The following is a 57671-nucleotide window of genomic DNA, read 5'->3' as shown; positions in this document are numbered from 1 at the left end:
GAGGCCGACGCCGGCCTCGGCCAGCCGGTCGGCGAGTTCGGCGAGCCGCTCGCCGGCCAGCTCGGGGACGCAGAAGGCGTGGCTGACCACGACCCGGCCGGCCAGGCCCGCGGCCTCGGTCCGGGCGATGATGTCGCGCAGCGGGTCGAGGCCGCGCCCGCCCCGGTCGTGCAGGTGGATGTCCAGCCGCAGGCCGTGGCGTTCGGCCAGGTCGAAGACGAGGTCCAGCTGGGCGGGGCCCTCGCCGTCCGGGCCCCCGTCGAAGCCGGCCGGGTCGATGCCGCCGACCGCGTCGATCAGTCCGCTCGCCGCCGCCTCGGCCATCAGCTCGCCCGCACCGGGGGTCCGGCGGACGCCGTGCTGGGGGAAGGCGACCAGCTGGACGTCCAGCGCCCCGGCCAGCCGCTCGCGCGCCTCGGCCAGCCCGGCCACCCCGGCCAGTCCGTAGGCGGGGGCGACGTCGACGTGCGCCCGCACGGCGCGGGTGCCGGACGCGACGGCGTGCGCCAGCAGCCGGTGGGCGCGCTCGGCGAGCGGGGTGCGCTGGTGGTGGTGGAGGTCGACGTCGCCCCGGACGTACTCGGGCAGCGAGCCCGCCGGGCGGCGGCTGCACCAGGGCTCGCCCCACGCGGTCTTGTCCGGGTGGATGTGCGCGTCCACCAGGGTGGGCAGCGCGATCCGGCCCCCGCCCTCCACGACGACCGGCTCGGCGCCCTCCGGCAGTCGCTCGACCAGGACGCCGTCGACGGCGAACAGGTCGGCGGGCCGCTCGGCGCCGTACGGGCGGACGTTGCGGAAGACGGTGGCGGCGGTTCCGGCCATGGGGAGTCAACCCTCTCTGCGGGCATGGTCGCTGGGGTGGTGCGGTCGCCGCCCGGGGCGCCGGTCCGTCCACGGAGTGTCCGACGACCGTCCAACTGGCGAAACATCCCACCATTTCTTGCAACAGTCTGTTTATCATCCCTGGGTCCCCCGTAGCCCACCCGGAGCCGTTCCCCCATGCCCACGCCGCCCACCGCCAAGGCCCCCCGGCCGCACCCGCTGCACGCCCTGCGGGCGTCCGTCTTCGCCATCGGGGCCCTGCTCCTGCTGGCCGCCATCGGCGTGGTCGTCCACCAGCCGCTGCTGATACCGCCGATCGCCGCCAGCGCGGCACTGGTGCACGGCGCGCCCGGACTGCCGATCTCCCAGCCGCGCAACGTGATCGGCGGCCAGCTGCTCTCCGCCGCGATCGGCTTCGGCACCCTCGCGGTCACCGGCAGCACCGCCTGGGGAGCGGCGATCGCGGCCGGCCTCGCGCTGGGCGCGATGATGCTCTGCCACCTGTCGCACTCCCCGGCCGTGGCCAGTGCGGTGGTGGTGGTCCTCCAGGCCCCGGACGCCTGGCCGTTCCTGCCGCTGCTCGCACTCTCCACCGTCCTGCTGGTGGCGATCGGCCTGCTGCCGGGCCGGATCGGCGGGCATCCCGTGCGCTACCCGCTCTCCTGGTGACGACGGGGCTGCTGGTGACGACGGGGCTGCGACGGCGGGGCTGCGGGGTCGTCCGATCGGATGACCCCGGCGTCCACCGAGCGGCTCCGGCGGACGGGCCGAGCCGCCGATGCGGCGGCGCGGCCCCGCGGCGCAGGCTGGGAGCCGGCCGCGGCACGCCCGCCCGGGCCGCCGCCCGTCCGTGGAGGAACCCCCGATGACCGACCGCACCCTGTCACCGGCCGACCGGGCCCTGCCGGCCGCCGCCCGCGCCGAACGCCGGGGCTTCACCGGGCTCGCCGGGGCCGCCGGCACGGCCGGGACCGCGCGGGTCGGCGGCTCCGTCCGGGGGCAGCGGTGAGCGCCCGGACCGCCCTCGGGCGGGCCGCCGCCGGCGCCGCGACCGCCCTGGCGCTGCTGGCCGCCTGCGGGGAGGCCTCGCCGACACCGACACCGACGCAGGCCACCACCGGGCCCGCGACCACCGCGGCCGCCGCCCCCGAACCCACCGAGCCCGCCACCGCACCACCGGCCGCTTCGGGTGCGCCCTCCCCCTCCCTCCTCGTGACCGACTTCGGCGCGGACACCGTCACCTTCGTCGACCCCGCCGCCACCGGCCGCGCCGCCGACCTCGGCTCGGTCCGCGTCGGCACCGCCCCGTACGGACTCGCCGTCGGCCCCGACGGCACCGCCTGGGTGGCCACCGCCGAGGGCGTCGCCGCCGTCGACACCGCCACCCGCACCCGCACCGCGCTGATCCCGTACCGGACCCGCACCGGCCCGGTGGCCACCGGCGAGTACCGGGGCGGCGGCATGGGCCTCGCCCTCTCCCCCGACGGCAGCCGGGTCTACGTCGGCGTCAACGTGCCGGAGGGCAACGGCACCCTGGAGGTCGTCGACACCGCCACCCGCACCGTCACCCGGGTCGTCCCGGTCGGCCGCCGCCCCTTCGACGTGGACGTCTCCGCCGACGGCCGCTCGGTCTACGTCACCGACCACGACTCCTTCGACGTCACCGTGGTCCCCACCGCCACCTGGGAGCCCCGCCGCATCGAGGTCGCCCCGTACGGCACCGAGGGCGGGCTCGGCTCCTGGCTCAAGCCGCACTACACCGCCGTCCGCCCGTCCGACGGCGCGCTGCTGGTGCCCTTCGAGGGCGAGCGCCTGGCCGTCGTCGACCCGGCCACCGGCCGGGTCGCCGTCGAGCCGATGACCGCCGACACCCACCAGCACGGCGTCACCGTCGCCCCCGACGGCACCCTCTACGTGGTCGGCACCGGTCCGATCGACCCCGCCGTCGACGCCGGCCCGTCCCTCACCGTCCGCCGCCCCGACGGCACCGAGCGCCTCGTCCCGCTCGACGGCCCGCACGAGACCGTCACCCTCTCCCCCGACGGCCGCACCGCCTACGTCTCCGGCGGCTACACCCGCGAGGGCGGCTGGAACGGCCTCACCCTCGTCGACACCGCCACCGGCCGCACCACCCGCCTGCCCGTCGGCCGCCTCCCGCTGGCCGTCGCCGTCCTCCCGTCCGCTCCCGGCCGCTGAGGCCGCTGAGGCCACTGGCGCCCACCGGACCGATGGGATTGGATGGCATCGGATGTCGCCGACGGCAACAGGGGGGCGGGACGGGTCCATGGAGTCCGAGCGCGAACTGGTGCGGCGGGTGCGGGAGGTGGCCGCCGCGAACGGGGGGTCGCCCCTGGAGACCGCACGGTGGCTGGGGGCCGAGCTGGGACTGCCCGGCACCACCGGGGAGGAGCCCCACGGCCCGCGCGCGGCCCTGAGATCCATCGTCTGGCAGGCGTTCCGGATCACCTATGGGCAGGCGCAGCTCGTCCTCGCCCGGTCCGGCCTGGACCGGGGCGGCCGGATCGACGAGGCCGGGCTGGACGCGGAGGTCGGGCGCCTGCTGCCGCGCACCGAGGACCTCGACGTCGGCGTCGTCGACCGGGCGCGGTACTCGGCCCGCCAGCCCCGGCGCATGGAGCTGAGGGCCACCCAGGACGACCTGCCCGTGCGCCTGCCCGGGGAGTTCCGGCTCCTGCGGTACGGGCCCTACCGGATGGTCGTCCTGCGCGGCCGGCCGGCCGGCCCGGACGGTGACGGCCCGTTCCTGGACGTCGAGTTCGAGTTCGTCCACGGGATGCGGATCCGGCCGGTGTACCAGGACCTCGTCATCGGGCACGCTCCCGCGTCCGCCGCGGAGGCCGCCGACGGGGCGGACGCCGAGGCGGTGGCCGCGATGGAGGCGCTCGTGCCCCCGGGAGCCTTCGGATCGCCCCCGCGGCTGCTCCTCAGGGACGGGGACGTGCGCGACTTCGTGGTCTGCCGCTCCGTCCAGGTCTACCGCTTCGACCCCCGGGAGGCCGCGGCATGACGCAGGACGGGAACACCCCGCAGCCCCCCGCCCGCCGGCGCAGGCCGACCCTCGACGAGATCGCCGAGGAGGACAGGCGGAGGGAGTACGCCGAGACCCTGGCGCTGCAGGAGTACGCCGCGCGGCACGGCGGTGCGGTCCACGAGACGCTCCGCTGGATCGCGGCCCGGCACGACTGCACGTGCGGCCCGGCGGAGAAGGCGCACGAGATCGCGGTCCAGCTGGGCATCGCCTTCGAGCTGGACCCGGTCGCCGCCGTGCGCGCCGCCGAGTGGAGCGGCCTCGGCCTCGGCGGCACCGTCTCGGACGCGCTCCTGGCCGAGGCGGTCGGCCCCCGGTTCGTCGCGCGGCCCGAGAGCGTCAGGCTGAACCCCTCGGACTTCTCCAGGATGGCCTCCCGGCAGGCCCGGACCAGGACGCCGCTCAGCGGCGAGGACGGCTTGACCGCCGCGGTGGGCGAACCGGTCGTCGTGCTGGAGCACGTCACCGTCCTCCACGCGTACGCGCCCGAGGACGCCCGGCTGGTCCTGCGGAGCCGGGACGACCGGCCCGGGTTCGGCCTGCTGGAGGTCGAGTTCCGGGGCGTCCGGGAGATGACGGTCCTCCCGCACTACGACGGCCCCCTCACGATCGCCGAAGCACCGGAGCCCGGACCGCTCCGGCGGCTGCTCCTCACGGCCGGCGGCGCGGCGCGGGGCAGCGTCCGCTGCTCCTCCGTGCACCTCTACCGCTCCGAGCCCGCCGGACCGGGCGTGGACGGGGACGAGCCGCCGGACCCCACCGGGGCCTGAGCGTCGCACCCGCGTGCGGGCCGGGGCCGTGGCTCCCGGCCCGCACGCGGGGCCGGTCAGCTGTGCGGCAGGGCGAAGTTGTAGCCCTGGGCACTGTGCGCGCCACCGGCCGGACAGACGCCGTCGGTCGGGTAACCCCAGAAGTACATCGAGAAGCACTTCTGACAGAACCGCCAATTACGCTGCTGGGTCGGGGTCTCCGGGACGTCGTGCGGCAGGGTGAAGTTGTAGCCCTGGGCACTGTGCGCGCCGCCCGCCGGACAGACGCCGTCCGTCGGGTAACCCCAGAAGTACATCGAGAAGCACTTCTGACAGAACCGCCAATTACGCTGCGCGGTGGGGGTTTCCGGGAGGTCGTAGGGCAGGATGAAGTTGTAGCCCTGGGCACTGTGCGCGCCACCGGCCGGACAGACGCCGTCCGTCGGATAGCCCCAGAAGTACATCACGAAGCACTTCTGACAGAAGCGCCAGTTGTTCTGCGTGGCGGCCAGTCTCGCCGGGCCGGGCGCCGGAGCGGCCCCGGCCCGGGCGGCGCCGGCGATCCCCGCCAGGCCCAGCGCGGTGGCGCCGACGGCGCCGCGCAGGAAGGTCCGCCGACCGGATCCGGCGGTCGAGCGCGGTGCGGACGTACCCGACTGATCCATTGTTCGTCCTCCGTTGAGCGTGCCGTGGGAGGTTCACCGCGATTCGGGCGCGGCCCGGGAAATAATCCCGTCAGGGGTATTGGGCCGTCAAGGACGATTTCCATGGGTTTACGGCGGCGGGAATTCCGCTGAGCCGCCGCGGGATCGGCCGCCGTCACGGCAGTGGCGGGTGGGGGAAATGATTCCGCTGAGCCGCGTGAATCCGCTCCGGGCGCGCCCCTTTTCCCCGTCTCGCGCGGGCGCGAATCCGACATCAGGGCGCGCACGGAGGAATTCGCCACCGAAGCGCCCCCACCGTCCGGCGGTGCCGACAGCCGGAGTGGGCCGCGCTCGGCCGCCGCTCAGCTCCGGAAGCCCGCGTGCACGTGGTCGCGGTGGGTGTCGTCGGAGAAGAACTGGTTGGCCGTCGCACCGCCCGACAGCTGCCGCGGTCCGCCGACGTTGTACGAGCCGGCCGCGGCGGCGGCCCGCATGAAGCCGTCGACCAGCTCGTGCGGTGTGGCCGGGTCGACCACGGGGTGGCCGTCGATCTGCCAGGTGTCGAAGGCCCGGCCGGCCGGGTGGTCGCTGGGCCGGTCGGTCCCGAACACGTCCAGCGGGTGGCCGGAGCGGACCACGCTCACCTGGAAGGAGTACGCACCGGCCAGGGTGAGCATGGCCTGCAGCACGCTGTCGCGGACCGAGCCGCTGCGCAGGTCCGCGACGGCCGCCGGGGGCAGCACGATCCGCGGTTGCGCCAGCACCCGGGCGGCGAGGGCGGGGAGCGCGGACGCGGCGGGCCCCGGATCGGCGGGGTGGAGCGCGGTGACCGTCCAGCGGGGGCTCGCGGCGCTCAGCCGGACGTCCACCGTCGTCCCACCGGCGGTGACGGTGGAGCCGGTGGAGCCGGACGCACCGGAGGCGGACCACTGCCGGCACACCACCAGGACGCTCGCCGAGTCCGCGAGGATGCCCCCGTACTGGGCGTCGACGACCTCCACCACCGCCTCGGGGGCTGCGGGCAGCAGCGGACCCGCCTGGTCGGCGAGCTGCGGCGGCAGGCCGAGCGCCGCCACCCGCCCCCGGGCCGCCTCCAGCCCCTGGCCACCCCGCCCCCAGGTGCCCAGCGCCTCGATCAGCTGCACCGCGCGCAGCTTGACGTCCGGCTGGACCTCGCCCGGGCCCGGGAGCCAGGGCGCGGCGGTCGGGAGCGCGAAGGTCGGCAGCGCGGCAGAGGCCTGCGGCGCGGCCGGGGTGGACGCGGCGACGGACACGGTGGCGGCCGGGGTGGACGCGGTGGCGCCGGGCGCGGGGGTCGGGGAGCCACCGCTCGCACACCCGCAGGCGGCACCGAGCACCGCGCCGAGCCCGCCGACCAGGACCGTCCGCCGCCTCACCGGGGGAGCTGGAACACGCACGTGGGCCAGTGTGCCCCGCCATCGGGCCCCGCCGCCGCCCGGCGCACCCACCGGAGGGACCGGCTCCGGTTCCATTGACGTTAATAATGCCCAGTATTAATCTTGGCCCCATGGCAAGGACGTCGGCGGGCCACGAGACCCGCGAGAGGCTGCTGCGGGCGGCGGAGGAACTCTTCGCGACCCGGGGCGTGGAGGCCTCGCTGACCAAGGACATCGTCCGGCTGGCCGGACAGGGCAACCCGTCCGCCGTGCAGTACCACTTCGGCTCGCGCGAGGGCCTGCTCGACGCGATCATGGCCGCCCGCCAGGAGCGCACCGAGCGGGCCCTCGCACCGCGCCTGGCCTCGCTCACGGACGCGGACCTGCCCGCACTGCTGGGCGCGCTGGTCGCCGCCGAGGCCACCGAGCTGCGCACCGACCAGGGCCGGCGCTGTCTGCGGATCTCCGCGCAGATCAGCCACAACAGCGGCGTCCGCACCCGGACCCCGCACCCCACCCTGGCGGGCGGCGGCTACTGGCGGCTGATCGAGCTGGCCGAGGAGCGGATCTCCGCACTGCCGGAGCCGATCCGGCTGGAGCGGCTCGACCTGGTCCTCACCCTGATCGGCGCGGCGCTCGCCGACCGCGCGCAGCAGTACCTCACCGGGGCCGAACCCCTGACCGGCGAGGAGACCTTCCTCGCCGACCTGGTGGCGGTGTCCGCCGCCATGCTCTCGGCCCCCGCCCCCGCCCTGTGAAGGAGCACGTCATGAACGACCTGACCGGCAAGACCGTCATCATCACCGGAGGCGCCCGCGGCCTGGGCGCCGAGGCCGCCCGCCTGGCCGTCGCGGCCGGCGGCAGCGTGGTGATCACCGACGTCCTGGAGGAGGACGGCAGGGCCACCGCCGCCGAACTCGGCGAGCGGGCCCGGTTCGTCCGGCACGACGTGACCTCCGAGGAGGGCTGGCAGCGCGTGGTGGACTTCGCGGTGGCGGAGTTCGGCGCGGTGCACGGCCTGGTCAACAACGCGGGCATCTCCACCGGCACCCCGCTGGTGGAGGAGAGCGTCGAGCACTTCCGCAGGGTCCTGGACGTCAACCTGACCGGGGTGTTCATCGGCATCAAGACCGTCGTCCCGGCGCTGCGCGCGGCCGGCGGCGGCTCGATCGTCAACATCTCCTCGGCCGCCGGCCTGATGGGCCTGGCGCTGACCGCCGGCTACGGCGCGTCCAAGTGGGGCGTGCGCGGCCTCAGCAAGATCGGCGCGGTCGAGCTGGGCACCGAGCGGATCCGCGTCAACTCGGTGCACCCGGGCATGACGTACACGCCGATGACGGCCTCGGTCGGCATCCAGCGGGGCGAGGGCAACTACCCCAACACCCCGATGGGCCGTGTCGGCGAGGCCCCCGAGATCGCCACCGCCGTGGTGTTCCTGCTCTCCGACGACTCCTCCTACGTCACCGGCGCCGAGCTGGCGGTGGACGGCGGCTGGACCACCGGACCGACCGTCAAGTACGTCATGGGGCAGTGAGCCCCGCGCGGCCGCGCCGTCCCGGAGGGTGCCCGGGGCGGCGCGGCCGCGTGCACACCGTCAGGCCCGCGGCCCGTGGAGCAGCACCGGGAGGGTGCGGTGGCCGTTGGAGATCAGCGACTCGACGGGCCGCAGGTCGGCGTCCGGGGCGAGGACGAGGTCCGGGAAGCGGTCGAAGAGCTTGCTCAGGGCGGTGCGGCCCTCCAGGCGGCCGAGCGGGGCGCCGAGGCAGAAGTGCACGCCGTGGCCGAAGGCGAGGTGGTCCTTGTCCACCCGGGCCAGGTCGAAGGCGGCGCCGTCGCGGTGCCGGGAGGGGTGGCGGCCGGCGGCGGCGTAGGAGGCGAGGATCGCCTCGCCGCGGCGGACGGTCACCCCGCCCGGCAGCTCGATGTCCTCCACCGCGTAGCGCAGCGGCAGGTGGGCGACGGGCGCGTCGCGGCGCAGCGTCTCCTCGACGACGTCCTCCCAGGAGACCTTGCCCGCGCGCACCAGCGCGAGCTGGTCCGGGTGGGTGAGCAGGTTGGCGATGCCGTTGTCGATCAGGTTCACGGTGGTCTCGTAGCCGGCCGAGACGACCAGCAGCAGGGTGTCGAGCAGTTCCTGCTCGCTCAGCCCGGCGTCGCCTCCCCCGCCGCCGGCCTCGGCACGGGGCTCGGCCTCGGCCGCGCAGGCGTCTATCAGCGCGGAGGTCAGGTCGTCGCCGGGCCCGCGGCGCTTGGCGGCGATCAGCTCGCCGACCATCGCGTAGAAGGCCACCGCGTTGGCCTCCGACTCCTCGGGGGTGAGCGTGGTGTCGAAGGCGCCGTCGACGTGGGCCCGGAAGCGGTCGATCAATTCGTCGGGCAGGCCGAGGAGTTGAGCGATGACCTGGATCGGCAGCGGGTAGGCGAGGCGCTCGCGGAGGTCGACCGGCGTGCCGGGCGGCGCGGCGGCGAGGCCGTCCAGCAGGGCGTCCGTCAACTCCTCGACGCGCCCGGCGAGCTCGTTGACCCGGCGGGCCGTGAAGGCGGTGCCGACCAGCCGGCGCAGCCGCCGGTGGTCCGCGCCGTGGGCGGTGAACATGCTGCGCACGCTCACCCACAGGGCCAGCGGCCAGGCGGTGGCGACCTCGGGCAGCTCGGGCCAGTGCTGATGGCCGTCCTTGGACACCCGGGGGTCCTTGAGCAGCTCCTCCAGCAGGTCCGGGTCGGCCACCGCCCAGGCCTTCACCCCCAGGATGTCGACGGGTGTCGCCGGTCCGCGGGCGTGCAGTTCGGCGGTCTCGGCGTCGCGGTCACGGCCGGTCGGGTCCAGCACGAGACGGTCCACGGGGGCTCCTTCGGTCGGACGGCGCAGGCGTGCGGCGCGGCACGGGCCGCGCCCGGGGATGAGCATGCCGCCGCGCGTGCGCCGCGTCGAGAGGGCCTTTCAGGTGCGGATGGCACCGTTCCGCGGGACCACCCGAACAGCCGTTTCAGGCGTCAACCGACCGGTGCGCCCGGCCGCTTCTCCCCCGGCAGCGGCCCGGGCCGGCCTCCGCGGCCGCACCACGGAGGGAACGAGCGTGATCGACGGGCGCACCTTCACCAAGGCGCTCGGGCTCGGCGCGAACGGCACGGCCCGTGCACCGCGGGCCGTGCTGCTAAGGTGGCGAGAACGCTGATCCTTCGTCGAGGAGACCGGACATGGTGGTGGACGACGACATCTCCGGGTGATACCCGGACCGACAGGCCGCTCGCCGGTGCGCTGAAGCACCGCTGCCGCGGCCCGGCTGTCGTCCCCTTCTCCCCCTTGTCCATCCAGGGGACAGGTGTGTCCTTCCCTGCCCCTGGAGCCTTCACCCCGTGAGGTCATCCCCATGTCCGGCGCTTCCGTCGTGTGCTCCAACCTGTCCTTCTCCTGGCCCGACGACACCCCCGTCTTCCAGGACCTCTCCTTCGCCGTCGGCTCCGGCCGCACCGGCCTGGTCGCCCCCAACGGCAGCGGCAAGAGCACGCTGCTGCGGCTGATCGCCGGCGACCTGCGGCCCACCGCCGGGTCGATCACCGTGGACGGCACCCTCGGGTACCTGCCGCAGACCCTCCCGCTGACCGCCGAGCTGAGCGTCGCCGAGGTGCTGGGCGTCGCCGAGGTGATCCGGGCCATCGACGCGGTGGAGTCCGAGGACGTCGACGAGCGGCACTTCACCACCATCGGCGACGACTGGGACATCGAGGAGCGCACCCGCGCCCAGCTGGACCGCCTCGGGCTGGGCGCGCTCACCCTCGACCGCACGCTGCGCACCCTCAGCGGCGGCCAGGTCGTCTCGCTGGGCCTGGCGGGCCAGTTGCTCAGGCGTCCCGACGTGCTGCTGCTCGACGAGCCCACCAACAACCTCGACCTGGACGCCCGGCACCGGCTGTACGACACCCTGGAGGACTTCCACGGCTGTCTGCTGCTGGTCAGCCACGACCGCGCGCTGCTCGACCGGATGGAGCGCGTCGCCGAACTCGACCGGGGCGAACTGCGCCTGTTCGGCGGCAACTTCACCGCCTACGAGGAGGCCGTGCGGGCCGAGCAGGAGGTCGCGGAGAAGAACGTCCGCAACGCCGAGCAGGAGCTCAAGCGGGAGAAGCGGGAGATGCAGCTGGCCCGTGAGCGGGCCGACCGCCGGCAGAGCAACGCCGCCCGCAACCTGAAGAACGCGGGCCTGCCGAAGATCTTCGCCGGGACCATGAAGCGCGGCGCGCAGGAGGCGGCGGGCCGGGCCGGCCAGGTGCACGCCGGCCGGGTCGGCGAGGCGAAGGCGCGGCTGGACGAGGCGGGGCGCGCGCTGCGCGAGGAGCAGCGGATCGTGCTGGACCTCCCGGACACCCAGGTGCCCGCCGGGCGCACCCTGTTCCTCGGCGAGGGCCTGCGGGTACGGCTCGGCGAGCGGGAGGTGTTCGCCGAGCCCGGTGTCGACCTGACCGTCCGGGGCCCCGAGCGGATCGCGCTGACCGGCCCCAACGGCGCGGGCAAGAGCACCCTGCTGCGGCTGCTCACCGGCGACCTCGTACCCGAGGGCGGCGAGCTGCGGCAGGCCGACGGGCGCGTCGCCCACCTCTCGCAGCGCCTGGACCTGCTCGACCCGGACCGCACGGTCGCGGAGAACTTCGCCGTGTACGCCCCGGAGCGGCCGGAGGCGGAGCGGCTGAACCTGCTCGCCCGCTTCCTGTTCCGCGGCGCCCGGGCCCACCTGCCGGTCGGGGTGCTGTCGGGCGGCGAGCGGCTGCGCGCCACGCTGGCCTGCGTGCTGTGCGCGGAGCCGGCCCCGCACCTGCTGCTGCTGGACGAGCCGACGAACAACCTGGACCTGGTCAGCGCGGGGCAGTTGGAGAACGCCCTGAACGCCTACCGGGGCGCCTTCGTGGTGGTCAGCCACGACGAGCGCTTCCTGAGCGGGATCGGCATCACCCGCTGGCTGCACCTGGCCGGGGGCGAGCTGCGGGAGACGGCCGCGCCGGTGCGCTGACGCCCGGGTCCTCCGCCCGGGGAGGGGCCGGCGGCCGACGGGCCGGTCCCTCCCCGGGCGTCCTCCGGCGGGGCGACTACCCGGCGGTAGCGGTGCTCGGCGGCGCCCGCCCGGGAACGCTGCGCCGGATCGGCGCACTGCCGTGCAGGAGACCCCGGGAGCCGTCCATGCCGCCGTCCATCCGCCGCTCCCCCTCGGCCACCGGGCCGACGACCGGGCGCTCGGGCCTGCGCCGCCTGGGAGAGTGGTGCGCGCGCCACTGGCTGATGGTCATCGTGCTGTGGATCGTGGCGCTGGCCGCCGTCCAGGCCGCCAACAAGACGGTCGGCGGCGCCTACTCCGACGACTTCTCCCTGCCCGGCACCCAGGCGGCCCAGGGCAAGGAGGTCCTCCAGGCGCACGAGCCGGCCGCCGCGGGCACCAGCTCCCAGGTGGTGCTGCACGACGCCCAGCAGCTGACCGGCTTCCAACCGCAGATCGCGCAGGCCGTCTCCTCGCTCCAGGCGCTGCCGCACGTGCTCGGCGCGCAGAGCCCGCTGCCGCCGCCCGGGCAGCCCGCGCCGCCCGGCGGGCCGCTGTCCACCGACGGGCTGACCGGCTACATCACCGTCCGGTTCGACACCAACCCCACACTGCTCGGCGACGACTACCTGACCGGGGTGGACGCGGCCGTCGCCCCGCTGCGGGACGCCGGGGTGCAGGTGGAGTACGGCGGGCCGCTGGGCGAGCTGGCCCGGCCGGCGCCGGACGACCGGTCCAGCGAGGCGATCGGCTTCGCGGTGGCGATCGTGGTGCTGCTGGTCGGGTTCGGCAGTCTCGTCGCGGCCGGGCTGCCACTGCTGACCGCGCTGTTCGCGGCGGTGGTCGGCCTCGGCGTGCTGGGCCTGATCGCGGCGCTGTCCACCTTCGCGACGGTCGCGCCCACCCTGGCGACCATGATCGGCATCGGCGTCGGCATCGACTACGCGCTGTTCCTGCTCACCCGGCACCGGCAGAACCTGATGGACGGCGTGGACCCGGTCGCCTCCGCCGGGCAGGCGGTGGCCACCAGCGGGCGCGCGGTGCTGGTCTCCGGCTGCACGGTGATCATCGCACTGTCCGGGCTGTCGGTGTCCGGCATCTCCTTCATCGCCAAGCTCGGGGCCGCCGCCGGGGTCACCGTGGTGACGGCGGTGCTCGGGGCGCTCACCCTGCTGCCCGCGCTGATGGGGTTCATCGGCCGCCACATGGACCGCGTCACCGTGCGCCGCCCGATCGCCGAGAGCGGCGGCGTCGAGACCGGCGGCACCGGCACCGGCGGCACTGGCACCGGCACCGGCACCGACGACGCCCGGGCCGGGGAGACCACCGGCGTCTGGCACCACTACGCCCGGCGGGTCGAGGCGCGCCCCTGGCGCTACCTGGTCGCCGGGGTGGTCGCGCTCGGGGTGCTGTCGATCCCGCTGTTCTCCATCCAGCTCGGCCACATCGACGACGGCGCCGACTCCACCGAGTTCACCGACCGGCGGGCCTTCGACCTGATGTCCGAGGCCTTCGGCCCCGGCTCCAACGGCCCGCTCACCCTGGTCGTCGACCAGAGCGCGGTGGCGGCCGGCGACCGCCCCGCCGTCCAGGCCTCGCTGCAGCAGGCCCTCACCGGCCTGCCCGGCGCGGCGAGCGTCAGCCCGCTGCAGACCAGCCCGGACGGCGCGGTGCTGTTCAACACCGTCGTCCCGACCACCGCGCCCCAGGACCGCGCCACCACCGACCTGGTGAACCGGCTGTCCGACACCGTGCTGCCGGACGCCGTGGCCGGCACCGGCGCGACGACCTACGTGACCGGCAGCACCGCGGCCCAGGTGGACTTCCTGGACATCGTGTCCAGCCGGCTGGCGCTGATCATCGCGGTGGTGGTCGGGCTCGCCTTCCTGATCATCCTGGCCGTCTTCCGCGGCCTGCTGGTCGCCGTCAAGGCCGCCGTGCTCAACCTGCTGTCGATCGCGGCCTCGTACGGCGTCCTGGTGGCGGTCTTCCAGTGGGGCTGGGGCGGACCGGCACTGGGCGTGGCCGGCAAGGTCCCGATCGAGAGCTACGTGCCGATGATGATGTTCGCCATCGTCTTCGGGCTGAGCATGGACTACGAGATCTTCCTGCTCTCCCGCGTCCACGAGGCGTGGATCCGCACCGGCCGCCCGCACGACGCCGTCGCGCACGCCCTGGAGATCACCGCCCGGGTGATCTCCTGCGCCGCCCTGATCATGGTGAGCGTGTTCGCCGCGTTCATCGTCAGCGACAACATCGTGATCAAGATGATGGGCCTCGGCCTGGCGGTCAGCGTGCTGGTGGACGCCACGATCGTCCGGCTGCTGCTGGTACCCGCCGTGATGACCCTGCTCGGCGCCTCCGCCTGGTGGACCCCGCGCTTCCTCGACCGGATCCTGCCCCACATCGACACCGAGGGCGAGGGCGAGAAGGCGTAGGGGCCCGCCGGGCGGCCGAGCTGACCGTCATCGACGCCCGAACCCGGCCACCCGCGAGGGAAGCGGATCGCGCAGCCTGGCCACGTACCGCCGGTACGCCCGTGCCTCGGCCGAGGCACCGGCGACGGCGGCCAGGCGGTCGGGGAAGAGCACTCCTCCCGCGTGCAGCGGGGCGCCCGCCCCGAACCGGTTGCCGTGCAGGCGGCCGGTCACCAGCCGGCCCCGGTTCCCGTGAACCAGCCTGGACCGGCCGGCCACCACCGGGCCGCGGTTGACCTGGAACCAGATCTCGCGCCGGTTGCCGAACAGCACGACGCTCTCGCGGAGGTCCCGCACGTCGGTGTACACGTCGAAGTCCCAGTCGCCCGGGGCTCCCCCCGAGCCGTGGGCCCCGCGGAGGCGGTGCATGAACCGGGGCAGGCCGACGGGGGCGCCGAACGGAACCACGGCGTCGGCGTACGGCTCGCCGGCGACGAAGTAGATCCTGAACTCCAGGCCGTACAGCCGCCCGCGGACCTTCCTCCTGACGCTCAGTGCGAACATGTCCGCGTCGTCGTGGCCGGCGCGGTCCTCCGGGCGGACATGCCGGCTCAGGTGGCGGAACGACAGTGCCTCCGGATCGGCCAACAGGCCGGGGATCCGTTCGACCGAGCCGTGGAGCAGATAGAGACACATCAGGTCCACCGGATGCGTGTCGTGTGCCAGCCGGGTGAGGAATCCCTCGGAAAAACTGTCCCGCACAGGTGTCTCCAGCCGTCCCGCCCCCTGCCCCGTCGTGGGCACGGGGCCAATCTACGGCCTCGGGACCACCCGTCGGGCCCGTGCCGGCCGCGCCCCGCCCGTGCCGGGCGCGGCCGCACCAGGGCTCGATCCCCGTGCCCGCCGGGACCGGCGCCGTCCCTCCGCGGGCCCGGCGGGCGGGTTACGTCGCGGCCTTGATCACCGCGAAGACGGCGCCCTGCGGATCCTGGACGACGGCCATCCGGCCCACGGTGGCGAGGTCGAAGGGCGGGACGAGCACGCCGCCGCCCGCCTTCACCAGCGCGTCCACCGTGCTGTCGGTGTCGTCCACCGCGAAGTAGGTGAGCCAGTGCGAGGGCACCCCGGGCGGGGCGCCCTCCAGGGTGGTCAGCCCGCCGACCGGGCGGCCGCCGACGCTGAACGAGTGGTAGTTGTCCGCGCCCTCCATCGGCGCCGAGTCCAGGCCCAGGGCCCCCCGGTAGAAGCGGGCGGCCTCGGGGATGTCCGAGGTGTGCAGCTCGTTCCAGGTCAGCGCGCCGGGCTCGTTGACCTTCTGGGCGCCGTAGAAGTCGACCGGCTGCCAGACGCCGAAGGCGGCGCCGGTCGGGTCCGTCGCCACCAGCATCCGGCCGACGGTCAGCACGTCCATCGCCGGGAAGACCACCGTGCCCCCGGCCGCCGCGATCGCGGCCTGGGTCGCGTCCGCGTCGGCGCTGGCCAGGTAGGTGGTCCACACGGTGGGCGGGGTCGGGCCCCCCTCGCCCATCGGCTGGGCCGCCATGATCCCGGCCACGGCCTTGCCGTTCAGGGTGCACATCGCGTACCCGCCGGTCTCGGGCGGTCCGATCTCACCCTGCCAGCCGAACAGGTCCCGGTAGAAGTCGAGGGCCGCCTGCTGGTCGGGGGCCATCAGGTCGACCCAGCACGGCGTGCCGGGCGGGTAGTGCTCAGCGGTCACATCAGGCATCTGCGGTCTCTCCCGTGCGGTGCCGCCCCTTGCTGCCCGGGGCGTGCGGTGGACCCCCCGAGGACTCACCATCACCGCCCCGGGCGGAGCCCGCCACCCGGACGGTCCGGGCAGCGCGAGGGCGCGCAGCGCTCCGCCGGGCCCGGACCCGGAGACGAGGTGGAGGCGGTCCCGGCCGCCCGCCTGGACCTGGGGCCTGGGAAACCGGGCGCTCGGCGTCCGGGCGGGCGCCGGGGGCGTCCGTCACCGAGACCCGCGGCAGGGCGTACGGGTGGTGGTCGCGCAGGTAGCCGATCAGGTGTTCGCGCAGCTGGCAGCGGAGTTCGTAGGCCTGGTCGGCGTCGGCCGCGGTGGCCAGCGCCCGCACCACGATGGTGGTGGGCGTGGTGTCGACCACCTGGAGGGCGCTGCCCTCGCCGTCCCACAGCGGGTTGGCGGACAGGAAGGCGTCGAACTCCTCCCGCAGCTTGCCGACCGGGGCGTGGTGGTCGAGGTGGAGGAGCGCCGTGCCGGTGATCCGGTTGGAGCGGCGGGACCAGTTCTCGAACGGCCGGCCGACGAAGTACGACATCGGCATCACGATCCGCCGCTGGTCCCAGGTGGCGATCACCACGGCGGTGAGGGTGATCTCCTCCACCGTGCCCCACTCCCCCGCGACCACCACGACGTCCCCGATCCGGGCGAGGTCGCCGAAGGCCATCTGGACGCCCGCGAAGACGTTGGCGAGGGTGCTCTGCGCCGCCACGCCCGCGACCACGCCGACCAGGCCGGCCGAGGCGAGCAGGCTGGTGCCGATGCCGCGCACCGCAGGGAAGGTCATCAGCACGGCGCCCAGCGTCACCAGCCCGATCACCGCCTGGCAGATCCGGCCCAGCAGGTGGGCCTGGGTCCGGGCCCGCCCGGCCCACACCGGGTCGCGGCGGTGCACGGCGAGCCGGACCGTGCCGTCCACGAGCAGCGCCACCACCCGGGCGCAGAGCCGGCCGCCGCAGACGATCGCGGCGATCAGCACCAGGTGCCGCAGGCCGTCCCGGGCCGCGAGCGGCGCGTCGATCCACGGCAGCGCGCCGAGCACCAGCAGGCAGGCCGTCAGCGCCAGCAGCGGCCGGCGGCACCGGGACAGCACCTGCGGAACGCCGGTGGTGCGCCCGCCTGCGGTGAGCCGCCGCGACACGGCCAGCGCCGCCCGGTCCGCCCCGTACGCGAGGAGGACCGCCGCCGGACCCGCCAGCGCCAGCCGTACCAGACTCCACCCCATGTCCCGCTCACCTCTCCGCTCTCCTCGGGTGCGCCGGGCCGCGAGCGCCCGGTCTGCGGCCCCGTCTTTCCGGGTTCGCCGCGCCCACACCTGCCGCGGCCGTGGCATGGATCGCGCGCGCCGGGGCACCCGACCACCGCGTGCCCGCCCCAGCGGTGGGCCGCGTCACCGGTCCTACGAACGGAAGGGAGAAGGACACATGAACGAGGGCGTCAACCTCTGGCGGTTCCGGGACACTTCCGGCCACACCGCCGACACCGACCTCATCGGGTTCCACGTGGAGGCCGTCGACGGCTCCGTCGGCACGGTGGACAAACTCTCCGAGGAGGTGGGATCGCAGTACCTGGTCGTCGACACCGGTCCGTGGATCTTCGGCCGGCTGGTACTCCTCCCGGCCGGCACGGTCATCCGCGTCGAGATCGGCGAGCAGAAGGTCTACGTCGACCGCTCCAAGGACGACATCAGGAACAGCCCCACCATGGGCGCGAGCGACAGCGACCTGGGCCCCGACTTCCGCGACCGCTACGCGCTCTACTACGCGCCCTTCTACGGCAACCGCATCATCTGACCGGGCCCGGAGGCGGAGGCCCGGGGGCTGGACGGACGGGGGCCGGACGGGCGGGGAAGCGGCCCCGGGCCCGCAGAAGGGCCCGGGGCCGACCGGACTCACGGTGGCCCTCTTGGCCGGGCATCCTCGTCCCCCTCCGCCCGCAGGGACCCTGCCTTCGCCTCGGGACGGGCATGCGCGATCATGACGCGATGGACACTCGTTTCCTCGGCATGGCCGAGCTGGTCGAAGCCCCGCGCGTGGCGGTGGTGGTCGACGTCATGCGTGCTTTCACCGTGGCTGCCTGGCTCTTCGCCCAGGGTGCGGAGAAGATCGTTCTGGCGGAGTCGCTCGACGGAGCCCTGGGTCTCAAGGCTGCCCACCCGGATTGGGTGGCGCTCAAGGACGGTCCGCCCGCGCCCGGTTTCGACCTGGTCAACTCGCCGGGTCTGCTGCGGTCCGTCGACCTCGGCGGACGGACCGTCGTGCAGAAGACCACCGCGGGGACGGTCGGCGCCCTCGCGGTCAGGGAGGCGTCGTTGGTGTTGTGCGCCGGCTTCGTGGTGGCGGAGGCAACCGCTCGGCTCCTGCGGGCGAACGGGTGCGACAGCGTCACGTTCGTGGTCACCGGCGAGGACGGCCGGGCCGAGGAGGATCTGGCGTGCGCTCAGTACATCGCCGGCAGGGCCGGTGGGACGGAGGCGGACGCGGCCGGGTTCCTTCGTCGCGCCGGCGCATCGCGCGCCGCTGCCGAACTGGCGGAAGGGGTGCGCGAAGGGTCCCATCCGGATGACGTCGCGCTCTGCCTGGAGCTCGACCGGTTCCCCTTTGCCATGGTGGCGACGTCGGAGGACTCGCTCATGATCCTGCGTCCGTCCGCCGTGCCTGCGGGGTGAGGCGGGCGAAGGTGAGGCAGGCGTCGACCGGTCCCGGCCCGCGGTGGGCCATGCCCCCCTGCACGGGGAGGGCATGACCCACCGTCCGGCGTCAGCCGCGCAGGCCGGCCAGCCAGGCCTCGACCTCGTCGGAGCGGCGGGGGAGGTCGGCGGAGAGGTTCTCGCTGCCGTCCTCGGTGACCAGGAAGTCGTCCTCGATCCGGACACCGATGCCGCGGTACTCCTCCGGCACCGTCAGGTCGTTCTCCTGGAAGTAGATGCCCGGCTCCACCGTGAGGACCATGCCCGGCTTCAGCGTGCCGTCGACGTGCTCCTCGACGCGGGAGTGGGCGCAGTCGTGGACGTCGAGGCCCAGCATGTGGCCGGTGCCGGCCAGGGTGAAGCGGCGGTGCAGGCCCAGCTCGTAGACCTTGTCGGCGGTGAGGTCGCCGAACAGGCCCCAGGAGGTGAGGTGCTCGGCGAGCTCGCGCTGGGCGGCGTGGTGGAAGTCGCGGAAGTCCGCGCCGGGCCGCACCGCCGCGATGCCCGCCTCCTGCGCCGCGTACACGGCGTCGTAGATCTTCCGCTGGAGGTCGGTGAAGCGGCCGGAGACCGGCAGGGTGCGGGTGACGTCGGCGGTGTACAGCTGGTTGGTCTCCACGCCGGCGTCCAGCAGCAGCAGTTCACCCGGGCGGGCCAGGCCGGTGTTGCGGACCCAGTGCATGATCGTGGCGTGCGAGCCGGCCGCGGCGATGGTGCTGTAGCCGACGTCGTTGCCCTCGATCCGGGCCCGGAGGAAGAAGGTGCCCTCGATCAGCCGCTCGGACGTCTCGGCGTCGTCGGCGAGGACGCGCACCACGTCCTCGAAGCCGCGGGCGGTCGCCGCGCAGGCGAAGCGCAGCTCGGCGATCTCCCACTCGTCCTTGACCAGGCGCAGGCCGGACAGGAGGGCTTCGAACTCCGTGTCCCGCTCGGCCGTGACCTTGTCCCGCAGGGCCTTCTCCACGCCGGCGTCGTGGCCGCGCAGCACCCGGACCGGACCGGTGGCCGCGGCCAGGTCGGCGTGGACGGTGCGCACGTCCCGGCAGGCCAGGCCGAGCAGCTGCTCGGCCTCGGCCGGGCTGTCGCGGCGGCCGTCCCACAGCTCGCCGTGACCGTCCAGCCAGAACTCGCCGTTGTCGATCCGGGAACGGCCGCGCAGGTAGACCACGGCCCGGTGGCCGCTCTCCCCCGTGGGCTCCAGCACCAGCACGCCGTCCTGGCTGTGGTCACCGGTCAGGTAGGCGTAGTCGGAGGACGGGCGGAACGGGTAGTCGGCGTCGTTGGACCGCACCTTCGGGTTGCCGGCCGGGACCACCAGCAGCTCGCCCGGGAAGGCGGCGGACAGCGCGGCGCGGCGGCGCTCGGCGTACGGGGCCTGCGCTATCGGCTCCAGGCCGTGGCGCTCGGTGTCGGCCCAGCCCTGCTTCATGTTCTCGGCGAGTTCCTCGGTCACCCCGCGGGTGAGTCCGTTCTTCCGGTACTTGATGGGCTCGGTCGGCTCGGTCACTGCGGACGCTCCAGGGAGGGTGGGGAGATGCGGCGCGTCGTCGCGCCGATCTGCCGGGTACGTAACAAGCGTTTTGTACCGTATATCGAACACGGTCCGAAGAAAAGGGACCGAACCGTTCTGGTGAGGGGACGCACGGTGGCACGGGGAGGGCAGGGCCCGCCACCCGTGCGGGGTGGGGCAGGCCACACCCCGGGTGCGGGGCGGGCCGCAGTGACCGGGTGGGCGCCGGCGCGGCATGGTCGTCCACATGAGAACAAGCTCACGACCCACCGGGACGCACGGGCGGTCCCGGTCCGCGGCTGCCCCGGCTCGCGTACCCGCTGTGCTCGCCGGTCTTGCCGCGGGCCTCGTCCCGGCCTTCGTCCTCGCCCCCGGCCCGTTGGCGGCGCGCATGTCCGGTGGCGGTTTCGGCGACCAGCGCCACCTGATCGACAGTTTCTCCACCTCGTTCGTCGGCTACTGGAGCTCCGGTGACCGGGACCTCTCCCCGGACCTGGAGCGGGTCGTCGACTACTGGCTCGGCTACCACGTGGTCAAGGCCTCGATCGCCGCAGCCCTGCTGGCCGTGCTGATCGCGCTCGGCGTTCGGCTGTGGAAGGCCTTCGGGCAGGCGCACGAACGCGGGGCGGGGCTCGGGGCGGGACGCACGGCGGCTCTCGCGACAGCCGGGATCGCCGTCACCGCGCTCGGGCTGGCCTCGGCGGCGGCGGTCATGGCCAACGTCCAGGGGGCGATGGCACCGCTCTCCTCACTGCTGTCGATGCTGCCGACGCACCCGCCGCACGGAGCGCTCGCCGACACGCTCGACCAGGTCAGGCGGCAGCTGGCCGACTATCCGCAGGCCGGTGACCGCACGCCGCCCGCCGTCGAGGCGCTGGTCGGCGACTTCTCCCTGTACCACCTGGTGATAGCCGTGGCCGCCCCGGTGGTGGCGGTCGCCCTCGTCGGCCTGAGCGTGGTGGCGTGGAGGCGGAGCGCCAGGACGGCGGCGTCCGACCGGCGGGCCAGGCGCGTGCTCAGGTCGTTCGGCCTCCTGTGGGCCGTGTTGTCCCTGGGCTTCGTCGTCCTCGCCGCGGCGAACGCGTCCACCGCGGCCGACCCGGCGCCGGCCCTGCTCGCCTTCTTCAGGGGCGGATGGTGACGGGGGTCAGGAGTTGAGGTAGGCGAGGACCGCGAGCACCCGGCGGTGCTGGGCGTCGTCGGGTGGCAGGCCGAGCTTCGCGAAGACGTTGCCGATGTGCTTCTCCACCCCGCTGCCGGAGAGCACCAGCCGCCGGGCGATGGCCGAGTTGGAGTGCCCCTCGGCCATCAGCCCCAGCAGTTGCCGCTCACGCGCGGTCAGCACGCCCAGCGGGTCGCCGCGTCGCTGTCCGGCCAGCAACTGGGCGACGACCTGCGGGTCGAGCACCGTCGCGCCACGGGCGACCCGGTCGAGGGCGTCCAGGAACTCCTCGACCCGGGCGACCCGGTCCTTCAGCAGATAGCCCACCGCGCCGGAACCGTCGGCGAGCAGGTCGGCCGCGTACGACGCCTCCACGTACTGGCTGAGCACCAGCATCGGGGAGCCGGGCACCTCGCCGCGGGCGGTGACCGCCGCCCGCAGGCCCTCGTCCGTATGCGTCGGCGGCATCCGCACGTCGACGACCGACACGTCCGGGCGGTGCTCGCGCACCGCCTCGACCAGGGCCGGGCCGTCACCCACCGCCGCCACCACGTCGTGCCCGTCCTCGGCGAGCAGGCGGACCAGGCCCTCGCGCAGCAGCACGGCGTCATCGGCGACCACGATCCGCAGCGGCCTCCGGGGCGTGGGGGGCGCCGGTGCCCCCGACGGCGCTTCGGACGGCGCTTCGGACGTCGTCCGGTCCGGCATCAGGGACATGGCAGCTCCGCGGTGATCGTGGTCGGACCGTCCTCGGGACTGCTGACCCGCAGGCGGCCGCCGACCGCCCGGACCCGGTCGGCCAGCCCCTGCAGTCCGTGTCCCTTGGCCAGGGCGGCTCCGCCCACCCCGTCGTCCGTGACCCACACCCGCAGCACTCCGGCGGCGTGGCGCACTCCGACCGTGCACCGGCGGGCGTGGCTGTGCTTGGCCACGTTCGTCAGCGCCTCGGCGACCACGAAGTACGCGGCCGTCTCGACGGCGGCCTCCAGCCTGCGGCCGAGGGGACCGGCGTCCAGCTCGACGGGGACGACGCAGCGCGCGCCCAGGGCGGCGAGCGCCTCCCGGAGCCCCCGGTCGGTGAGGATCGGCGGCGCGATGCCCCGCGACAGGGCCCGCAGCTCGTCCAGCGCCTGCTGGGTCTGGGCGACCGCGTCGGCGAGCGCGGTCCGGACGAGCTCCGGATCGCGGTCGAAGTGGTGCTGCGCGCGGCCCAGTTCCATCGCCAGCCGGACCAACTGCTGCTGGGGGCCGTCGTGGATGTCGCGTTCGAGCCGGCGCAGGGCGGCGGCCTCGGCCGTCACCGCCGCGACGGCCTGCGCGCGGGCGGTGTCGCGCTCCTGCTCCAGTCCGCTGATCCTGCGGTGCAACGCGGACATGTTGGACAGCAGCGCCCTGCCGAGACCGGCCTGGGCCGCGACGCAGACCCGGGTCACCAGCGGCAGGGTGGACAGCAGCAGCACGGCCAGCGTGACCGCGAAGACGAGCCGCTCGGTCGGCGCCGTCAGCCCCAGGCTCACGGCGATGTGGGACTGGTCGCTGCCCGCGTACAGGGTCATGGGCCGCAGCGATCCGGGCGCGGCCTGGTTGCGCAGGGGGTACGTGGCGGTGGCGACGCCCGTGAACCACCACAGCGCCGTCACCGCCGAGGTGACCAGGACGACGGGGAGCACCATCACCGCGTGCGCCAGGTCGAGCCACAGCCCGGGGTCGGCGGCGTCGGCCGTCCCCTTCGACCTCGGCCGCCAGCCGGCGCCCGGTGCCCCGCCGGCCCGGGACGGCACCTTGCCGATCCGCCACCACTCGACGTCGCCGGGCCACCGGGCCAGCGCCAGCGCCCGGGCCGCGACGGGCGATCCGCTCGGCAGCAACGAACCGGCCGTGGCGACGCACAGACTGCCGACCACCAGGAGCAGGCCGGCGACGGCGCTCAGCGGAGCGGTGAGGAGATAGAGCGATTCCACGAGCGCACGACGTCCGACCCGCACGATGAACCCGGCGCCCAGCCGCCACCGGCCCGCGATCGCGAAGGGCAACGACTCGACCATTCCCCCAGCATAGTGGCGCGCCGGCCCAAGCTCTGCGGCTCGCGCCGCTGTTCGGGATCCCGCCGGCCGCGGTGTGCCGCATCGCGCGGCGCCCGGACCCGCCGGTCGGCGGGCCCGAGGACACGCCACCGGCGGGACGGACGTCGGCTCGGGAACGTCAGGCCCGTTCCGCCGTTCCCCGGCGCGGTCAGCCGGTCCGGGTACGACCGGACGTCCCCGCCCGCGGGCTCGGTGGTGCCGCTGTTCATGCCACGCCGCACCATGCGACCGCCGCCAGCGCGTAGGCCTTCGCGGCCCCGACCAGCTCGTCGATCGCGCACCGCTCGTCGACGGCGTGCGCCATGGCCTGAGCGCCCGGTCCCAGCCCCACGGCGGGTATGCCGGCGGCGGTGAACCAGGTGAGATCGGTGGCCGACGGGAACGGCAGCACATCGCCCGGGCCGGCGAACGGGGTGCCGAGGGCCGCCCGCTCGCGGGCGGCGCGCACCGTCCGGCAGAGCGGATGGTCCCGGTCGGTCCGCCCGCCCGGATAGTGCATCGGCCAGTCGATGCGCGGGGGGTTGGCGCGCAGCCAGGGGTCCTGCCGCACGATCTCCCGCACCGTGCGCGCGATCTCCGACCGGATCTCGGACACGCCCGTCGCGGGCGGGTAGAAGACCGCGTACTCAAGGGTCGTCCGGTCGGGGATGAACGCGACGCTGCGGCTGCCGTGCGCGGCGCCGTCGACGACGTTCAGGCCGATGGTGAACTGGCCCTTCTCGAACAGCGGGTCCGTCCGGCTGTCGAACCATTCGGCCTCCAGCCGGCGCAGCGCGTCGTGGATCCGCAGGGCGGCGTCGATCGCGCTGGCCGCGACGGGGGCGGCGGAGTCGTCGATCACGCTGGCGGCGACGGCCTCGGCGGCATGTTCGCCTGCGGGTTCGCCGGCCGCCGCCAGGGACCGCATGCGCGAACGCATCGACGCGTGCGCGCTGCGTCCGGTCACCGTGATGTGCACGATCAGCACGCCGGGAGTGGCCGGCATGACGGCCAACGGCCGGTCGACGCCGGTGGGCTCGCCGATGATCGCCCCGTCGGCGGTGAAGCCGCGGATCAGGACGGCGGACGTCCCCAGCCGGTGTTCGAGGTTCTCCTCGCCGACCACGCCCTGCAGGACCAGGTCACCCCGCAGCCGCGTCCCGGTCCCGGCCAGCGCCAGGGCGGCGAAGGCCTGCGCGACCAGTCCGCCCTTCATGTCCGCCGTTCCCCGGCCCCAGACGTGGGTCTCGTCGACGAACGCCGTGAAGGGGTCGTGGGACCACCGGGCGGCGTCGTCCGCCGGTACGACGTCGACATGGCCGTTGAGGATCAGCGAGCGCCCGCCGCCACGACCGCGCACCACGCCGACCACGTTGTCCCGGCCCGGCACCTCGCCGAACAGCTCGGTCTCCGCGCCGGCCTGCCGGTACAGCCGCGCCAGCAGCCGGGAGACCTCCGTCTCGCCGCCGACCAGATCGTCGTAGTCCTGATCCGGATAGGCCGGGTTCACGCTCCGGATGGCGACGGCCTCGGCGAGCGCGGCCACCATCTCCTCGCGCATGCCGTCGATGCGGGCGAGCACCCGGTCCGTCGGGTCGGCTCTCATGAGGTCGCCGCCGGCGTCTCCTCGGCCGGGGAGGCGAGCTCGCCGCTGTCGTGGACGGTCCGGCCGCCCACCAGCGTCCGCAGCGCCCTGGTACCCGGGAGGTCGTCCTCCGGACAGGTCACCGGATCGCGGTCCACGATCACCAGGTCCGCATGGTTCCCCGGCGTGAGCGAGCCGATCCCGGACCGGCCGAGCACCTTCGCCGCCCCCGTCGTCCACATCCGCAGCGCCTCGATGCGCGAGAGCTTCTGGTCCGGCCCGTCGTTGCGGTGGCCGCTGCCCGCGAAGCGGTGGGTCTGCGCCAGTTCGATCTGCTCCCACGGGTTCTTCGGACCCCAGTCGGAGCCGCCCGCCAGGTCGAGCCCGGTGTCGAGGAGACGGCGCAGCGGTTCGAGGTCGCGCCAGACGTGGGTGCCCATGCGCTCGCCGTACATCGCGCCCTTGCCCCAGGCGAATCCGGCGCTGGTGGTGACCTGGAAGCCGAGGTCCGCGTACCGGCGGGCCTGCTGCGGCGTGATCGTCATGGCGTGCTGGAGGATCCAGCGCCGGTCGCGGAAGTCGTGCTCCCGCACGACGCGTTCCGCGATGTCGAGGAAGTCGTCGTGCTCGCGGTAGGAGCCGACGCAGAGGTTCGCCCGGATGCCGTTGGCGGCGCAGAACCTGACGAACGTCTCCTCCTTCTCCAGGGACACGAACCGGTTGCCGCGGGTGGGGCGACCGAAGGGGTCCTGGTAGGGCTCGTAGGTCGCGAAGTGGCCCGAGAAGCAGGGGCCGCCAGGGCTGAGGGTGAGCCCGTCGAGCCGCAGCATGTCGTCGCCGTCGTCCGCGACCTCGCCGGCGAACCGTTCCAGGCGGGCGGCGAACTCGTCGTGCGACAGGGGGTCGAACGGATAGAAGATGACCGACTCGACGTCCAGCGTCGCCAGCACGCGCAGGGGCAGGGCGCCGGTCGCGTGCAGGTGCCGGTAGAGCCCGATGTGCTCCGGCTCCATCGCGTGGCCCTCGTACACGGTGGTCACGCCCTGCGCCGTGTAGCGCGCCAGCTCCGCGGTGGTGCCGGCGACGGCGTTCGCCATGCTGAGCTTCGGGAGTTTGGTCAGGATCTGACCCCAGAAGGGGTCGTAGGTGTAGTAGTTGGTGACGGGTCCGCGCAGGATCCCGGTGAGTTCGCCGGCCTCGTTCTTGTCGATCTCGACGTCGCAGACCCGGTCGGGGATGAAGGCGGTGAGCCCGACGGCGCGCAGGCCCGCGCTGTTGAAGGCGACCACGTTGGGCATGCGCGGCGCCCAGGCCTGGATCAGCACCGGGTGGGCGTCGGTCGCCGAGTCGAGGGTCCACCGGTCGGGCAGGCGCCGTTCGGCCAGGTCCCGTTCCGAGCGGCGGATGAAGTAGTGCGGCTCGCCGACCGGGGTGCACATGATCCACTCCCCCGCCGGCGTGGTCGCGGCCTTGGCCCGGATGCGCGCCACGATGTCCGCGTGGTCGACGGCGTCGGTGAGGTCGACGAGCCCGCCCGCGAGCATCCCGAAGTGCGCGACGTGCGGGTGGGTGTCGATCAGACCGGGCATGACCACGCCGCCCTCGGCGTCGACGTGGCGGGCGCCGGGCCCCGCCGCCCGCACCATGGCGTCCCGGTCCCCCACGGCGAGCACGCGCCCGCCCGACAGGACCAGTGCCTCGGCCTCGGCCCCGGGTGCGCTCGGATCGAGCGTCCGCACCCGCCCGCCCGTGATGATCGTGTTGGTCACGGCTTCCCTCCGCAGTCGACGGTGGTACCTGGTGGACCCACCGTAGCGCAGAAGTTCTCCATATGGAGAAAAACCTTCGCCGCCCGCGCCGGTACGATGAGCCCCGTGACGACTCCCATGCGAGAGCCCCAGATGGACCGGGGGATCGCCCGTCGCGAAGCTCTCCTGGACGCCGCGACCCGGCTGCTGGCCCGGGAGGGCGCGCGCGCCCTGACCCACCGGGCCATCGCGGCCGAGGCGGGTACCACCCACGGCATCGCCCGCTACTACTTCGGCACCCTCGACCAGCTGCTCGACGAAGCCCTGCGGCGCCTGGCCGCCCGCCAGGTCGAGGAGGTGCGCGCACTGTTCCACGAGCTGCCGGACGTCGACGTCCCGCAGCGGATCTCCCGCATCGTGCAGTACGTGACCGGCTCCCTGGCCCGCGACCGGGACTCCGGCATCGCCCGGTACGAGTTCTTCCTGGAAGTCGCCCGCCGCCACCAGTTGCGGGCCAGCCTCGACGCCTGGGGAGTCGCCCAGCGGGCGGCCTTCGCCGGCGAACTGCGCGGGGCCGGCTCCGCGGACCCCGAGGCCGACGCCGCCGACTTGCTGACCCTCGTCAACGGCCTGCTCCTGGAGCAGCTCGCGCTGCCCACCGACGACTTCGAGACCGCCCGGCTGCGACCGGCCGTCGCGCGGTTCTTCCCGCGGGGCTGAACCCCGGCGTCGACGCCGGGGCAGGGCCTCGCCACCGCCGGAAGGTCCTGCCGCGGCGGCCCGTGAGCGACCGGGCAGATCTTGACCGCGGACGCCACTCCCAGGTCGAGTACTATGAGAAATGATCGATCATTGCTCAACCGGCGAGCGGAGGAGACTTGAGTTGCCACGTCCCACCAGCCCTGCGAACCCCATGAGCCCCGCGGCTCCCCCGCCCTCCGGGGCGAGCACGCCGGGCCTCCCGCTGGAGCGGGCCCCGCTGCACGAGCACGTGCGCACCTTCATCCTCGAAGGCCTGGTGGCCGGCCGCTGGGAGCCCGGGGACCGCATCGTCGAGCGCCGGATCGCGGTCGAGCTGGGCACCAGCCAGGCGCCGGTGCGCGAGGCGCTGCGCGAGCTGGAGGCCATGGAACTCGTCACCTCCAGCCCCAACAAGGGCGCCCGGGTCCAGGAGTTGACCGTGGACCAGCTCCGGGACGTGTACGTCGTGCGCGCTGCCCTGGAGCGCCGGGCCGTCATGCTGGCCGCCCCCCGGCTGGCCGGGAACACCGCCGCGCTGGAGGAGCACCTGCTCGCGATGCGCCGCGCGGCCGTGGAGGGGGACGTCGACGGCCAGGCCCTGCACGGCGTGGCCTTCCACCGCGCGATCGTCCATGCCTGCGGGAATCCCGTGCTCATCCGGCACTGGGACGGACTGGGCGTGGAGGTGTGGACCCGCCTCTCGCTGCGGTGGCTGCGCACGGAACTGCACGACAACGCGGAGGACCACGAGGAGATCGCCGAGGGCCTGCTCCGCGGCGACCCGCACCTGGGACGCCTCATGGAACGGCACGTCATGGACTACGCGCGCGAGCCGAAGAACGGCTGACACCGAAGGGCGCCCGGCACCGAAGAGCGCTCCCCCGACCCGCGGGGAGGCCGTGTCCGAGGCGCGCGCGAGGCCCTGATCTCCGCCGAGGGGCCGGGCGGTGGCTCCGCCCGCCCGGCACCCTCGGCTCCGGGTGCACCCGCCGCCGCGCGCGGCGCGGCCCGCGCGCCTCCCGGAGGAACCACCCGCAACGATCCCGCCGAGGGGAGCCCATCGCGCGGCAGTGATATTTGATCGATCATTGCGCATTATGGCCAGCAGTAGTCCCACGTAGTAGTCCCACAGTGCCGACCGCCGGGCGGCCTCCCCGCTTCCGGTCGGCCCGCACCACGGAAGGGCGAACCCATGTCCCCGCACCACCAGCTCGACCAGCTGCCCGAACCCGATCCGCAGGAGGTCGCCGAATGGCTCGCCTCCGTGGACGGCGCGGTCGGCGCCGTCGGACCGCGGCGCACCGCGCGCCTGCTCCGGCGGGTCGTCGACCACGCGCGCCGGGCCGGCGTGCCGCTGCCTCCGCAGTCCGTCACTCCGTACATCAACACCATCCCGACCGCCGCCGAACCCGCCTACCCCGGCGACGAGGCGGTGGAAGCGCGGATCACGGCGTGGAACCGGTGGAACGCCGCCGTCATGGTCACCCGCGGCAACGAACGCGGCGGCCTGGGCGGGCACATGTCCACCTACGCGTCGGCCGCCTGGCTCTACGAAGTCGGCTTCCAGCACTTCTTCAAGGGCAAGGACGCCGACGGCAGCGGCGATCAGCTCTACGTCCAGGGCCACGCCTCCCCCGGTGTCTACGCCCGCGCCTTCCTCGAAGGGCGTCTGAACGAAGCCGAGTTGGACCGCTTCCGGATGGAGGCGGGCGGCGACGGCCTGCCCTCCTACCCGCACCCGCGGCGGCTGCCCTGGCTGTGGGAGTTCCCGACCGTGTCCATGGGCCTCGGCCCGCTCTCGGCGATCTACCAGGCCCGCTTCAACCGCTACCTGCACCACCGCGGGATCAAGGACACCAGCCACAGCCACGTATGGGCGTTCCTGGGCGACGGCGAGATGGACGAGCCGGAGTCCACGGCCGCCCTCGCGCTCGCCGCCCGCGAGGAACTCGACAACCTCACCTTCGTCGTCAACTGCAACCTGCAGCGCCTCGACGGCCCGGTGCGCGGCAACTTCAAGATCATGCAGGAGCTGGAGGCCCAGTTCCGCGCGGCCGGCTGGAACGTCGTCAAGGTGCCCTGGGGCGTGGAGTGGGACGGCCTGCTCGCCGCCGACACCGACGGGCTGCTCCTGGACGCTCTCGAAACCCTGCCCGACGGACAGTTGCAGACCTTCGCCGCCCGCGACGGCGCGTACATCCGCGAGCGCCTGTTCACCGGAGCGCTCGCGGACCTCGCCCGCCCCCACAGCGACGGGGACCTCGCCCGGATCGTCGGCACCTCGCGCGGTGGTCACGAACCGCGCAAGATCCACGCCGCCTACCGGGCCGCGCTCGATCACCGCGGGGCCCCCACCGTCGTCATGGTCCAGACGGTCAAGGGCTGGACGCTCGGCCCGGGCTTCGAGTCGCGCAACGCCAACCACCAGATGAAGAAGCTCTCCGGCAAGGAGTTCCGCGTCATGCGCGACCTCCTCGACCTCCCCATTCCCGACGCCCGGTTGGGTGAGGACCTGGTCCCGTACGCACATCCGGGGGCCGGCTCGGAGGAGGTCGCCTACCTCCAGGAGCGCCGGCGTGCGCTCGGCGGTCCGGCTCCGGCCCGCCGGGTCGTCGCCCGGCCGCTCCCCGCCCCCGCGGACAAGCCGTTCGCCGCGCTCGCCAAGGGCTCGGGCACCCAGGCGATAGCGACCACCATGGCCTTCGTCCGCCTGGTCAAGGACCTGATGCGGGAGGAGGGGACGGGCCCGCGCTGGGTGCCGGTCGTCCCGGACGAGGCCCGCACCTTCGGCATGGAGTCGCTGTTCCCCTCCGCCGGCATCTACTCCCCCAAGGGCCAGACGTACGAGCCCGTCGACCGGGACCAACTCCTGTACTACAAGGAGTCCACCGACGGCCAGATCCTCAACGAGGGCATCACGGAAGCCGGTTCGCTCGCCTCCTTCACCGCCGCCGCGACCTCCTACGCGACGCACGGCGAGCCGATGATCCCCTTCTACATCTTCTACTCGATGTTCGGCTGGCAGCGCACGGCCGATCAGTTCTGGGCGCTCGCCGACCAGTTGGGCCGCGGCTTCGTCGTGGGTGCCACCGCGGGACGCACCACCATGACCGGCGAGGGCCTCCAGCACGCCGACGGCCACTCGCACCTCATCGCCTCCACCAACCCGGCCTGCCTTCCCTACGATCCCGCCTTCGCCTACGAGGTCGGCGTGATCGTCCGCGAGGGGCTGCGGCGCATGCACGGCGAGGCCGCCGAGGACGTCTTCTACTACCTCACCGTCTACAACGAGACCAAGGTCCAGCCGCCGATGCCCCGGGCCGAAGGAGTCGAGGAAGGCATCCTGCGCGGCCTGTACCGCTACCGGCCCGCCGCCGCGGCCGCGGCCGACGTACCGCGCCTGCAACTGCTCGCCTCCGGCACGGCGATCCACTGGATCCTGCGGGCCCAGGACCTGCTCGCCACCGACTGGAACGTCGCCGCCGACGTCTGGTCGGCTCCCTCGTGGACGCTGCTGCGTCGGGACGCCATGGAGGCCGAGGCCCGGGGCCGCACTCCGTACGTCACCGAGGCGCTGGCCGGTGCGCCGGGGCCGGTCGTCGCCGTGTCCGACTGGATGCGCGCCGTTCCGGACCAGATCGCCCCGTGGGTCCCGCAGCAGTGGACCTCCCTGGGCACCGACGGCTTCGGCCTCTCCGACAGCCGGGACAACGTCCGCCGGTACTTCGGCGTCGACGCCGAGTCCATCGTCGTGCACGCCCTGCGCACGCTCGCCGCCCGCGGCGACGTCGAGCCGGACGTTCCCGAACTGGCCGCCCGGCGCTACGGCCTGGCGGGAGGGAGCTGAGCTTCCGCGTCCACCGCCGGGCCTTGCCTCCTGATCCGGAACGCCGGACCGGGCGGCGAGGCCCGGCGGACCGTCCGTGGTCCGCGGATTCGAGCCGGGCCCCGCCGACCCGGAACGCCCCGACCGCGGTCGGCCCGGAGCCCGACGCGGATGCCTCCCGCCCTGTCACGGACTGCTTGAGGTGGCGACGAAGGTGTACGCGCCGAGTTCGAGGAACAGGGAGTCCTGGAGCCCGGGCACGCCGGTGAGGGGGACGGCGAGCCGCCGTTCGCGCTCCCCGGCCCTGGCGGTCACCGGGGTGTAGGCGCGCAGCACGATCCGGGCGTCGCACGGGAGGGGCTGGTCGAGCTGGACCACGACGGTGACCGTGCCGGAGTAGTTGGCGGGCAGGACGACCGAGCGCGTGTACCCCTCGTCGGTGCCGGGCGCGTAGATCTGCGCCGTCAGGCTGAACGGGGCCTGCTGGTCGGTGTTGGAGAAGGTCGCGGTGCCGGAGGGCAGGTCGGTCCCGGAGATCCCGAAGACGAAGCGCGTCGGGGTGTTGTTCAGGTTGACGACGGCCAGGCTGGAGAGGACGTACCTGGTCTGGCGGCACGGGATGACGTCGATGTTGCGCCAGCCGACGTTGGGGTTGTACCTGACCCAGTTCAGGTAGTCGACGAGCGAGCCGAACGTGGGCAGGGTCGCGGACATGGGGTGCGCGGGAGTGTCCACGGTGGCGATCGTGCAGTAGTGGCCCGGCGGGTTCCGGCTCGGCCAGAGGAAGGCGGACCTGCTCACACAGATCTGTCCGGGAGGGACCTCCCTGGCGCCGCCCCGGACGGTGAACGGCACGACGGTGCCGCCGCTCTCGGCGGTGACCGGGGTCCAGGCCCGGGGGTCGAGGAGGAGCCCTCCGGGGGCGTAGTAGAGCCTGACGTTGCCGGAGGCGGGGCAGCCGGTCCTCAGGTTCTTCCCCCGGACGTAGATGCGGTTGAGCTGCCCGTACACGATGGGGTGGCCGAGTCCGAGGTCGGGGCCGTCGTAACTGGACTCCAGCAGGCCGAAGTCGAGAATGTCGCTGCCGAAGGGGATGATGTCCGGGGACTCCCAGACGGGGTCGGCCGTGGGGGTCTGTCCCGTGTCCCGGAAGTTGTCCCGGACCAGGATGTCGTTCCAGGTGGCGGCGGCGTTCATGGTTCCTCCCGAGTGGATGGTGTGCGCCGGACAGCGAACGGGCCGCCCGGGCGCTCGGACACGGAGGTCCGTGGTTCCTCGGCGGTGGTCCTTCGGGCGCAGAACGTCCTTCCAGGGGTGATGAATCGGAGATCGGCCCTCTGCGCGGGCGGACAGGCGGTCCCGTGGTCGTCGGGGTGGTGCGATTCCCCGGACATGGCACGCTTCGGACCGCCGCAGAAGAGGCGGCCGTCCTCATCGGCGGCCGCGCATGAGGTCGCCGGAGGTGTCGGTGAGTCGGTCCTGTCAGATCGGGACGGCCAACGCGCCCGCTCCGACGGTACGGTGACGGCGCCGAAAGCAATTCCCCGCATCGTGCTGCGGGTTCGCGGGGAAGGTTCCCGACACAGGAGAATATATCGGGCTCGAACTACCCCGCCCAATAGGCCGGACGGGTGAATACCCGCTGGGCGCCGATGTGACGACCGCCGGCGGAGAAGTCCGACGGCCTGCCGAACCCACCGTCACGGAACGGTGTTTCGCCCAGCTGACCGGGAGAAGGCCTCCGCCGAGTACCCGCGATCACGGCCGGGAGACGGCGGCGGGCACCGCGCGGCGCAGCAGTCGGCGCTGGACGGACTCCAGCGGGCCGGTCGGGAAGCGGTGCAGCCAGAGGCGGGCGCCGAGCACCAGGAGCAGGCAGACTCCCGCCCACAGGCCCATCACCCACCACGGCCCGCTGCCCCGCAGCCGCTCGGCGAGGCCGAGCCCGAAACCGTAACAGGCCAGTGCGCAGAGCAGGTTCTGCGCGACGTAGCAGGACAGCGCGGTGCGGCCGACGGCGGTGAGGCTCCCGAGGAGCGGCGGACGGGCGAAGCGGTCCAGGATCACACCGACCAGGCCCGCGTAACCCAGGGCGAGGGCGGGGGCGGCCACGTAGCGCTGGATCAGGAAGCCCTGCGATCCGGCCAGGGAGGCGGCCAGCGAGAGCGGGAGCCCGACGCCCAGACCCCAGGCCAGCAGCCGGCCGCGCAGGCGCCGGCCCTCCTCGCCCGGAGCGAACGCGCCCGCCCGGTGGAGGCGGACACCGAGGAGGAAGAGGACCATCAGCAGGGCGAAGCTGAGGACCGGCTCGATCCGCAGGGCGAGGACGTTGGCCAGCCGGAAGGCGATCTGCTCGGGGTAGCTCCCGTGGGCGTAGAGGTCCACCACGGCGGCATCGGGACCCGATCCGGTCGCCGACACCTCGTCGCCCAGCGCCAGGACGAGGCTCCCGGCGGCCATCAGGACCAGGTGGAAGGCCACGGCCGAGCGGAAGACGACCCGCCGCACCCGGTCGGAGGCGGCGAGCAGACGAGCGACCAGCAGTGAGCACAGCGCGTAGGCCATCAGGACGTCCCAGGCGAACACCAGCACGAAGTGCACCGTGCCCTCGGCCAGCAGGAACCACGCCCGGGGCCGGTAGCTCCCCGGCCAGGGCAGCCCGCGACGGCGGGCGGAGTCGTACTGGATCGCCAGACCCACACCGAACAGCACCGTGAGCAGGGCGAGGAACTTGCCGTCCGCCGCGAGGCGGAAGAACGTCTGCGCCGCCAACGCGGGCGAGGGATCGTCCAGCAGGTCCCGCAACGTCGCACCGGACGTCGCACCGGTCAACGCACCCCACTCACCGCCGGGCGCCGCGAAGATCCACACATTGGTCATCAACGTGCCCAGGATCGCCACGCCCCTCAGGACATCGGGCAGGACAAGCCGGTCCGGACGAACCGCGACGGACGGACGGACCGGTACGTGGTCGGACACCTGGCACACCTCTCAGCGGACTCCGTCCTCATCGTGACCGACACCGCAACCGCGCCACCTCGTGACCAGTGAGGACTGCGGTGTCCATCGGCGGGCGTACCCGAACGCGCGGGTGTCCGCCGCGAGCACGAGACGATCCCCTAGGGCAAAGGAACGCTCCGCTCCGGACATTGATGCATCATCAGGCCCTTTCGGAATCCCGTGCAGCCGCCCGGAGGGCCGCCCCGCAGAGTCGGGCCCGCTGGTTCGGTTCCCCCCGACCGCCCCGACCGGCATCCTGGAGCCATGCGGGGAACCCCCAGGTGAAACGGATCACGGACAGCGACCTCGTCCAGGCGGCGCTGTACGGCGGCCTCACCCTGGTGCTCGACGTCTGGCTGCTGGCCCACGTCGGGTACGACGGACGCGTCGTGGCGGCGCTCGCCGCCCTGGTCACGGTCGGCGCGCTGGTCGGCATCGGCCTCGGCCGCGCGAGCGCGCGTCGCGGAGCGCGCACCCCCCGCACCGCGCCACCCGCATCCCAGGGCGGAATCCGCGTCCTACGGAGCGCGCTGACGGGAGGCCTCTACATCCACCTCGCCCTGCCGGCCGCCGCGCTGGTCGACATCGTCCTGCACCGGGACCACCTCATCGGCTACCTCGGCGGCACCTTCTAGGTGCGTTCCGGGCGTGCCCGATCCCCGTGAACGGTCAGGCCGGCCCGTACCGGTCGGCGTCGCCCGGTCCGCGCGTTGCCTGCCCGACCGCCTTGTGCAGGGCGCGCAGGGCCACCAGGAGCAGCCCGATGTCGTCCAGCAGGACAGGGTCCGGGAGCAGGTCGACGGGGCTGATCAGGTAGGCGATGGAGGCCCAGAACAGGACCTTGGCCGACATCGGGACACCGGTCGACACCAGAAGCTTCCGCACGCGGACCAGCTTCACGACCAGGACCACCGCGATCGCCAGGGACACGGCCACCAGAGCGCCGAGGACCCACCACAGAACGCCGCCACCGTCCACCGGTCCACCTCCCGCTCGCCTCCGCACGGTCCTGCCCAGGGTACGGGAGGCCCTGCCGAACCGGCACGGGCGGGTGATCTTCCGGGTGGATCCGGCCGGACGCGCTCGGTCCGGCCGGACGCACTCTCCGGATTCGGCCCCGGTCAGGCGTCGAGGACGCCGCCCGCGCGCCGGACCACCGGCGCCTCCGTCGACCACGGGAAATTGATCCAGTCGTCGGTCCGCTTCCACACGTACTCGCACTGCACGAGGCTGTGCGACTTCTCGTAGATGACGGCCGAGCGCACTTCGGCGACGTGGCCGAGGCAGAAGTCGCGCACCAGCTTCAGCGTCTTTCCCGTGTCGGCGACATCGTCGGCGATCAGGACCTTCTTGTCGGTGAAATCGATCGCCTCGGGAACGGGGGCCAGCATCACGGGCATGTCGAGGGTCGTCCCCACCCCCGTGTAGAACTCGACATTCACGAGATGAATGTTCTTGCAGTCCAGCGCATAGGCCAGACCCCCTGCCACGAACACACCGCCACGGGCGATGCTCAGGATGAGATCGGGCTCGAACCCGTCATCCGCCACCGCCTGCGCCAGCTCGCGCACCGCCCGACCGAACGTCGAATAATCCAGGACCTCACGTACATCGCTCACCCGCACATTCTCCCCCCTCGTCGACCCGACGACGAACACCGGCCCCTGAGGACACCAGGACGGCGGGCCGCGTCCCGGGCGTCCGCGGGTACGCTCCCCCACCCCGGCCAAGCCGGCCAGGAACGGCTGGCGCCACCATCAGGACAGGAGATTCTTCGGCGAAAGCCGGCTCAGATGAGGGTGCCCCACCGTCCGGAGCCGAAGATTCTTTCGCCGCGGGGGCCTCGCTCCCGGAGCACACGGTTCTCCGCTCACCCTCGGCCGCCGCGTGATCGCACAGCCCCTGCACAGGGGCCGGGCCGCGGCGTTACCCTCGGCGGTATGAACGCGTCGGAAGCCGCCGCCCCGGAGCGCCCCACGAGCTCCACGGACCTCGCGGAGCTGGTGAGGCTGCTGGACCGGCGCGGTGCGGTGGTGCTCAGCGGGGCGGGGCTGTCCACCGAGTCCGGCATCCCCGACTACCGCGGTGCCACCGGCCGGCGCCGCTCGGGGACGCCGATGACCTACCAGGAGTTCACCGGCAGCGAGGCCGCCCGCCGCCGCTACTGGGCCCGCAGCCACACCGGCTGGCCGCTCTTCGCCCGGGCCAGGCCGAACGACGGCCACCGGGCGGTGGAACTCCTGCGCCGCTCGGGGCACGTCGGGGCGGTGATCACCCAGAACGTCGACGGGCTGCACCACGCCGCCGGCACCCGGGAGGCCGTGGAACTGCACGGCGGGCTCGACCGGGTGGTCTGCCTCGACTGCCGGCGCACCAGCTCCCGGGCCGCACTGGACATGCGCCTGGACGAGTTGAACCGGGGCTTCCGCCGCCCCGGCGCCGTGCTGCGCCCCGACGGTGACGCGCAACTGGCGCAGGAGCTGGTGGACGGCTTCCGCGTCGCGCCCTGCGCGGACTGCGGCGGCGTGCTCAAGCCGGACGTGGTGTTCTTCGGCGAGAACGTGCCCCCCGCCAGGGTCGCGGACTGCTACGAACTGGTCGACGCCGCAAGCTCGCTGGTGGTCCTCGGTTCCTCGCTCACGGTCCTGTCGGGCCTGCGCTTCGTACGCCGCGCCGCCCGAGCGCGGCTGCCCGTCGCCATCGTCAACCAGGGACCCACCCGCGGCGACGACCTCGCCGCGCTCCGCCTCGACCTGCCGCTGGGGCCGGCCATGACCGAGGCGGCCCGGCGGCTCGGTGCCGCGAGTGGCTCAACTTCTACTTCCGCGCCCCCGCCGGACCGTTTCCCCACCGCGATCGGGGAACCGTCCGCCGACCGCGGAGGCGCCCGGGCGGGCGGCCTCCCGGGCGTCCTTCCGCCCGGCCGGACATGACAACGGCAGCAAGGTGTCCGCAGCCCTACGAGCAGCGCAACAACGGTCGTACACGCGGAAATTGACGCCCCCGGCTTTACCGGAATCGGTCACGGCCGACGAAGGAACTGTGCACACTTGGACTTCCGGGGTCGACACCGCACCAAGCGGTCGCGCCCTGCTGCCTGGGGGGCGGTTTTGGGCCAGAATTCTGTTTCAGGGGGCACGCTCGGCGCGCGGCTGAGAACCGTCGCCGATCTGCCCGTGCTCGCCGCACAGCGCCGGGGTCTGCGGGGCCTGGCCCTGGCGGTGGACGAACGGGCCGGCCACGCCCCGGCCGATCGGAAGACGGCCGCGGCGAACGCGCAGGACGCGCTCGCCGGCGACGTCGACACCTGGGCGCAGCTGGACCTGATGGCGCTGTTCGGCCGCCCCGAGCTGTACCGCGCCCCGGACGCGCCGGCGGACCGGGCTTCCCGGTTGCGGGAAGCGGTCACCCACGCGCCGCCGCTGCTGGTGTTCGTGCCGCTCGGCATCACCTGGTTCGGGCTCAGCCGGGCGACCGGCGCGTACGAGGAGTTGCGCTCGACCCAGGCGGGACGGGAGCTCGCCGACGGCCGGACCTTCCTCGACCTGTGGCAGGACGGCTTCGGCGGCCACCTCAGCGGGCTGTTCACCTTCGGCGCCATGGTGTGGTGGACGATCGCCGCGCTGCTCCTGCTGCTCGGCACCACGCTGGCCGCCGAACTCGTCCGGCGGCGCGGCGACCAGGCCGGGAAGGCCTCGCTCGGCGCCGCCGTCGCCCAGCTCCCGCCGCTGCTGACGGAGGCCCAGCTGCTGCTGGCGGCGGCCAGGTTGGAGGCGCCGTCCAGGTTCGTCGCGGAACTGAGCCGGGCCGCCGCGCAGCTGACCCCGCTGCTCGACCGGGCCGCCGACACCCACGCCGCCACCAGCTCGCTCGCCGACAGCACCGTCGAACTGCTGCGCACCGCCAGGCGCAGCACCAAGCAGCTGGGCGAGGCGTCCGCGGTGCTCGACGGCACCGCCGGCCGGCTCACCGACAGCGGCGACCGGCTGGTCACCGCGACCGAGCGGAGCACGGCCGCCGCCGACGCCATGGCGCAGCTGGTCCGGGAGGAGATCGCCCGCACCCGGGCGGACCTGTCGCAGGCCGCCGCCGAGAGCGTGCAGGAGATCCGCGAGGCCACCGGCGCCTCGGCCCGTACCGTCGGCGCGCTCGGCGACCAGGCGGTCCGGACGGTGCGGGAGCTGTCCGAGGAGATGGCGCGGACGGTCACGGTGCTGTCGGACACCGCGAGCCTGCGGATGGCCGAGGTCGGCGAGAGCGTCGAGAAGCTGGTCACCCGGGCCGCCGCGCAGGGCGAACGGCTGGTCGGCGACGCCTCGGAGCGGGCCGACGCCTCGCTCGCCGTCCTGCTGGACGAGCTGCGGACCGTCTCGGCGGCCCTCGACCACTCGGGCGACCGGCTGGGTCTGGCCGGCGAGGGGCTCACCGGCTGGCTGGAGCACACCCTCGGCACCGGCGCCGACCACATCGCCCGTACCTACCACCTCGCCATCGCCACCGCGGCGGTCGAGCTCAGCCGGCAGTTCCAGCAGGCCGGCGGCGCCGTGGAGGCCGCGCTCACCGACTTCACCCGCGCCGTGGGCACCCTGGACACGGCGGTCGACACGCTCGGCGGGACGGTCGGCAGCCTTGACGGAACCGTCGGGACGCTCGGCGGGACGGTGGGCACGCTCGGCGGGACGGTCGGCGCGCTGGACGGCAGCGTCGGCGAACTCGGCGGCGCGGTGGGCACCCTGGGCGGCACGGTGGGTTCGCTGGAGGGCACCGTGACGGTGCTCGACGGCACCGCGGGCGCCCTCGGCTCGACCGTCGGCGTGTTCGACTCCGGGGTGGAGAACCTGGGCTCGGCGGTCGTCACCCTGGACGGCACCGCCGAGCGCCTCGAGGCCACGGTCGGCACGCTGCACGGCAGCGTGGACGCCCTCGACGCGAGCGTCGGCGGCCTGGACCGCACGGTCGTCCGCCTGGGCAGCGGTGACGGCAGCGGTGCCGGCAGGGGCGGCGGCGCCGGTCCGGAGGCCGTCCACCTGGGCAAGTCGGACGCCCAGCCCCCGTACGGCGTGCCCTCGCGGGCCGTCCCCCCGCGGGACCGGGACCCCCGGGTCGTACCGCCCCCGCAGGACACCCCGCCACAGGACACCCCGCCCCACGACGCCACACCGCAGGACACCCCGCCACAGGACACCCCGCCCCACGACGCCGCACCGCAGGACACCCCGCCACAGGACACTGCGCCGCCGACCGCCTCACCTCACGACCGGCCCCCGCGCGACGTGCCCCCGGCCGGACCGCGTTCCGCGGAGCCGGGGAGCCCGTCGTGAGGGGTACGGGCGTCACGCACCTGGCGGGCTGGCTCTTCGCCGACCTGCTGCTGATCCTGGTCCTGGTGGTGCTCGGCGGTCAGACCAACCGGACACCCGACGTCATCGCGGACCCGACACCGACCGCCACCGCGACCCCCACCCTCACCCCGTCGCCGACCCGGTCCACGCCGGTACCCACCCCGACCCCGGCCCCCACCCCGCCGGCGCCGGTCGGCATGATCCCGCAGAGCCTCGACCTGCCCCTGCTCGTCGACCAGTCGGTGGCCGACGACCTGGTGAACGGCAATCCGGCCCGCAAGGCCGCCGCCGCCCGCCGGGTCAACGAGGCCGTCGACACCGCGCTGAACGGGCAGCAGAAGCGCGGTGCCCTGGTCTTCGTCTGGGGCACGGACGGGGGCTGCGGCGGCTGCGCCCCCACCTCCAACGCCAGCAGCGCCTTCGCGAAGGCCGCGGCGGAGGCCATCCAGCAGGGCGGGCACCGCCAACTGCCGGCCGATGCCGGGTTCTACCGGGGCTACCTCGACCTCGGCCCCGCCTCCGGCACCCTGCGGATGGAGCTGTTCCTCTACAACTCGTGACTCCCGCCCCGCCCACGTCCGCACCCGCCCATGTCCGCACCCGCCCACGTCCGCACCCACCGAAGCCCACGCACCCGGCACCACCCGTGAAGGAGCACGCCCGTGAAATGGGACGACCCGGTACAGGCACTGCGGTTCGCCCAGGAGGTCAAAGAGGTCGCACCGGATCCGCTGAACGTACCGGAGGAGGCCGCCGACGACTTCCGCGACGCCCTGCACCACACGGAGGAGCTGATCAGGGTCGCGACCACCCCGGTGGCGATCGGCGTGGTCGGTGAGTTCACCGCCGGCAAGTCCAGCCTGATCGGCGCCCTGCTCGGCAAGCCCGACCTGCTGCCGACCGCGAACCGCGCGACCACCGCGCAGGTGACCGCCCTGCGGCTGCGCGGCGGCCCGCCGGACCGGCCGACCGCGCTCGGCGACCGGGCGGTGGCCGAACTCCTCAGCCCGGCCGACGTCCTGGGCTGCCTCACCTACATGGCGAACGAGCTCTCGGCCGACTTCAAGCGGGAGAAGGAGGGCCTGGACCGCCAGCCGCTCCAGGAGTTCCTGGCGGCCATCGCCACCCCCGCGACCGACGCCACCCCGATGTGGCGCGATCCGCGGACCTGGCAGCGCTTCGACACCTGGGCGCGCGACGCGCTCTGGTCGCACCCGCAGGACAACGAGACCCTGCGCGAGAGCGTCCGCGAGATGCACCGGCTCAGCGAGGCGCTGCTGACCGTCGACCCGGACCTGTTCGGCAGCACGGTGGGGATGTCCACCGCCCTCGCCCGGGCGCTGGCGGACATGGGCAAGGCGGACGAGCCCGGCGCGCCGTACCCGGCCCGGTCGCCGCTGCGCAAGAGGCTCGACCGGCAGAGCCTGGAGGCCGCCCTGGAGCAGGCCTCCCGCACCGGGGCGGCGCTCGGCGACGAGTACCGGGCCGTGCTGTCGCCGCTGATCCGGCGGATCGACGTGGACGTCGACGTCCGGCCCGGCACCTGGGAGGCGGTCGACTCCCAGGACGGCAGCGCGCTGCTGCTGGACTTCCCCGGCCTCGGAGCGGCCGGGCGCCGCGACGACTACCTGTGCCTGTCCCAGCTGAAGAACGTCGAGACCATCCTCGTGGTCCCCCGCGGCGACCTGATGGGCTCCCGGCTGGTCGGCACGTTCTACGGGAAGATGGAGTCGCAGGGCCACCAGCGGGACACGCTCGCCGACAGCATCCTGATGGCCTTCAACAAGTGGGACGCCAACAGCGCCCCGGAGCTGCCCGACGAGACGGTGGCGCTCGGTGCCGCGGCGACGGACGCCTCCGAGGCGCTGCACATGCTCCGGGTCGAGGCCACGAAGCTGCTGTTCGACCGGATCGAGCGGGCGCTGCCGGTGTCGGTGCTCGCCGCGGTCGCGACCGAGGGCTCCGGTCTCGACTGCACGCTCGCGGACCTCTCCGCCATGACCCCGGACGAGGTCAAGGCGATGGCCAAGCGGCGCAAGGAGTGGGGCGAGCTGGCCAACCGGATCGCGCTCGCCGACCCGGGCCACCACTGGGTGCGCCAGCTCGGCGAGTACGCGCGCGACGGCGGGCTGACCGCCCTGCGGGCGATGATCGCCGAGCACATCGAGGCACACGGCGTACGGCTCAAGCGCCGTACCGTCGGCGAGCAGTTCCGGCGCACCCACCGGGCGTGGCGCACCGTGGACGCGCGGACCAGGGCGCACACGGTCGCCGAGGGCAGTCCGGAGCACGCCGAGCTGATCGAGCGGTTCGAGCGGCTGGGAGCCGACGCGGGCCGGCTGATGACGGCGCTGAACGAGCTGCGCAACCCCGCGAAGGCGCGCCAGGGCAGCGGTGGTTCGGTGCTGGCCCGGCTGGAGCGGCAGGCGGTCACCGCGGTGTTCTCCTGGCCGCTCTGGGGCGAGCTGTTCGCCGCCGTCGAGGACGGCGTGGTGACCAAGGCCCCGGTGTCGAGCACGGAGGTCCCCGACTACGTCCGGGTGCTCCCGCCGCACCTGCAGGACGAGTTCCTGAAGAACCTGGCCGGGCAGTCGCAGGAGCGGGACGCCGACACCACGGCGGCCTTCCACCGGCACTACGTGCGGACCGTGACCGCGCTGCGCGAGGACGCGCTGAAGCAGCTGACCGCGTGGGCCGAGTCGTGGGCGGACGAGCAGGAGGAGGTGTTCGGCGAGGTGCACGCGTGGCTCGCCGACGAGGAGACCGGCGTCCGGCTGGAGGCCCTCTTCGCCCACCTCCCGGAGTCGCGGGTGCCCCCGTCCTTCCGGGTCAGCCAGCTGCGGGTGCTCACCACGACCGCGTACTTCCCGCCGACCGCGACGGCCGCCGCCACCGCGTCGGCCGCGGCGCTGGTGCCCACCGACATCACCGGGTTCCCGCAGCTGCCGGACCACGTGCTGCCGTGGAGCCACGACTACCCGGACGACCCCTCGCCCAAGCGGCGGGAGGCCGAGAGCAGCCAGTACGTGGTCGCGCTGTTCCGCAGCCGGCTGGTCGCGGCGGTGTACGAGCAGGCCGCGGCCGCGTTCACCGACATGCTGTCGGCCGCCCTCACCGGCCTGATCCAGCTGGTTCAGCAGAACGCGCGCGCGGTGCCGGACTCGCTCCAGGTCGCCGAGATGATCAGCGCCGGTGCCGCCGGTGCCGCCGGTGCGGCGGACGGCGGCGAGGCGGGCGACGGCGGCGAGGCGGCCGGCCAGTCCGAGGAGAACGGCTCGCTGCGGGCCGTACTGCGTCGTTGGGAGCAGGAGAAGTGAGCACTCTTCAGATCGTTTTCGAGGCCGTCCCCGGTCTCACCGGCGCCGACCAGGCGTTCACCAGCGCCGAGCGCGAGGACGGCGGCCACGTCCTGCCGCAGGTGGTCCTGGAGTCCTACGACAACCTCCTCGGCTACCCGCAGGAGCTGCGGATCATCGAGACGGCGGACGGCTCGGCGCCGCTGCGGCAGTGGCTGCAGAACAACTGGACCGCGCTGCCCTTCCCGGACCACCTGCCGGTCTACGGCCGGCTGGTGGTGATCCCCGGGCTGCCGGTGCCCGCGGAGGTGGTGCGCGGCCCGGAGACGCCGGCCGGGGACGTGCGGGTCAGCGTCACCTGGCAGCTGATCTACCGCAGCGAGAAGGGCGTCCAGTCCGAGGACTTCGGCTCGGTGGAGCTGACCTTCGGCTCCGAGGCCGGCCCGCAGCAGGCCGCTCCGCTGCTGGACGGCATCCCCCGGCACGTCGGCCCCGAACCGGTCTTCAACAACTTCGCCGCGGTGGACTTCGGCAACACCGGTTCGACCGCCACCATCTACAACGGCGAGGAGAACGTCATCTGGCGGATCGACCCCGAGCAGGGCCGCTCCCTCGGCGCCTCGCTCGCCGAGATCGTCCACCGGGCGCCCGGTGCCGAGCCCGCGGCACCGCCGTCCTGGGCGGCGGCGGCCGAGCTGCTGGCCACCCGGGTGCTGGCCGGCCAGCCGGCGGACGAACGCACGCCGCGTCGGCTGGCCGAGCTGCTCACCCTCGGCGACGGCCCCGCGGCGGCGCTGGTCGAGGGCACCGCCCACGAGCTGGAGAAGCTCGCCCGCACCGCCGGGCTCAGCGAGTGGCTGGTCCCGCGGCTGCACGCGGCCTACGACCGGGCCTTCCGCGTCCCCCCGCTGACCCGGCTGGGCCTGCGCCGGGTGGACTTCCTCAGCGGCGCGTCCACCACGTACGAGGTGCCGAGCGTGCTCACGGTCACCGACGGGCGGCTCGCCCTGGGCATGGACGAGTCCAGCTCCCCGGTGCGCGGGCTCAAGCGCCGGCTGCGCCGACCGGGCCCGATCCCGGTGCCGGGCCTCGGCGCGAACGTGGAGCACAGCTCCGACGACCTGATCGCGCTGGCGTTCGTCCGGCTGATCGAGAGCACCCAGGAGAACATCCGCCACCCGCAGACCGGTGAACTGCGCCACCTCACCGAACTCGTGGTCACCCACCCGACGACCACCCCGCCCGACGCGCAGAACCGGCTGAACCACCTGCTGCTGGAGAAGTGCGGCCTGCAGCAGGTCGTGCTGCGGTACGACGAGGGCGTGGCCGCCGGGCTGTTCTTCGTCATGCGGGACTTCGCCGGAAGCCCCGGGTCCGGGGTCGAGGCGCTGCGCGCCGCGTCCCACAAGCTCCCCGACCAGGAGCACGACACCTGGCGCCAGACCATGCTGGTCGTCGACATCGGCGGCGGCACCACCGACATCGCCCTGCTCGGGCTCACCCTGACCGACTACAGCCAGCCGATGACCAAGGAGCAGTCCCGGGTCCGCGGCCGCCGCTACGAGCTGCGGCCCGAGGTGCTCGGCTCCTCCGGCCACCCCGACCTCGGCGGCGACTACCTCACCCTGCGGGTCTACTACCTGCTCAAGGCCGCGTTCGCGGACTACGTCCTGGAACTGGCCCACGAGGAGCAGAGCGCGGCGGCCGGCGGCGGCTGGAGCACGGACTCGCCCGGCCTCGGGGCGGAGCTGCTCGGCCTGCTCCCCGACGAACTGGCCGCCACCGCGACGGAGCCGCCGCGCAAGCTGGCCGCCGAGGTGCTGGGCCACCTCTCCGGCCGGGTCCTGCCCAAGACCCTCGCCCCGGAGGGGGTCGCGGCGGTGCTGGCGGCGGTCCTGCCGACCGGCTGGGAGCCCGGCGCCAACCTGGAGAACCCGCTGTTCCGCAAGGTGTGGGCGGACGCCGAGCGGGCCAAGATCCTGCTCGGCTCCGCGCCGTCCGACGGCGCGGAGCCGGTGTGGACGGTGACCCGCACCCAGGTGATCGGCTGGCTCAACGACCTCACCGACCAGGAGCGGGCCGCCGGGCTGCGCGCCCTGCTGGACCGCCGGGAGACCGAGCACCTGTTCGACATCCGCCGGGAGGACTTCACCCGCCTCGCCGTCCCGGTCTTCCGGGAGGCCGCGGCGATCGCGGTGGAACTGGTGCAGAGCCGGTTCGGGCAGGACCCGTCGCTGACCCTCGACCGGATCATCCTGTGCGGGCGCAGCACCTCGATGCAGATCGTGCTCGACTCGGTCGCCGAGGAGATCGCGCCGCGCACCCTCGCCAACGGCCGGCCGGTGTTCCACAACCCGGCCGCCATCGACGTCGAGGCGCCGTTCGCCAAGCAGGCCACCTCGATCGGCGCGGCCTGGGCGCACGCCCGAAGCCTCGCCCGCACCCGCTCCGGGCTCCGGGCCGACGACGACGCCGACAACCTGCGCACCAGCACGGTGGACATCGAGGTCGGCGACCTGTCGGCGACCCTGCCCTGCGACTTCAGCCTCATCGACAACAACGTCGAACGCGCCCTGGTGTTCGCCGTCGGCACCCCGTACGACGCGGTGCCCGGCGGACGGCTGGCGGTGCGCTCGCCGTGGATCCGGCCGGACCTGTCGATCGACCTGCACCGGCCGCTCAACGGTGAGATCAGCATGAGCTGGGGCACCTACAACGTCCGCCGCAAGGCCCTCGACCAGGGCGTCACCCTGGACGAGGAGCTGTGGGCGGGCCGGCTGTCCGAGGGCGTCGAACCCGTGGTGCGGATGATGATGGAGATCGACGAACGGCTGGAGCCGCGGATCCACTTCCGGCAGGGCGAGCACGCGCACCACGTCGTCGACGGCCCCTACCTCGATCTGGCCGAGCTCGGCTGCGCCCGGCTCGGCGAGGACGGCCACCTGACCGGGCTGGCCGGCCGCGTCACCATGGCCGGCATCAACCGGGACGGCGCGGTCACCGAGCCGGTGGAGGTCCTGCCGCACTGGGCGGAGGCGGCGAAGCTGACCGAGCGGCTGCCGGACACCTTCCACCACAGCCAGGACCTGGCCGGCCCGGACGAACCGGTCCCCGGCCTGCTGGTCCCGTTCGCGCCGGTCCCCGCGGCCAAGGAGTACGCCTTCGCCTACGTCGCCGAGGACGGAACGGAGCGGCCGCTCGGCCGGCTGAAGGCCCCGGTCGGCCCCCGCCGCACCTCCCGCTACCTCAGCCTGGACAGCCTCGGCCGGCTGCGGGTGCACGCCACCGTGCCGCCGTTCCTGGAGGCGAAGGACCTGCGGACGGTGCAGGCGCACCCCGGCACGGTCTACTCCGCGCTCATGACGCAGGACCTCGACAGCCTCTACCCCGACTGGAACCCCTTCAGCGGCCGGCACTGACCCGCCGTCGGACCACGCGTACTGCCCGAAGGACCACGAGGGAAAGGGATCAGCATGGACAGGGACGTCGTTCACTCCGTGGACTCCGTTCACGGCGGCGCCGCCACCGACGGCCGCGCCGCCGAGGCGCACCGGGTGGCGGTGGCCTTCGCCGACGCGCTGCTGGCGCTGGCGGCTCCGGTCGACGAACAGCTGCACCGGCGGCTCGCCGGGGTCGCGGGCACGCTCCGCGGCGTGTGGGAGGAGCAGGTCCGGGACGAGGCACTGTTCCTGGCGCACCGGCACCTGGAGGAGCTCGTCCAGATCGTCTGCCGCGCCCGGCCGGCGGCGACGGACGCCGCGGACGAGGACGGGGAGCAGGCGAAGGTGCAGGCGCCGCCCCGGACGGGCGCCGGGTCCGGCGGTGGGGTCACAGCCTCTGCGGACGGCGACGACGGCGTCCCGCCGGCCCCCGGCGGGACACCGTCCCCGGACGCCGCGGCCACGGAGGACCCGTCCCCGGCCGAGGACCGGCCGGACGCCGCGGAGGCGAACGCCACGGACCCGGACGCCGCGGACGCCGACAAGGACGGCGACGACGACAGCGCCCCCGAGGACGAGGGCCCCATCGACACCGAGGAGTCCCCGGCCGACTCGCCGACCGCCGGCGGGACGACCGACACCGACGAGCCCGACCTCGGGACCGTCCGGTTCCTGCTCAAGAACGAGATCCACTCCCGGTGGCCGTCCGGAACCGGCCGGCCGGCCGAGGGGTTCCGCCCCCAGCTCCTGACGCCGGACCCGCAGATCGCCCCGAACCGCGAGTCCTCCACCGACCACCGGGAACTGGCCCGCGGACTGCGGCTGGACGCGCTGCGGCTGCCGGTGCGCGAGAGCGACGACCTGCACCGGAAGCTGGCCGAGATCCTCGGGACGGACAGCCCTCCGGACGGGACCAGGCTGCCCGGCTTCGACGACCTCCTGGCCCCGGTGCCGTTCGTGGAGCGGTCCGAGACCTCGTCGCCGGAGTACCTGCACGAGCTCTGGGCCCGGTTGGTCCGTCTCCTCGACCCGGAGGACAGCACCGCGGTCCGGCCGCCGCACGCCCTGTCCGACCAGCTGCGGCCGCTGTGCCTGATCGTCCAGCATGCCATGGACCTGATCGCCGTCGTGCGGGAGAGCCTGCTGGTTCCGCACAGCGGCCTGGTCCGCGCGAACGGACTCCAGCACATCACCGCCCTCGACGAACCGACCGCCAGGAACTGGGAGAACGCCGTCCTGACCTGGCTCACCGAGCTGAGCAGGCTCGGTGAGCACGCGAATCAGGCGGCCGGCACGGCCTTCCTGGCGAAGCTGACGGAGCTCGACCACGCCCTCGCCCAGATCATCGCCGATCCGATCCCGACGAGCGGCAGTTGGTGGTACGAAGGGCGCCGACAGCTCCGCAACGGGGTCAACCACGTGATCAGCGCCCAGCACGGCAAGGCGCTGGCCACCTTCGACAGCCTCAAGACGAAGGACATCAGCGCGGTCGCGACCACCCGCACCCTGCCCGGCCGGGTACCGAACATGGTGCTGTGGTGGCTCAGGCTCCCGTACGAACCACCGGGCGGTCAGGGGCCGGTGCTGGGCCAGGCCATCTGCTCCACCCGCCAGCCCACCACCGCCCGCCAGCTCGGGCACTGACGTGACCGGGCACCCCGAGGAGACGGTCCCCACCGGCGGCCCGGCCTGGCACGCCGAGGTGGCCCGGCTGCTCGGCGACACCGCCGTCGGCGAGCGCGCCGGGATGCGCCGCTCGCTGGCCGAGGACCTCGCGGCAGCCGGTCCCGCGGCCGCCTCCCCGGCCCCCGCCGACGGACCGCCGGTCCGGCACCGGATCGCGCTGCTGCACGCCACGCCGCCGCCCGCCGGCTGGCGGGAGCTGCTGGTCCGGCTGCTGGACTCGGCCGCGACCGGCACCGTCCGGCACGACCTGCTCGACGCGCCGGTGGGTCCGGCCGCGGTCGGCCGGCCGGCCGACGGGGCGGCGCGGCCGGTCCGCCAGGCGCACGCGGTGCTGGTCCTGGTGGACTACCCCGCGCTGGAGCGGGCCGCCGCGGACCCGCCGCCCGGGGAGGCCGCCCGTCCGCGGGCCGCGACCGGCGCGCTGCGGCGGGTCCTGCCGGCCGCGGTGGCGGCGGTCGGCGCGGACCGGACCGCCGTCGTGGTGCTGGGCACGGACACGCTCGGGGTGAGCGCCCGGCCGCACCTCGCGGTCTGGTCGGCGGCGACGGTCCGGCGGGTCTTCGGCGAGTCGCTGCACGCGCTCCCGGTCGTCCCGGTGCTCACCGGCCGCGCCCTCGCGGCGCGCACCGAACGGGAGGCCGCCGACGCCGGGCTGGCCGACCTCACGGCGCAGGTGCTGGAACCGTGGACCGCCTCCGCTCCCGCGGCGGTCGCCGCGCTGGCCCGCCGCCGCTACGGAGCGGCGCTGCGGGCCTCCGCGCAGGGCTTCGCCCGGACCGCCGAACCCGACTGGCCGGGCCTGCAGGCGGCCCGGCTGTCCGACCCCGCGTACGCGCGGGAACTGCACGAGAAGCTGATCGCCACCGCGTGCGGCCCGCTGGTGGCCGACGCCCTGAGTGACGCCCAGGAAGGTGCCCCGTGGACACTCTGACCGTCATCCTGTTGATCCTGTCCCTGATCGGCAACGCCGTCCTCACCTGGTTCCTGGTGGCCCGCCGGCCGACCGTCCAGGTGCCCGGGCCGCCCCAGTACATCCAGGTGCCGGGCCCCGAGGTGGTGCGCGAGATACCCGGGCCCGTCCAGTACGTGGAGGTGCCGGGCCCCGAGGTGGTCCGCGAAATACCCGGGCCCGTCCAGTACGTGGAGGTGCCGGGCCCCGAGGTCGTCCGCGAGGTCCCGGTCCCCGGTCCGGAGCGCATCGTCCCGGTCGAGGTCACCAGGGAGGTGGAGGTGCCCGCCCGGTCGGGTCCCCGGTTCGGCGCCGGCCCGTTCCCGGTGGCCGTGCCGAGCGCCTTCCCGATCGGCCGGGACGTCGCGCCGGACACCGTCGTCGACGGCGTCGACCTCGGCCACCTGCACGTCCGGGCCGGGTCCCAGCGCGGTGGCCGCAACCGGCTCGACCAGCGCTACCGCCGCGACGCCTTCCTGACCCGGATCGTGCCCGAGTTCCCCCGGCAGACGCTGCTGTCGGCGGTGGCGGCGGGCAACCCGCTGGGCGCCTGGTCCCACAGCGCCGCCGACGTGCTGGTGAACTCGCTGGCCACCCAGGTCGGCGCGTTCGCCGAGCCGCTGGCGTACGCCCTGTGGGAGGCCCACTCCCCCGACACCGTCAGCGAGTTGCTGCGCTCGGCGCTGCGCGGCACCACGGGCGGGCTGGAGCGGCTCGGCCACCTGCGGCAGGCCGCGCCGGGCGATGTGTCGGCCGACCTGCTGGCCGCCCTGTCCCCGCTCGGCCAGAGCCACTCGGAGACCCGCCGCCAGCTGGTGTTCGGCACCGGCAGCGGAACGGCCCTGCTGCTGCGCGACGGCGTCTGGAGCGAGCAACTGGCCCTAGGCGGCCGGGCCGCCTGGACCGCCGAACGGGCCCTGCCCGACGGGCTGGACCTGCGCTGGCAGCCGGTGGACACCCAACCGGGCGACCTGCTGGTGCTGTGCACCGGCGCCACGGCCGAACTGCTCGGACGCCCCGACGTCGGCGCCTACCTCGCCGAGACCTGGCGGGTCGGCGCGCCCGACCTGACGGCGTTCCTGAACGACCTGGGCGTCCAGGCCCACGGCGCGGACACCGACCGCACCCTGGTCTGCCTCTGGGAGCGCGGCTGAGCCCCGCCGGTGGCCGGCTCCGGGCATGACCCCGGCGGTCATCGACGTCCGGCGGGCCCCCGGGAAGGACGGTGATCACCGCACCGGAGCGTGGTGCGGACCGCGAGGGGGAGGACCCGCAGACGACCGCGACCACGTCGGGCCGGAGGGCCCGGGGGGCCCGGGCCGCTGGTCAGGCGTCCCAGGCGCGGGGGCGGTCCAGGGCCTCCCATTCGGGGCGGAGCAGTGAGAGCACGGCCAGGTCGTAGCGCCGGCCCCGGTGCAGGCAGGCGGAGCGGCTGACGCCCTCGGGTACGAAGCCGGACCTCGCGAGCACGGCCAGTGCGGCGCTGTTGTGGGTGTGGGTCTCCACCGCGAGGCGGTGCAGCGGGAGTTCGCCGAACGCCAGGTCCACGAGGGCGTCCAGCGCCGCCGTGCCGTACCCCCGGCCGCGGTGCTCGGGCGCCAGCACCAGCTCCACGCGGGCCGTGCCGTTGACCATGTCCTGGCCGGTCAGCGCGATGTGGCCGATCGGGAGGCCGCTCGGGAGCAGGACGAGGTAGTCGTCGCGGTCCTCGTTGTCCCGGTCGCGTTCGACGCGCTCGCGCAGCGCGGAGAGCGCCCGCGGCCAGAAGCCGACCTCGTGGGCCGCCACCGGGTCGGCGCGCCAGCTCTGCAGCAGCTCGGCGTCGTCGACGTCGAGCACCGCGAGGCCGACCTCCCCGTTGCGCCAGCTGACCACCCTCACGTCCTCGTCGTCGGGTTCCGTGTCCGCGCTTCCGCCGTCTTCGATCATGGGCGGATGCTACGGGCCCCTCCGGGACGGGGGCCACGGGCTTTCGGCGGCCGCTCCGGGCTACCGGCTGCGGCGGGTGATCAGGGCGTCCAGGCCGTCGAGGATGCGCTCCAAGCCGAAGTCCAGCGCCTGGTCGCGGCCGTCCTGGGTGGTCAGGGCGGCGGCGAGGGCGGGGAAGCGGTCCGCGTGCCGGTGCACCAAGGGGCCGAGAAGGGCGAGGAACTCCGCTTCGGGCGGGCTGCCCGGGCGGGCCGCGCGGGACTGCTCGGCGATGCCGCGGACGTGCCCGGCCAACAGCACCGCCGCGTCCATCCGCTCAGCGCCGGTCAGCCGGTGGCCGTCCAGGGCGGCAACCACGCCCTCCAGCCAGCCGAGTTCCTTGGGGCCGATCACCCGCGGCCCGACGGTGGCGTCGAGCAGCCACGGGTGCCGGGTGAACGAGTCCTCCAACTGCTTGGCCCAGGCCACCAGTTGCTCGCGCCATCCGAGTACGTCCACGGCCGCCGGCGGTTCGCCGACCGCGGCCTCCACCATGAGCGCGACCAGTTCCGCCTTGCCGGGCACGTAGCGGTACAGGGACATCTTGGTGAAGTCGAGCAGCGAGGCCACCTTCTGCATCGAGACGGCGCCGAGCCCGTCGGCGTCCGCGATCTCGACGCCCGCGGCGGCGATCCGCTCCAGGCTCAGTGCGGGCTTCGGCCCCCGGGACGGGCTGGCGGGCGGCCCCCAGAGCAGCCGCACCGCCGCGTTCGCTTCCTCGCCCAACTCCCGCTCTCCGTCCCGTGCGCGCGGCCGCCCCTTGCGGGGCCGCGTAACTGCGTCTACCGTACACAGCAATGAATAGTGTCTGGTGGACACAGTTTTAGCCGACCCCGGATGGAGTGGTTCCCGTGAGCACCAAGGTCCTGATCTCGGGCGCGAGCATCGCCGGCCCCGCGCTGGCCCACTGGCTGGGGCGGTACGGCTTCGAGACCACCGTCGTCGAACTGGCCCCCGCGCTGCGCGGCGGCGGCCAGGCGGTCGACTTCCGCGGCGAGACCCACCTGACCGTGCTGGAGCGGATGGGCGTGCTCGACGAGCTCCGCGCCCTCGGCACCGGCGGAAGCCCGATGACCTTCGTCGACCGGGACGGCCGCCGGCTCCTCCACCTGCCGGCCGACTTCGCGGGCGGGGACGTCGAGGTCCCGCGCGGGGAACTCGCCCAGGTGCTGCACCGGCACAGCCTCCCGCGCACCGAGTACCTCTTCGGCGACTCGATCACCTCCCTGGAGGAGACGCCCACCGGCGTCCGGGCGGCGTTCCGGCACGGCCGGCCGCGCGAGTTCGACCTCGTGATCGGCGCCGACGGGCTGCACTCCAACGTCCGCCGGCTCGCCTTCGGCCCGGAGGAGCGCTACGTCCGCCACCTCGGCTACTACGCGGCCACCTGGCAGCTGCCCAACCGCCTCGGCCTGCCGCCCGGTTCGGTCGGCCTCAACGTGCCCGGCCGGCTCGCCTCGGTCGGGGCCGACCACCGCGACGCGACGCGGGCGGGCGCCTTCTTCGTCTTCGCCTCGGCCGAACTCCGCTACGACCGCCACGACACGGCGCAGCAGAAGGCGCTGGTCCGGGACGCCTTCGCGGGCCTCGGCTGGGAGGTGCCCCGGCTCCTGGAGAGCCTGGATCAGGCGCCCGAGCTGTACTTCGACTCGATCAGCCGGGCCGACGTCCCCGCCTGGTCCACCGGCCGGATCGCCCTGCTCGGCGACGCCGCCTGCGGGGCCACGATCGGCGGGATGGGCACGGGTACCGCCGTGGTGGCGGCGTACGTCCTGGCCGGCGAGCTGGCCCGGGCCCGCGGCGACCACCGCACCGCCTTCGCCCGCTACGAGCGGACCCTGCGCGGTTACGCGCGGGGCTGCCAGAAGGGCGGCGACCGGACCGGACCGTTCCTGGCGCCCGGCACCGCGACCGGGCTGCGTGTGCGCAACGGGCTGTTGAACCGGCGCTGGATCCTCGACCGGATGCTGGAGGCCGGCCGGCGGATCAGCAGCGTCGACCTGCCCGACTACGCGGCCGAACTGTCCCCCGCCGCTCGGGGCTGACCGCCCGCAGCCGTCCCCGGGATCCCCGCCGCCGGGGCGGGCACGGTGGAAACTCCGAGATCCACCGGTGGTCGCCGCCACCACCGGCACCGTCGCCGAGCCCACCGGCCTCGGCCGGTTCCGGGCCGAGGTCCGGCGGCTGTGCGGCTTCTCGGTGCCGGGCGTCGGCCACACGGCCGCCGTCGACACCGATGCCCCCGACCCGGCCAGGCCTCCTGACCCGCGGGGCGCGGTGCCCCGGCGGGCGGCCGGTCAGAACGTGCGGGCCTGGGTGACCTGGTTCAGGTGGACGAGGACGTCGTAGGCCCGGCCGATCGCGAGCTTCGGCATGGGGTCGCTGATGTAGACCGAGCCGGCCTCGTACGTCGGGCGGGAGACGTCCAGCCAGTCGCGGGCCGCCGCGGGCGCGGTGCGCAGGTCGACGTAGTAGTCGCGGTGGCGGACCCGGTCGAGGGTGTACTCGTTCATGTCCGGCGTGGCCGCCGGAACCGTGACGGCCCTCCAGCCGCCGGTCAGGATCTCGTCGTTGGTGAGGAAGGAGCCGCTGTCGAAGGTGAAGCCGACGGCGACGTAGTCGCGGCCGTAGGCGTCGCGCAGGTGGGAGCCCTGCGGCTCGGGGTACAGGAAGGTGTCGGTGGCCAGGTAGCCGGTGTGCCCGTTGTGCGCCGACAGCAGCACCTTGCCGCCGGTGCGGCGCTGCCACCAGGCGGTGTTGTCCGCCATCGCCCGGTCGCGCAGCTGCTCCGAGGCGGAGACGGAGGCCGGGTCGGTGAGGTCCAGGGCGGCGAAGGCGAAGGTCTCGGCGATGTTCCGGGCGTGCTGCACGGCCCAGGCGTGGGCGTCGTCGCCCTGCGACCCGCTCGCGGTGACCAGGTCGAGCGCCTGCCGGGCCCTGGCAGCGTTCTCCCGGCGCTCGGCGACCGGCTCGCGGAGGTACGCCATGACGTCGTCGAAGGGCCGCAGTCCCGCGTAGAGCCCGTCGAGCCGCGGGAGGGCGTCAGGGCGGGCCTCGCGCACGTAGGAGGTGACCCGCTCGAAGATCCCGTCGCCGAGCCTCGGGGCGCCGATGTCGTCGCCCAGGAAGTGGACCGGGTTCCGGGGGTGGCTCCGGTTGTAGGACCGCATCCAGGCGATCAGGTCGGCGAACTCCTCGCGCTCCCACGGGCTGCCGCCCAGGGCGTCCTTGACGAGCTGCCGCGCGTCGCCCGGGCCGCCCTGGAGGTACTCGTCGATCTGCAGGCCGCTGGTCCAGCTCGTCTCCAGGGCGAAGGTGGTGAAGCCCTTCTCCTCGACCAGGTAGCGGAAGAGCCGGTGCTTCATCGCGAAGAACTCGTGCGAGCCGTGGGTGGCCTCGCCGAGGCCGACCACCTTGGCGTCGCCGATCATCGCGCCCAAGGCCCGGAGGTCGGCGCTGCGGCCGCCGGGCTCCGTCGTCCGCAGCGGCTGGGCCACGCTCTCCAGCGCCCGTACGACGGCGGCCTGCCGGGAGTCCGCCGTGTGCACCCCCGCCGGGTCCGCCGGGGCGGCGCTCGCCGCCGCCGGGGCCAACACGGCCGCCGCCATCGCCGCCGCCAGCAGCAGTCCGCGCCGCCCGATCCGCTTGTCAGCCGTCATCGTTCCGACCACTCCTCAACTCGATGGAACACCGTCGACCTCGGCGTTCGATGAGTTGATCTTCGCGGCGGCGGCCACCTCGGCGCCCTGGGGACGGCCTCCGACTTCCCCGGGGGGAAACCCCCGGCGACATTCGGCGGCCCGCCCCCCGGCCGGCGGCGGCCCCCCGTCCGTCAGAGCGCGCGCAGCGCGCGCTCGCACTCCCGGCACCGCTGCTCGGCCAGCGTCGGCGGGTACCAGGGCTCCCCCAGGCCCGGCCGGAAGTGCGCGTGCTCCAGGTCCCCGGTGTCCCGCCCGCACAGGGTGCGCGGCAGCGGGTCCTCCGGGACGTCCGGGTCCGATCCGGCGGCGTGCACGGCCGCCACGGCGGGCTCGACCCCGTCCGGGCCGAGCAGCCGGCCGGGGTCCAGCTCGTAGAGCACGACGATCGAGGCCATGGCACGAGGATCGGTCGCCCGGGCCGCCGGGACACCCCGGGCTGGGCTGTTCGTGGCCGTCCGACGGTTCCCGGCAGCGGCGGCCCTGCCCAGGGGCGCCGACGGGCAAACCGGGACCAAGCGCACAAGCGGACCGGGACCTCCGGACCGCGATCAGGTCCCGGTGGACCGATCCGCCGCCGCCCGCCGCGGGGGCAGTGTGGTGATCACGGCGCAGCGGGGCGGGCCGGCGGGGTGTCACCCGTTCGGACCAGCCGCGTTGCCGCCGCAGGCGCCGTTGGCCAGCGTGGGCGAGGTGTGCCGGCGCGCGGACGGCCGATCCACCGATCGAAGGAGTGCACGTGTACTGGAGCAGCGGGAACTACGAGGCGTTCGCCAGGCCGCGCAAGCCCGAGCGGGCCGACCGGGCGAGCGCCTGGTTCGTCGGTTCGGGGCTGGCGTCGCTCGCGGGGGCGGCGTTCCTGGTACGCGATGCGCAGGTGCCGGGCGAGCGGATCACCATTCTGGAGCGGCTGCGGCTGCCGGGCGGCGCACTGGACGGCATCAAGGAGCCGGAGAAGGGCTTCGTGGTGCGCGGCGGGCGCGAGCTGGAGGACCACATGGAGTGCCTGTGGGACCTGTTCCGCTCGGTGCCCTCGCTGGAGGTCGAGGGCGCCTCGGTGCTCGACGAGTTCTACTGGCTGAACAAGGACGACCCGAACTTCTCGCTCCAGCGGGTCACCGAGCAGCAGGGCCGGGACGCCCGCACCGACGGGCTGTTCGCGCTGAACGACCGGGCGCAGAAGGACCTGGTGCGGATCTTCCTCGCCACCCGCGAGGAGCTGGAGGGCAAGCGGATCGACGAGGTCTTCGGCCGCGACTTCCTGGACAGCAACTTCTGGCTGTACTGGCGGACCATGTTCGCCTTCGAGGAGTGGCACGGCGCGCTGGAGATGAAGCTCTACCTGCACCGCTTCGTGCACCACGTCGGCGGGCTGCCGGACCTCTCCGCGCTGAAGTTCACCAAGTACAACCAGTACGAGTCGATGGTGCTGCCGCTGACCCGCTGGCTGATGGACCAGGGCGTGACCTTCCGCTTCGAGACCGAGGTCACCGACATCGACTTCGACCTCGCGCCCGGGCGCAAGCGGGCGACCCGGATCCACTGGACCGAGGCCGGCAAGCCCGGCGGCGTCGAACTCGGCGAGGACGACCTGGTGTTCACCACCATCGGCTCGCTCACCGAGAACTCCGACAACGGTGACCAGCACACGCCGGCCCGGCTGAACGACGGCCCGGCGCCGGCCTGGGACCTGTGGCGGAGGATCGCCGCCAAGGACCCGGAGTTCGGCCGCCCCGAGGTGTTCTGCGGCAACATCGCGCAGAGCAAGTGGGAGTCGGCCACCGTCACCACCCTGGACCCGCGCATCCCCCGGTACATCCAGCAGGTCGCCAAGCGCGACCCGTTCAGCGGCGGCGTGGTCACCGGCGGCATCGTCACCGCCCGTGATTCCTCCTGGCTGCTGAGCTGGACGGTCAACCGCCAGCCGCACTTCAAGCAGCAGCCGGCCGACCAGATCGTGGTCTGGCTGTACTCGCTCTTCGTCGACCGCCCGGGCGACTTCGTCCGCAAGCCGATGGCGGAGTGCACGGGCGAGGAGATCACCCAGGAGTGGCTGTACCACCTGGGCGTGCCCGAGGCGGAGATCCCCGGGCTGGCCGCCGGGGCCGCCCGCTGCGTGCCGGTGATGATGCCCTACGTGACCTCGTTCTTCCTGCCCCGCAAGGCCGGCGACCGGCCGCAGGTGGTGCCGGACGGGGCGGTGAACTTCGCCTTCATCGGCCAGTTCGCGGAGACCGGGCGGGACTGCATCTTCACCACCGAGTACTCGGTGCGCACCGGCATGGAGGCGGCCTACCGGCTGCTGGACGTCGAGCGCGGGGTCCCCGAGGTGTTCAACTCGACCTATGACGTACGCAAGCTGCTCGCCGCGACCAGCCGGCTGCGCGACGGGGCCGAACTGAACCTGCCCGGACCGGAGTTCCTGCGCAAGCGGCTGCTGCACCGGGTGGAGGCGACCGAGGTCGGCGCGCTGCTGGAGGAGTTCGGGCTGATCGACGAGGGGCGGTAGCGGCACGCCACGGGCCCGGCTGGTCCGCGGACCGATCCGGGTCCGCGACCCGCCGGGCCCGGGCCGCGGGCCGGCGGGTTCCGGCCGCAGCGGCCCCGGGCCGCGCTACGCGACCCGGTGGCCCGGTGCCGAGAGGTCGGTGAACAGCGCACGCCGCTCCTCCTCCGTCAGCCCGCCCCACACGCCGTAGGGCTCCCGGGTGGCCAGCGCGTAGCGGCGGCACGGCACCCGCACCGGGCAGCGGGCGCAGACCGACTTCGCGTGCTGCTCGCGCTCCTTCGCGGCGGCGCCGCGCTCGTTGACCGGGTGGAAGAAGACGCTGCTGTCGACGGTGCGGCAGGCTCCGTCCAGCTGCCAGCTCCAGTGCTGCTCGGCGGCTCCGGGGAGGCGGGAGATGTCGGTCACGGCGGCCCTTCCTGACGCGGGACGGTGGTCGGTGTCACCCGCCCGTCTAACCGCGATCCGGCGGTTCATGCCCGCTCGGCCGGTCGGTTCGCCCGGATGCTCCTATAGGCGTCAAGCCGCGGGAGCGAGTTCGGTTTGAGTGATGTGTGTGGTTGGTGTGCTGGTCAGGGTGCGGTAGACCTCGCGG

Annotated in this window: 48 protein-coding genes (1 of these 48 running past the window's edge); 27 read left to right on the top strand and 21 right to left on the bottom strand. The window is 74.1% G+C overall.

Going from position 1 to position 57671, the window contains the following annotated elements:
* On the bottom strand, positions 1 to 822 hold the 5' portion of the coding sequence (locus tag ACFC0B_RS30015; RefSeq protein WP_376092668.1) for an amidohydrolase. The gene continues 384 nt to the left of window position 1, outside the view; the window shows 822 of its 1206 coding nt (coding positions 1–822); the start codon lies at positions 820 to 822; its stop codon lies off the left edge, out of view.
* Between the two features lie 177 nt (positions 823 to 999).
* Here ACFC0B_RS30015 and ACFC0B_RS30010 point away from each other — a divergent pair, with 177 nt between their 5' ends.
* The 5 genes from ACFC0B_RS30010 to ACFC0B_RS29990 all read left to right on the top strand — a co-directional run bounded on the left by ACFC0B_RS30010 (position 1000) and on the right by ACFC0B_RS29990 (position 4641).
* Positions 1000 to 1491, top strand: coding sequence for an HPP family protein (locus ACFC0B_RS30010; RefSeq protein ID WP_376092665.1), 492 nt, complete (start codon positions 1000 to 1002; stop codon positions 1489 to 1491).
* Between the two features lie 196 nt (positions 1492 to 1687).
* Positions 1688 to 1831, top strand: coding sequence for a hypothetical protein (locus ACFC0B_RS30005; protein WP_376092662.1), 144 nt, complete (start codon positions 1688 to 1690; stop codon positions 1829 to 1831).
* Positions 1828 to 3018 carry a hypothetical protein gene (locus ACFC0B_RS30000; protein WP_376092659.1) on the top strand — a complete coding sequence of 397 codons (1191 nt, stop codon included), beginning with the start codon at positions 1828 to 1830 and terminating at the stop codon, positions 3016 to 3018. The genes ACFC0B_RS30005 and ACFC0B_RS30000 overlap by 4 nt, the downstream gene beginning before the upstream one ends.
* An 88-nt stretch (positions 3019 to 3106) precedes the next feature.
* On the top strand, positions 3107 to 3850 hold the full coding sequence (locus ACFC0B_RS29995; protein ID WP_376092656.1) for a hypothetical protein: 744 nt from the start codon (positions 3107 to 3109) through the stop codon (positions 3848 to 3850).
* Positions 3847 to 4641, top strand: coding sequence for a hypothetical protein (locus tag ACFC0B_RS29990; protein WP_376092653.1), 795 nt, complete (start codon positions 3847 to 3849; stop codon positions 4639 to 4641). The genes ACFC0B_RS29995 and ACFC0B_RS29990 overlap by 4 nt, the downstream gene beginning before the upstream one ends.
* A gap of 56 nt (positions 4642 to 4697) precedes the next feature.
* Here ACFC0B_RS29990 and ACFC0B_RS29985 read toward each other — a convergent pair whose 3' ends face one another.
* Together ACFC0B_RS29985 and ACFC0B_RS29980 are read right to left on the bottom strand one after the other, a co-directional pair.
* A complete protein-coding gene (locus tag ACFC0B_RS29985; RefSeq protein ID WP_376092650.1) occupies positions 4698 to 5285 on the bottom strand; it encodes a hypothetical protein in 588 nt (195 codons plus the stop codon).
* Positions 5286 to 5626: 341 nt separating this feature from the next.
* Complete coding sequence (locus ACFC0B_RS29980) at positions 5627 to 6682, bottom strand: hypothetical protein (protein WP_376092647.1); 1056 nt, start codon at positions 6680 to 6682, stop codon at positions 5627 to 5629.
* Positions 6683 to 6792: 110 nt separating this feature from the next.
* Here ACFC0B_RS29980 and ACFC0B_RS29975 point away from each other — a divergent pair, with 110 nt between their 5' ends.
* Both ACFC0B_RS29975 and ACFC0B_RS29970 read left to right on the top strand, forming a co-directional pair.
* Positions 6793 to 7419 (top strand): TetR/AcrR family transcriptional regulator, encoded by a 627-nt coding sequence (locus tag ACFC0B_RS29975; RefSeq protein ID WP_376092644.1) that lies wholly within the window; start codon positions 6793 to 6795, stop codon positions 7417 to 7419.
* Between the two features lie 11 nt (positions 7420 to 7430).
* On the top strand, positions 7431 to 8195 hold the full coding sequence (locus tag ACFC0B_RS29970) for a glucose 1-dehydrogenase (protein ID WP_376092641.1): 765 nt from the start codon (positions 7431 to 7433) through the stop codon (positions 8193 to 8195).
* 60 nt (positions 8196 to 8255) lie between these two features.
* Here ACFC0B_RS29970 and ACFC0B_RS29965 read toward each other — a convergent pair whose 3' ends face one another.
* On the bottom strand, positions 8256 to 9569 hold the full coding sequence (locus ACFC0B_RS29965) for a cytochrome P450 (protein ID WP_376092638.1): 1314 nt from the start codon (positions 9567 to 9569) through the stop codon (positions 8256 to 8258).
* Between the two features lie 463 nt (positions 9570 to 10032).
* On the opposite strand from ACFC0B_RS29965, the gene abc-f reads away from it, so the two are divergent.
* Both abc-f and ACFC0B_RS29955 read left to right on the top strand, forming a co-directional pair.
* Positions 10033 to 11667, top strand: a complete 1635-nt coding sequence (abc-f, locus tag ACFC0B_RS29960) for a ribosomal protection-like ABC-F family protein (RefSeq protein WP_376092635.1) — start codon at positions 10033 to 10035, stop codon at positions 11665 to 11667.
* A gap of 167 nt (positions 11668 to 11834) precedes the next feature.
* Positions 11835 to 14126: an MMPL family transporter gene (locus tag ACFC0B_RS29955; protein WP_376092632.1), complete on the top strand. Its 2292-nt coding sequence runs from the start codon at positions 11835 to 11837 to the stop codon at positions 14124 to 14126.
* Positions 14127 to 14153: 27 nt separating this feature from the next.
* Here ACFC0B_RS29955 and ACFC0B_RS29950 read toward each other — a convergent pair whose 3' ends face one another.
* The 3 genes from ACFC0B_RS29950 to ACFC0B_RS29940 form a co-directional block, all read right to left on the bottom strand.
* The gene (locus ACFC0B_RS29950) at positions 14154 to 14801 is read right to left on the bottom strand and encodes a hypothetical protein (RefSeq protein ID WP_376092938.1); all 648 of its coding nucleotides are present in this window, start codon (positions 14799 to 14801) and stop codon (positions 14154 to 14156) included.
* Positions 14802 to 15048: 247 nt separating this feature from the next.
* On the bottom strand, positions 15049 to 15834 hold the full coding sequence (locus ACFC0B_RS29945) for a VOC family protein (RefSeq protein WP_376092629.1): 786 nt from the start codon (positions 15832 to 15834) through the stop codon (positions 15049 to 15051).
* Entirely contained in the window at positions 15827 to 17092 is a 1266-nt protein-coding gene (locus tag ACFC0B_RS29940) for a mechanosensitive ion channel family protein (RefSeq protein ID WP_376092626.1), read from the bottom strand. Before ACFC0B_RS29940 ends, ACFC0B_RS29945 begins: the two co-directional genes overlap by 8 nt.
* A 199-nt stretch (positions 17093 to 17291) precedes the next feature.
* Between ACFC0B_RS29940 and ACFC0B_RS29935 the strand changes: the two genes are divergently transcribed.
* Both ACFC0B_RS29935 and ACFC0B_RS29930 read left to right on the top strand, forming a co-directional pair.
* A complete protein-coding gene (locus ACFC0B_RS29935) occupies positions 17292 to 17660 on the top strand; it encodes a PRC-barrel domain-containing protein (protein WP_376092623.1) in 369 nt (122 codons plus the stop codon).
* A gap of 191 nt (positions 17661 to 17851) precedes the next feature.
* Positions 17852 to 18535: a 2-phosphosulfolactate phosphatase gene (locus ACFC0B_RS29930; RefSeq protein WP_376092620.1), complete on the top strand. Its 684-nt coding sequence runs from the start codon at positions 17852 to 17854 to the stop codon at positions 18533 to 18535.
* A 91-nt stretch (positions 18536 to 18626) separates the two neighbouring features.
* Here the strand turns inward: ACFC0B_RS29930 and ACFC0B_RS29925 are convergent, their stop codons facing one another.
* Positions 18627 to 20063, bottom strand: a complete 1437-nt coding sequence (locus ACFC0B_RS29925; protein WP_376092617.1) for an aminopeptidase P family protein — start codon at positions 20061 to 20063, stop codon at positions 18627 to 18629.
* 325 nt (positions 20064 to 20388) lie between these two features.
* Between ACFC0B_RS29925 and ACFC0B_RS29920 the strand changes: the two genes are divergently transcribed.
* On the top strand, positions 20389 to 21207 hold the full coding sequence (locus tag ACFC0B_RS29920; protein ID WP_376092614.1) for a hypothetical protein: 819 nt from the start codon (positions 20389 to 20391) through the stop codon (positions 21205 to 21207).
* 6 nt (positions 21208 to 21213) lie between these two features.
* On the opposite strand, the gene ACFC0B_RS29915 is transcribed toward ACFC0B_RS29920, so the two are convergent.
* The 4 genes from ACFC0B_RS29915 to ACFC0B_RS29900 form a co-directional block, all read right to left on the bottom strand.
* Entirely contained in the window at positions 21214 to 21858 is a 645-nt protein-coding gene (locus tag ACFC0B_RS29915; RefSeq protein WP_376092935.1) for a response regulator, read from the bottom strand.
* 77 nt (positions 21859 to 21935) lie between these two features.
* Positions 21936 to 23273, bottom strand: coding sequence for a sensor domain-containing protein (locus ACFC0B_RS29910; protein WP_376092611.1), 1338 nt, complete (start codon positions 23271 to 23273; stop codon positions 21936 to 21938).
* 244 nt (positions 23274 to 23517) lie between these two features.
* Positions 23518 to 24897 carry a M20 family metallopeptidase gene (locus tag ACFC0B_RS29905; protein ID WP_376092608.1) on the bottom strand — a complete coding sequence of 460 codons (1380 nt, stop codon included), beginning with the start codon at positions 24895 to 24897 and terminating at the stop codon, positions 23518 to 23520.
* Positions 24894 to 26645, bottom strand: coding sequence for an amidohydrolase (locus ACFC0B_RS29900; RefSeq protein ID WP_376092605.1), 1752 nt, complete (start codon positions 26643 to 26645; stop codon positions 24894 to 24896). Before ACFC0B_RS29900 ends, ACFC0B_RS29905 begins: the two co-directional genes overlap by 4 nt.
* Positions 26646 to 26750: 105 nt before the next feature.
* On the opposite strand from ACFC0B_RS29900, the gene ACFC0B_RS29895 reads away from it, so the two are divergent.
* The 3 genes from ACFC0B_RS29895 to aceE all read left to right on the top strand — a co-directional run bounded on the left by ACFC0B_RS29895 (position 26751) and on the right by aceE (position 31212).
* The gene (locus ACFC0B_RS29895) at positions 26751 to 27344 is read left to right on the top strand and encodes a TetR/AcrR family transcriptional regulator (protein ID WP_376092602.1); all 594 of its coding nucleotides are present in this window, start codon (positions 26751 to 26753) and stop codon (positions 27342 to 27344) included.
* Between the two features lie 163 nt (positions 27345 to 27507).
* Entirely contained in the window at positions 27508 to 28212 is a 705-nt protein-coding gene (locus ACFC0B_RS29890; RefSeq protein WP_376092599.1) for a GntR family transcriptional regulator, read from the top strand.
* 345 nt (positions 28213 to 28557) lie between these two features.
* Entirely contained in the window at positions 28558 to 31212 is a 2655-nt protein-coding gene (gene aceE / locus ACFC0B_RS29885; protein ID WP_376092596.1) for a pyruvate dehydrogenase (acetyl-transferring), homodimeric type, read from the top strand.
* Positions 31213 to 31377: 165 nt separating this feature from the next.
* Here aceE and ACFC0B_RS29880 read toward each other — a convergent pair whose 3' ends face one another.
* Both ACFC0B_RS29880 and ACFC0B_RS29875 read right to left on the bottom strand, forming a co-directional pair.
* Positions 31378 to 32388, bottom strand: a complete 1011-nt coding sequence (locus tag ACFC0B_RS29880) for a hypothetical protein (RefSeq protein ID WP_376092593.1) — start codon at positions 32386 to 32388, stop codon at positions 31378 to 31380.
* Between the two features lie 561 nt (positions 32389 to 32949).
* Positions 32950 to 34092: a DUF418 domain-containing protein gene (locus ACFC0B_RS29875; protein ID WP_376092590.1), complete on the bottom strand. Its 1143-nt coding sequence runs from the start codon at positions 34090 to 34092 to the stop codon at positions 32950 to 32952.
* Between the two features lie 380 nt (positions 34093 to 34472).
* Between ACFC0B_RS29875 and ACFC0B_RS29870 the strand changes: the two genes are divergently transcribed.
* Complete coding sequence (locus ACFC0B_RS29870) at positions 34473 to 34826, top strand: hypothetical protein (RefSeq protein WP_376092587.1); 354 nt, start codon at positions 34473 to 34475, stop codon at positions 34824 to 34826.
* Positions 34827 to 34860: 34 nt separating this feature from the next.
* Here the strand turns inward: ACFC0B_RS29870 and ACFC0B_RS29865 are convergent, their stop codons facing one another.
* Together ACFC0B_RS29865 and ACFC0B_RS29860 are read right to left on the bottom strand one after the other, a co-directional pair.
* Positions 34861 to 35169 (bottom strand): YkvA family protein, encoded by a 309-nt coding sequence (locus ACFC0B_RS29865; protein WP_376092584.1) that lies wholly within the window; start codon positions 35167 to 35169, stop codon positions 34861 to 34863.
* A gap of 143 nt (positions 35170 to 35312) precedes the next feature.
* Positions 35313 to 35810, bottom strand: coding sequence for a phosphoribosyltransferase (locus ACFC0B_RS29860; RefSeq protein ID WP_350542252.1), 498 nt, complete (start codon positions 35808 to 35810; stop codon positions 35313 to 35315).
* 321 nt (positions 35811 to 36131) lie between these two features.
* On the opposite strand from ACFC0B_RS29860, the gene ACFC0B_RS29855 reads away from it, so the two are divergent.
* From ACFC0B_RS29855 to ACFC0B_RS29820, 8 genes are all read left to right on the top strand, one after another.
* Positions 36132 to 37124 carry an NAD-dependent protein deacetylase gene (locus tag ACFC0B_RS29855; RefSeq protein WP_376092581.1) on the top strand — a complete coding sequence of 331 codons (993 nt, stop codon included), beginning with the start codon at positions 36132 to 36134 and terminating at the stop codon, positions 37122 to 37124.
* Between the two features lie 243 nt (positions 37125 to 37367).
* Entirely contained in the window at positions 37368 to 39512 is a 2145-nt protein-coding gene (locus tag ACFC0B_RS29850) for a hypothetical protein (RefSeq protein ID WP_376092578.1), read from the top strand.
* Positions 39509 to 40093 (top strand): hypothetical protein, encoded by a 585-nt coding sequence (locus ACFC0B_RS29845; protein ID WP_376092575.1) that lies wholly within the window; start codon positions 39509 to 39511, stop codon positions 40091 to 40093. Before ACFC0B_RS29850 ends, ACFC0B_RS29845 begins: the two co-directional genes overlap by 4 nt.
* Positions 40094 to 40195: 102 nt before the next feature.
* Positions 40196 to 42850, top strand: coding sequence for a dynamin family protein (locus tag ACFC0B_RS29840; protein WP_376092572.1), 2655 nt, complete (start codon positions 40196 to 40198; stop codon positions 42848 to 42850).
* Positions 42847 to 46248 (top strand): hypothetical protein, encoded by a 3402-nt coding sequence (locus tag ACFC0B_RS29835; protein ID WP_376092569.1) that lies wholly within the window; start codon positions 42847 to 42849, stop codon positions 46246 to 46248. Before ACFC0B_RS29840 ends, ACFC0B_RS29835 begins: the two co-directional genes overlap by 4 nt.
* A 54-nt stretch (positions 46249 to 46302) precedes the next feature.
* Positions 46303 to 47913, top strand: a complete 1611-nt coding sequence (locus ACFC0B_RS29830) for a hypothetical protein (protein ID WP_376092566.1) — start codon at positions 46303 to 46305, stop codon at positions 47911 to 47913.
* Position 47914: 1 nt separating this feature from the next.
* Positions 47915 to 48886: a hypothetical protein gene (locus ACFC0B_RS29825; protein ID WP_376092563.1), complete on the top strand. Its 972-nt coding sequence runs from the start codon at positions 47915 to 47917 to the stop codon at positions 48884 to 48886.
* Entirely contained in the window at positions 48874 to 50058 is a 1185-nt protein-coding gene (locus ACFC0B_RS29820) for a hypothetical protein (protein WP_376092561.1), read from the top strand. Before ACFC0B_RS29825 ends, ACFC0B_RS29820 begins: the two co-directional genes overlap by 13 nt.
* A 172-nt stretch (positions 50059 to 50230) precedes the next feature.
* Here ACFC0B_RS29820 and ACFC0B_RS29815 read toward each other — a convergent pair whose 3' ends face one another.
* Both ACFC0B_RS29815 and ACFC0B_RS29810 read right to left on the bottom strand, forming a co-directional pair.
* The gene (locus ACFC0B_RS29815) at positions 50231 to 50833 is read right to left on the bottom strand and encodes a GNAT family N-acetyltransferase (RefSeq protein WP_376092558.1); all 603 of its coding nucleotides are present in this window, start codon (positions 50831 to 50833) and stop codon (positions 50231 to 50233) included.
* A 60-nt stretch (positions 50834 to 50893) separates the two neighbouring features.
* The gene (locus ACFC0B_RS29810; RefSeq protein ID WP_376092555.1) at positions 50894 to 51598 is read right to left on the bottom strand and encodes a TetR/AcrR family transcriptional regulator C-terminal domain-containing protein; all 705 of its coding nucleotides are present in this window, start codon (positions 51596 to 51598) and stop codon (positions 50894 to 50896) included.
* A gap of 125 nt (positions 51599 to 51723) precedes the next feature.
* On the opposite strand from ACFC0B_RS29810, the gene ACFC0B_RS29805 reads away from it, so the two are divergent.
* The gene (locus ACFC0B_RS29805; RefSeq protein ID WP_376092552.1) at positions 51724 to 52917 is read left to right on the top strand and encodes an FAD-dependent monooxygenase; all 1194 of its coding nucleotides are present in this window, start codon (positions 51724 to 51726) and stop codon (positions 52915 to 52917) included.
* Positions 52918 to 52984: 67 nt separating this feature from the next.
* A complete protein-coding gene (locus tag ACFC0B_RS29800; RefSeq protein WP_376092549.1) occupies positions 52985 to 53221 on the top strand; it encodes a hypothetical protein in 237 nt (78 codons plus the stop codon).
* Here the strand turns inward: ACFC0B_RS29800 and ACFC0B_RS29795 are convergent.
* Both ACFC0B_RS29795 and ACFC0B_RS29790 read right to left on the bottom strand, forming a co-directional pair.
* Positions 53170 to 54531: an erythromycin esterase family protein gene (locus ACFC0B_RS29795; protein ID WP_376092546.1), complete on the bottom strand. Its 1362-nt coding sequence runs from the start codon at positions 54529 to 54531 to the stop codon at positions 53170 to 53172. The genes ACFC0B_RS29800 and ACFC0B_RS29795 overlap by 52 nt on opposite strands.
* Before the next feature lie 173 nt (positions 54532 to 54704).
* Positions 54705 to 54968, bottom strand: a complete 264-nt coding sequence (locus tag ACFC0B_RS29790) for a hypothetical protein (RefSeq protein ID WP_376092543.1) — start codon at positions 54966 to 54968, stop codon at positions 54705 to 54707.
* A 341-nt stretch (positions 54969 to 55309) separates the two neighbouring features.
* Between ACFC0B_RS29790 and ACFC0B_RS29785 the strand changes: the two genes are divergently transcribed.
* Positions 55310 to 57079, top strand: a complete 1770-nt coding sequence (locus ACFC0B_RS29785; RefSeq protein WP_376092540.1) for an oleate hydratase — start codon at positions 55310 to 55312, stop codon at positions 57077 to 57079.
* Positions 57080 to 57184: 105 nt separating this feature from the next.
* Here the strand turns inward: ACFC0B_RS29785 and ACFC0B_RS29780 are convergent, their stop codons facing one another.
* On the bottom strand, positions 57185 to 57484 hold the full coding sequence (locus ACFC0B_RS29780; RefSeq protein WP_376092537.1) for a WhiB family transcriptional regulator: 300 nt from the start codon (positions 57482 to 57484) through the stop codon (positions 57185 to 57187).
* Positions 57485 to 57671 lie beyond the last annotated feature (187 nt).

Origin of the sequence: Kitasatospora sp. NPDC056184 (assembly GCF_042268405.1) — a bacterium.
Lineage (GTDB): Bacteria > Actinomycetota > Actinomycetes > Streptomycetales > Streptomycetaceae > Kitasatospora.
The sequence above is the reverse complement of the archived record's forward strand: the minus strand, read 5'-3'. Positions and strand labels throughout refer to the sequence as shown.

Coding starts and splice junctions, on each gene's coding strand:
- ACFC0B_RS30010 (WP_376092665.1), top strand. CDS start 1,000: ATGCCCACGCCGCCCACCGCCAAGGCCCCCCGGCCGCACCCGCTGCAC.
- ACFC0B_RS30005 (WP_376092662.1), top strand. CDS start 1,688: ATGACCGACCGCACCCTGTCACCGGCCGACCGGGCCCTGCCGGCCGCC.
- ACFC0B_RS29995 (WP_376092656.1), top strand. CDS start 3,107: ATGGAGTCCGAGCGCGAACTGGTGCGGCGGGTGCGGGAGGTGGCCGCC.
- ACFC0B_RS29990 (WP_376092653.1), top strand. CDS start 3,847: ATGACGCAGGACGGGAACACCCCGCAGCCCCCCGCCCGCCGGCGCAGG.
- ACFC0B_RS29985 (WP_376092650.1), bottom strand. CDS start 5,285: ATGGATCAGTCGGGTACGTCCGCACCGCGCTCGACCGCCGGATCCGGT.
- ACFC0B_RS29975 (WP_376092644.1), top strand. CDS start 6,793: ATGGCAAGGACGTCGGCGGGCCACGAGACCCGCGAGAGGCTGCTGCGG.
- ACFC0B_RS29970 (WP_376092641.1), top strand. CDS start 7,431: ATGAACGACCTGACCGGCAAGACCGTCATCATCACCGGAGGCGCCCGC.
- ACFC0B_RS29965 (WP_376092638.1), bottom strand. CDS start 9,569: ATGCTCATCCCCGGGCGCGGCCCGTGCCGCGCCGCACGCCTGCGCCGT.
- abc-f (WP_376092635.1), top strand. CDS start 10,033: ATGTCCGGCGCTTCCGTCGTGTGCTCCAACCTGTCCTTCTCCTGGCCC.
- ACFC0B_RS29955 (WP_376092632.1), top strand. CDS start 11,835: ATGCCGCCGTCCATCCGCCGCTCCCCCTCGGCCACCGGGCCGACGACC.
- ACFC0B_RS29950 (WP_376092938.1), bottom strand. CDS start 14,801: ATGTGTCTCTATCTGCTCCACGGCTCGGTCGAACGGATCCCCGGCCTG.
- ACFC0B_RS29945 (WP_376092629.1), bottom strand. CDS start 15,834: ATGCCTGATGTGACCGCTGAGCACTACCCGCCCGGCACGCCGTGCTGG.
- ACFC0B_RS29940 (WP_376092626.1), bottom strand. CDS start 17,092: ATGGGGTGGAGTCTGGTACGGCTGGCGCTGGCGGGTCCGGCGGCGGTC.
- ACFC0B_RS29935 (WP_376092623.1), top strand. CDS start 17,292: ATGAACGAGGGCGTCAACCTCTGGCGGTTCCGGGACACTTCCGGCCAC.
- ACFC0B_RS29930 (WP_376092620.1), top strand. CDS start 17,852: ATGGACACTCGTTTCCTCGGCATGGCCGAGCTGGTCGAAGCCCCGCGC.
- ACFC0B_RS29910 (WP_376092611.1), bottom strand. CDS start 23,273: ATGGTCGAGTCGTTGCCCTTCGCGATCGCGGGCCGGTGGCGGCTGGGC.
- ACFC0B_RS29905 (WP_376092608.1), bottom strand. CDS start 24,897: ATGAGAGCCGACCCGACGGACCGGGTGCTCGCCCGCATCGACGGCATG.
- aceE (WP_376092596.1), top strand. CDS start 28,558: ATGTCCCCGCACCACCAGCTCGACCAGCTGCCCGAACCCGATCCGCAG.
- ACFC0B_RS29880 (WP_376092593.1), bottom strand. CDS start 32,388: ATGAACGCCGCCGCCACCTGGAACGACATCCTGGTCCGGGACAACTTC.
- ACFC0B_RS29855 (WP_376092581.1), top strand. CDS start 36,132: ATGAACGCGTCGGAAGCCGCCGCCCCGGAGCGCCCCACGAGCTCCACG.
- ACFC0B_RS29830 (WP_376092566.1), top strand. CDS start 46,303: ATGGACAGGGACGTCGTTCACTCCGTGGACTCCGTTCACGGCGGCGCC.
- ACFC0B_RS29815 (WP_376092558.1), bottom strand. CDS start 50,833: ATGATCGAAGACGGCGGAAGCGCGGACACGGAACCCGACGACGAGGAC.
- ACFC0B_RS29795 (WP_376092546.1), bottom strand. CDS start 54,531: ATGACGGCTGACAAGCGGATCGGGCGGCGCGGACTGCTGCTGGCGGCG.
- ACFC0B_RS29790 (WP_376092543.1), bottom strand. CDS start 54,968: ATGGCCTCGATCGTCGTGCTCTACGAGCTGGACCCCGGCCGGCTGCTC.